Raw genomic sequence first — 57,671 nt, forward strand, 5'->3', positions numbered from 1 at the left:
GTCGCTGCCCGCCGGCGCGGCGCGGCGGGGCCCGCTGCGGCCGGTCGGTCGGGGGCCATCCGTAGGGGTGAATCAGCCGAGTGAGGGCGACGGGGGTTCCGCCTCGCCGCCACGGATGCTGTCGGCGAGCTTCTGGATGAACTCCGGGTCGTCGTCCGGGCCCTTGGGTCGGGCGACCGACCGGCGGGTTCCCATCCGCGAGCCGGGCCGTCCCAGGCCTGCCTCGCGACGGTCGATCTCCCAGGTGGATCGCTGGCCGAAGGCGGGGTGATCCGAGATCGCCCGCCGCGGCGGTCGGGGTGCTCCAAGCCCGTTCAGGCTGGGGCGCCCGAAGAGGAACCAGGCAGCCGCGCCGAGGAGGCCGAAGAGGATCACCACGACGATCCAGATCGGCTTGGGCACGGCCCGTACCTCGTCAGGCGGTGTCCCGACGACGTCGATGATCGCGTACACCGAAACACCAATGATCACAAACAAAAGCGCGAGGCTCAGCACCGGCCGGTCGCTCCTTCCCGCTCCCTTGATCGATTAAATCGAACTCGACGTACTGGGTATGAACATCGGCCCGCGGGTATGTACTCCCAGCCACCCCGCGGCATCGCCGGCGGGTCAGACGAGCGTGCGGCGCCCTCCCGGAAGGGCGCGCGTGTCGCGAAGATGGCCGGCCCGTGTATGCCTAGTGTGCCCTCCGGCCGGAGCCCGCGTCCGGCCGGTCCGTCGGTACGCGCCGGGATGGCCGAGCGGCCGGGTGCGGTGACGGACGGTGGGTACCCGGACGGCGGGGGGCAGTGGCTGCCAGGATGGAGCAATGGCCTGGGCGGATCTGCGTGCGTTTCTCGCACATCTCGAACGGCGTGGGGACCTGCGGCGGGTGTCGGCGACCGTCGATCCCCGGCTGGAGATCACCGAGATCGTGACCCGGGTGGTGCGCGAGCGGGGACCGGCGCTGCTGTTCGAGTCGCCGCTCGGCGCGGACATGCCGGTGGCGATCAACGTGTTCGGAACCGAGGTGCGGATGGCTGCGGCGCTCGGCGTGGAGCGCCTGGACGACATCGGTGACCGGCTCGCGGCGCTGCTGCGCCCGGAGCTGCCGACCGGACTGTCCGGGCTGCGCGACGCGCTGGGCAAGGCCGCGTCGCTGACCTCGCTGCCGCCGCGCCGCGTGCGCACCGCGCCCTGCCAGGAGATCGTGCACAAGGGGTCGGAGGTCGACCTGTTCCGGCTGCCCGGCCTGCATGCCTGGCCGGAGGATGGCGGCGCGTTCCTCAACCTGGGTCTCACCCACACCCGCCACCCGGAGACCGGCGCCCGCAACCTGGGGATGTACCGGCTGCAGCGCCACGACGCGCGGACCGTCGGCATGCACTGGCAGATCCACAAGGACTCCAACGCCCATCACGCGGTCGCCGAGCGGCGCGGGGAGCGCCTGCCGGTGGCGATCGCGTTCGGCTGCGACCCGGCGGTCACCTACGCGGCCTCCGCGCCGCTGCCCGCCGACATCGACGAGTACCTGTTCGCCGGGTACCTGCGCGGCGAGCGGGTCGAGATGGTCGACTGCCTGTCGGTTCCGCTGCGGGTGCCGGCGAACTCCCAGATCGTGCTGGAGGGGTGGCTGGAGCCGGGGGAGCGGCTGCCGGAGGGCCCGTTCGGCGACCACACCGGCTTCTACACCCCGGTCGAGCCGTTCCCCGCGCTGCACGTCGACGTCATGACGATGCGCCGGGACCCGATCTTCCAGACGATCATCGTCGGTCGGCCGCCGCAGGAGGACGGGCCGATGGGCAAGGCGACCGAACGCATCTTCCGGCCGCTGATCAAGATGATGATCCCCGAGATCGTCGACTACGACCTGCCCGAGGCCGGGGTCTTCCACAACTGCTGCATCGTCTCGATCGACAAGCGATTCCCGAAGCACGCGCAGAAGGTGATGAACGCCATCTGGGGTGCGGGGCTGCTGTCCCTGTCCAAACTGATCGTCGTCGTCGACGCCGACTGTGACGTCCACGACTACGCCGAGGTTGCCTGGCGGGCGTTCGGCAACGTTGACTACGCGCACGATCTGATCACCATGGTCGGCCCGGTGGACCACCTCGACCATGCCTCCTACGAGCAGTTCTGGGGCGGCAAGGCCGGCGTCGACGCGACCCGCAAACTGCCGACCGAGGGTTACCGTCGGGAGGGTGGCTGGCCGACCGAGATCGTCATGGACGAGGCGGTCCGCGCCCAGGTCACCCGCCGTTGGAAGGAGTACGGCCTTTGAGTGACGCGACCTTCCTGCCGGGCCCGGGCGGCGCGGCAGCACCCGGACGGGGCGCCGGCGGCGGCCCGGACCACGAGCTCGGCCACGTTCGGGCGTTCCTGCGCCTCGTCGTCATCGAGCACTCGGTGTTCGCCCTGCCGTTCGCCTACATCGCGGCGCTGGCGGCGTCGTTCGCCGCGTCCGGGTCGGTGCACTGGGCCGACCTGGCGCTCGTCACCGTCGCCATGGTCGCGGCGCGGACCTTCGCGATGGCCGCGAACCGGATCATCGATCGGGCGATCGACGCGCGCAACCCGCGCACGGCCAACCGGGAGCTCGTCACGGGTGCCGTGTCGCTGCGTACCGCCGTGGTCGGCTCCGTGGCGGCGCTCGGCGTGTTCCTCGCCGCCGCGGCCGCGTTGTCCTGGCTGTGCCTCGCGCTGGCGCCGATCGCGGTCGCCCCGTTGGTGATCTATCCGTACGCCAAGCGGTTCACCGACTTCCCGCACGCGGTGCTCGGCATCGCGCAGGCCGTCGCCCCGATCGGTGCCTGGATCGCGGTCACCGGCCACTGGTCGTGGGCGGCGTTCGTGCTCGGTCTCGCCGTCGGCAGCTGGATCGGCGGGTTCGACCTGATCTACGCCTGCCAGGACGCCGAGATCGACCGGCGGATCGGGGTGCGGTCGGTGCCGGCCCGCTTCGGCGTCCGCGGGGCGCTGATCGGCTCGAGCGTCACGCATGTCGTGACGTTCGGCCTGTTCGTCGGGTACGGCCTGATGGCGAGCGCCGGCGCCTGGTGGTGGGCGGGCCTGGCGATCACCGCGGCGATCTTCTGCTACGAGCATGCGATCGTCTCGCCGACCGACCTGTCCCGGGTGAACCGGGCGTTCCTCACCGCGAACGGTTTCGTCGGCATCGCCCTGTTCGCCTTCGCTGTCGCCGACCTGCTCAGCCGCGGCCTGTCCGGCTGAGTCGACGCGTCGCGTGAGCTCCGCATCGCCCTCGCGGGTGCCATGGGTCGTCGGGGTCAGCGGCGCGAGCGGAACGCCGTACGCCGCCGCAGTGCTGCGCGGCCTGCTCGCCGCCGGGCTTCCGGTCGACCTGGTGATCTCCCGCGCCGCCCGGCTCACCCTGCTCGACGAGACCGGCATCGCCTGGCACGACGGCGACTGGGCGACGTCGCTGACCGCCTGGCTGACCCAGCCGCTCGACGCGGGCACCGGGGGCAACGGGGGCGACGCGGCGCGCGCCGGGGCGGCGACCGCGCTCGCCGCCGCGGTGCGCGCGCTGGTCGAGGTGCACGCGGCGGGCAACCTCGCGGCGGCGCCGAGCAGTGGTTCCCATCCGACCCGCGGGATGATCGTCGTCCCGGCGAGCACCGCGTCCCTCGCCGGGATCGCGCTCGGGCTGTCCAAGGACCTTCTCCAGCGTGCGGCGGACGTGACCCTCAAGGAGGGGCGCCGGCTGGTCGTCGTCCCCCGGGAGATGCCGTACACCGGGGCGACGCTGCGCCACATGCTTGCCCTGCACGACGCGGGCGCGGTCGTCGCCGCAGCGAGTCCCGGCTTCTACGCGGGCGCTCGCCGCGCCGCCGACCTCGTGGACTTCGTCGCCGGTCGGGTCCTCGACGCGGCCGGGGTCGAGCACACGCTGTACCGGCGATGGGCCGGTGAGCTGGGCGGCGCCCGCCAGTCCTGCTGAGACGGTCCTGCTGAGACGCCGGCCGGCAACCCTCTGGTCGCGGTGGCCTGGGGACGGGCAGAGTGGTCGGTGTCGGCCCCGCCTCGGGGCGGTCGGCCCCGGGTCGGTGCGACGGCGGGGCGAGGAGCTGGGCGGATAGAGGACTGAGATGGCGGGTGGGGGGCGCGGAGCGCCGAAGGACCGAGCGCCGAAGGACCGAGCGCCGAAGGACCGGGGGGCGAAGGACCGGGGGGCGAAGGACCAAGGACGCGGGCCTGGGCGGTCCGGGGGAGCCGGGCGGCCGACGAAGAACGCGGCGTCGCGCCGTCCCGCCCGCCCGGCCCGCCCGGCGCAGGCGGACGTCGATCTGCGGGTGCAGCTGCCGTACTTCCTGGCGCGGCTGGCGGCCCTCGTGGTGATCACGGTTGTGCTCGCCCTCGTCGGGGTGAACCTGCTCCTGGCGGTGCTCATCGGCTTCGTCGTCGCCGGCCTGCTGACCTGGCCGCTCGGGCGGATGCAGCGCCGGGCCGCGCAGCGGGCGGCGAGTCGGGACCAGCCCGGCCCGGGCGCGTGAGCGGACGGGCGACGCGCTGGCCGCGGGAAGGCTGTGACGGGTCAGCCCGTCCGGGCGGGGGAGTCCAGGCGGCGCAACGGGCTAACCTTGGTTCATGGATGCTGGGCTCAGGCGGGAGATCGAGGCCAAGGTCGCGGCGGGTGAGCGGCTGAGTCGCGCGGACGGTGAGGCGCTGTTCGCCAGCGACGATCTGGTGTGGCTCGGCGGACTGGCCCACGAGGTCCGGACCAGGAAGAACGGCGACCGGACGTTCTTCAACGTGAACCGGCACCTCAACCTCACGAACGTGTGCTCGGCGTCCTGTGCGTACTGCTCGTTCCAGCGCAAGCCGGGCGAGGCCGACGCGTACACGATGCGGATCGAGGAGGCCGTCCGGCTGGCGCGGGAGATGGAGCCGGCCGGTATCACCGAGCTGCACATCGTCAACGGTCTGCATCCCACCCTGCCGTGGCGCTACTACCCGCGGTCGCTGCGGGAGCTGCGGGCGGCGCTGCCGGGCGTGGCGCTCAAGGCGTTCACCGCGACCGAGATCCACTGGTTCGAGAAGATCAGCGGACTGTCCGCGGACGAGATCCTCGACGAGCTGATCGACGCCGGACTGGACTCGCTGACCGGCGGCGGCGCGGAGATCTTTGACTGGGAGATCCGCCAGCAGATCGTCGGCCACGACACCCACTGGGAGGACTGGTCGCGCATCCACCGGCTGGCGCACGCAAAGGGCCTGCGCACCCCGTGCACGATGCTCTATGGCCATGTCGAGCAGCCGCGGCACCGGGTCGACCACATTCTCCGACTGCGGGAGCTGCAGGACGAGACCGGCGGCTTCGCGGTGTTCATCCCGCTGCGCTTCCAGCACGACGCGGCCGGTGACCCGCGCAACCGGCTGATGAACCAGCCGATGGCGACCGGCGCGGAGGCGCTGAAGACGTTCGCGGTGTCCCGCCTGCTGTTCGACAACGTCGACCACGTGAAGTGCTTCTGGGTCATGCACGGGCTGACCACGGCGCAGCTCGCGCTGAACTTCGGCGCCGACGACCTGGACGGCTCGGTCGTCGAATACAAGATCACCCATGATGCGGACCGGTTCGGCACGCCCACCACGATGACGCGGGACGACCTGCTGACCATCATTCGCGACGCCGGCTTCCGGCCGGTCGAACGGGACACCCGCTATCAGGAGATCCGCCAGTTCGACGGGCCCGACCCGGCCCGCCGTGAGGTCGCGTCCTCCATCGACGCCTGAGCCGGGGACGATCCTGATGGCCACAACCGACGAGCCGGCCCCGAGCGCCGGTCCCGCGCAGCCGCCCCGCCCGGCCCGCCCGCCCGGGGCGCCTGGCATCGGCTCCATCTTCGTGCTCGCCTTTCTGGTCATCCTGGTCCCCGGTATCGCCGTGTACGTGGTGCTGAACTGGGCCGGTCTGGCGATCGGGCCCGCCGGCCTGCTGGGGCTGCTCGTCGTGTTCCTCGGCCTGGGGTTCTTCCCGACCGTGCTGCGCCGGCTCGGCTGGGTGCCGAGCCGGAAGTCGACCAGGAAGCGGAGGTCCTGATGGAGCCGCGCAAGCGCCGTTCGGAACGGGGACTGCTGGGCATCAACGTCCGCTACTTCGCCATCCGCGCGGTGCTCTTCGGGGTGGTGCTCGCCGCCGTTCTGCTGCTGGGTATGGGCGGTCTGCTCGCGTTCGTGCTGGCGCTGGCCGTCAGCGGCCTGCTCAGCTATCCGCTGGCGCTGCGGCAACGCCGTGCCGTGCTCGAGGTGATGGAGAACCGGCACGGCGGCCAGCGTTGACCGGCGGTCCTGCGGGAGCCGGGCCGCAGCCGGGTGCCGAGGTACGGCCCCGGGTCGGGCACATTCAGTTCCTGAACTGCCTGCCGCTGTACTGGGGGCTGGTCCACTCGGGCGCGTTGCTCGACATCGAGCTGACCAAGGACACCCCCGACCGGCTCAACGAGGCGCTCGTGGCCGGTGATCTCGACATCGGCCCGATCAGCCTGGTGGAGTACCTGCGCCACGCCGACGAACTCGTGGTCCTGCCCGATCTCGCCGTCGGGTCCGACGGGCCGGTGCTGTCCGTGGTGCTGGCGACCGCGGTCCCGCTGGAGCAGGTGCGCACGGTCGCGCTCGGCTCGACGTCGCGGACCAGCGTCCTGCTCGCCCGGATGCTGCTGGAGGAGCGCTACGGCCGGCGACCGGCCTATGTGACCATGCCGCCGGACCTGCCGCTGATGCTGCGAGAGGCGGATGCGGCGGTCGTCATCGGCGACGTGGCGCTGCGGGCCACCTACGAGGCCGAGCGCGGCGGTTCCGCGGATCCGCTCGGCCTGATCGACCTGGGCGCGGCGTGGCGGGAGTGGAGCGGCCTGCCGATGGTCTTCGCGGTCTGGGCCGCTCGACGATCATTCGCCGAGAGCCACCCGGGGGTGGTCAAGGAGGTTCACGACGCCTTCCGCGCGGGTCTGGATCTCGCGTTGGGTGACGTGCAGGAGGTCGCGGCCCGGGCTGCCCGCTTCGAGGTGTTCGATCCGGCGACGCTGGCCCGGTATTTCACCACCCTGGACTTCCGGCTCGGGGCCCGCCAGCAGGCCGGCATCCGCGCCTTCGCGGAGAAGGCGGTGCGCCGCGGCGACGTGTCCCGGCTGCACGACATGGTCTTCGCCGCCGTCTGAGCCGCGCCGGCTGCTCAGACCGGCGGCTGGAACGCGTGGGTGAGGCCGCTTGGGGACTGCGGCACGTGCCGGTGCGAGTCCGTGTCGGCGAACCGGGCGATGCGCCCCTTCACCAGGGCGATCAACAGCGGCGGCGTCGCCCGCCCGCCGGGGGCGGTCAGCATCTCGGTGAGTGGGTCGATGCTGTCGAGCCCGGCGGCCACGGACTCGTACGGCGGCTCGCCGTCCGGCCCGGCGGGCAGGGCGGGGCCGGTCGCCGCGGGGCGAGGCCGGGCCGGCGGCGCGGCGGCGTCCAGGCCGGCGGTCGTGCAGGCCCGCCGGGCGGCCGCGTCGATGAGCGCGTTGACCGCGAGCGTCCAGGCGCGCAGCCCCTCGTGCCCGGTGAGTTCGGTGAACACCGCCGCCTCCAGGCAGCAGGTGCTGGCACCGGCCAGCTCGTCGACATCGAGCAGGGAGATGGCGAGCAGGCCGGCGAGGTGGCCGGCGAGCATGAACAGCCGGAACTGCTGATGCGGCAGCAACGGAGTGCGCAGCAGATTGTCGACCACGCTCTGGTGATCGAGTACGCGGGCGGTGACGTCCGCCGGGTCGAGCCGCTCGGCCTTCTCGATGAGGTCGGCGACCAGCCGGTCGAGGTAGTCCAGCTCGCTGTCGGAACGGCGGTGGTCGAGCAGGTTCGAGACCCGCCGACGGGATTCCAGCTCCGGGTCGGGCTGGCGGCGCAGGCGCTCCGCCCGGGCCGCCACCGCGGCCTCGCGCAGGTCGATGAGGGCGCCGCCGGCCTCCAGCGCCGCGTCGACGGCCGCGATGACCGGACGCGACGGAATGCCACGGCTGGGCTGTTCGAGCTGCGCGATGTACTGGCGGCTGTACCCGGTCCGCCCGGCGAGCTCCGGACGGCCGAGGGCGCGTTCACAGCGACGCCGACGGATCTCCGTCGGAAGCAGATCCTCGGCGGTGGCCGCATCATGCTGGCCTCGGCCCCGTTGCCGCATCTGTGACGTCCTTCCGCCTGGCAGAGGGCGCCTCCCGCGAGGGGAGGCTCAGTGGTTGTGCGCCGCCGCGCGCGTCGGCTGGCGGGCCGGCCGGGATTCACTGGTAGTGATCACATTACTCCATGGCGCACCCTTATAGGCTAGGGGTCTAAAGTCCCATACGCGAGTGGTCATATTAGTTGCTCTCTGTAATCAACTAATGAAGTTGCGGCGATGGCCATCGCCGCTCGCAGTGGCTGTGTAGCGCCCCGATGACACCGTGACATGATCGCCGTGCCGGCTGCCGTCGAGCCATTATGCCGCCCTTCTTGGGTACTTGTTGGGAAACGTGAGTGATGTGGCTGAACGGTTGCCGGAAACTCCGGTAATCGTCACGGGATCGTCGTGGCACCAATTCCCGTAAGCCGGACTATCTCTGTGCGGCCAGGCCTGCGGCACTTCGCCACGATCTGTGGGTATCGCCATGGCGGGCCCGGTTCGGGGCTGGCGGGAAACCATCCTGAATGACGATGTGCGTGCCCAGGCGGGGCGCGTACAAAAGAATGGTGGATACCGGCCGTTCGGTGGATGCCCACACCATCAGGCCCGGCCGCGGCGAGGCCGTCGGCTCGGCTGGCGGCGCCCCGCTGCCCGAGCCCGATGCGGGGCCGGGCTGGCGCGGGGCCGCGGAGATCGGGCTCGCCGCGGTGGCGCCGCTCGCCGGCCCGGCGTCCGGGCCGGAGCTGTCTGGCGGGCGCCCGGTCGATGTCGCGAACACCCGCGACGGTGTCGGCGTGGCGGGCTCGCGGTCCGCTCCGCCGCCCCGCCGGGTCGTCGTCGTCGACGACGCCGACGGCGTGCGTGATCTCCTGTGTCTGCTGCTGGGCGCCGAGCCGGACTTCGTGATCGTGGGCGCCGCGTCGAACGGGGTGGAGGCGATCGAGGAGGTTGTCCGCACCGCGCCGGACCTCGTCCTGCTCGATCTCGCCATGCCGGTGCTGGACGGTATCGGCGCGTTGCCCCGCATCCGGCGGGCGGTTCCGCAGGCGGTGGTGGTGATCTTCACGGGCTTCTCCGAGGAGGTGCTGCTCGACCGGGTGCTCTCCCTCGGGGCGGACGCGCTGCTGGAGAAGGGCCTGGCCACGGGGCCCCTGGTGGATCAGCTTCGCAAGCTGTGTGCCTCCCCCCGGCTGGCCTGACCGAGATTTGTTCATCTTCCCCACCGGTGCGATAGAGTTGTGGTGGCGGTGTCCGAAGGTGGCGTCCAGATGGCGTCCAGATGGCGTGAAGGCAGCGCGTTCGCCCAGGTTGCGGCGATTTGTCACGGATTGAGGGCGGCGTGACGGGTCTCCGTTCTCACAACCTGCCCATCGGCGCCCCATCTGTGGAAACATGGATCCGTGGTCTTGCGCGCCCTCACCCCTCGGGCGCCGGTCTCGCGAAAGTCCGACCGTCCGGTCGGCGTCGCGTCCCGGCGTGGGGCAGCGCCGTCCCCTGCGGCTTCGTGCCTGGTGATCGAGCCGATGCTCGTCGCCCGTCTGCACGTCGACCTGCTGCGGGTCTCCAGCGCGAGCTGTCGCCGCTTCCGCTGACGTCCTGACGTCCCTGCGCGGCGCCGTGTCCTCGGTGTCGCGCCTCCCCGCGCGTCGAGAGATCTTCCATGTCTTCTCCTGCCCGTCCGGTCCGATCCGCCGCGAGCCCGTCCCGTCCCAAGGGGGCGGGTCAGTGGGCGCTCGGCTACTCCGAGCCACTTAACGCCAACGAGCGGATGAAGAAGGACCAAGGCGGTCTGGAGGTGCGCGACCGCATCCTCAACGTCTATCCGCGCACCGGCTTCGACAGCATCGACCCGCAGGACCTGCGCGGTCGGTTCCGCTGGTGGGGCCTGTACACGCAGCGCCGGCCGGGCATCGAGGGCGGCCGGACGGCAGTGCTGGAACCCGAGGAGCTCGACGACTCCTACTTCATGCAGCGGGTGCGCCTCGACGGTGGTCGGATGACCGCCGACCAGCTCCGGGTCATCGCCGACATCTCGACCCGGTACGGCCGGGACGTCGCCGACGTCACCGACCGGCAGAACATCCAGCTCCACTGGATCCGGATCGAGGACGTACCGGAGATCTGGGGGGCGCTCGAAGGCGCCGGGATGACCACCGCGGAGGCCTGCGGAGACACCCCGCGGGTGATCCTCGGCTGCCCGCTCGCCGGCGTCGACGGAGACGAGGTCATCGACGGCAGCGACGTCATCGACGAGGTGGTGCGCCGCTTCGTCGGCGACCCGACGCTCGCGAACCTGCCCCGCAAGTTCAAGAGCGCGATCTCCGGCTGCGTCGACCACTGCACCCTGCACGAGATCAACGACATCGCGTTCGTCGGCGTCGTCCACCCCGACCTCGGCGCGGGTTACGACCTGTGGGTCGGCGGCGGGCTGTCGACGAACCCGCGCCTGGGCGTGCGACTCGGGGCGTTCGTGCCGCCGGATCGGGTCGCCGAGGTCTGGCACGGCGTCGCGTCGCTGTTCAGGGACTACGGCTACCGCCGGCTGCGCACCCGCGCCCGGCTGAAGTTCCTCGTGGCGGACATGGGGCCCGAATGGGTCCGGACCACCCTGGAAAAGGAATACCTGACCGGCGCCCTGCCCGACGGCCCGCCGCCGGCACCGCCGCGCAACGAGGGCCGTGACCACGTCGGTGTGCACCGCCAGCGCGACGGCCGCAACGCCGTGGGATTCGCGCCCCGGGCCGGTCGGCTCAGCGGAACGACGCTGACGGCCGTGGCGAACCTCGCCGACCGGTACGGCCAGGGCCGCATCCGCGCGACGACGACTCAGAAGCTCGTCATCCTCGACGTCGCCGACGACGCGGTCGAGGCGCTGGAGACCGAGCTGGCCGCCCTCGACCTGGTGGTCCGGCCCAGCGTGTTCCGGCGCGGCACGATGGCCTGCACCGGCATCGAGTTCTGCAAGCTGGCGATCGTCGAGACCAAGGGCAACGCGCGCGACCTGATCACCGAGCTGGAGCGCCGACTGCCCGACTTCGACGAGCCGATCGGCATCAACATCAACGGCTGCCCGAACGCCTGCGCCCGCTTCCAGGTCGCCGACATCGGCCTCAAGGGCTCGCTCGTCCCGAACGACGCCGGCGAGATGGTCGAGGGCTTCCAGGTACACCTCGGCGGCCACCTGGGGACGCATTCGCGGCTGGGCCGCAAGTCCCGCGGCCTGAAGGTCACCGCGGACGGGCTCGTCGAGTACGTCGTCGGCCTGCTGACGACCTATCAGGCCGAGCGGGACAGCGGAGAGAGCTTCGCCGACTGGGCGCAGCGCGCCGAGGAGTCGTCACTGACGGCGGCGGGCTCCGGTGGCTAGCGCCGATCGCGCGGTGCCCTTCTACTGCCCGTACTGCGGCGAGGAGGACATCGTTCCGGAACTGGCGCCCGACGGCACCGGCTCCGGGCACGGGCACTGGTCGTGCCGGTCCTGCCGGCGCGGCTTTCGGTTGAGCCTGACGGCCCTCGCGGTCGGGCCCCGGGTACGTGACGACGAGGAGACGACCTGATGGATGTCGCGTTGAAGACCCGGGCGCTGCGGGCCGCGGACGAGCTGGAAGGCGCGCCCGCCGAGGAGATCCTGGGCTGGGCGGCCGAGGAGTTCGGCACGAAGCTGGTGGTCGCCGCGTCCATGGCCGAGGCGGTCCTCGTCGACATGCTCGCCCGGATCCGCTCCGACATCCCGGTGGTCTTCATCGACACCGGCTACCACTTCCCCGAGACGATCGGCACCCGCGACGCGGTCGCCGCCACCTACGACCTGCCGATCATCAGCGCCCGCCCGCAGCTCACCGTCGCCGGCCAGGACGCCGTGCACGGCGCCGACCTGTTCCGCACCGACCCCGACCTGTGCTGCCGGATGCGCAAGATCGTGCCACTGGACCGGGCGCTGGCGCCCTACCGCGCCTGGGCCGCCGGCTCCCGGCGCGCCGAGTCCGCCCAGCGGGCGGGCCTGAAGGTCGTGGACTGGGACGCCCGCCGCGGCAAGGTGAAGATCCATCCGCTGGCTGCCTGGACCGACGAGGACGTCGACCGCTACGTCGCCGAGCACAACGTCATCGTCAATCCGCTGCTTTCCGACGGCTACGACTCCGTCGGCTGCCGGCCGTGCACCCTGCGCGGTTCCGGCCGCGGCGGGCGCTGGGCGGGTACCACCAAGACAGAGTGCGGCATCCACTGATCCGTCGCCGCTGATCTGCCCGCGGCGAACAGATAGGTTGCACGCCGTGGCAGACGAGCAAAGCACGGGAGAGGTCTGGCTGGTCGGTGCGGGCCCGGGAGATCCGGGTCTGCTGACGGTGCGGGGCCGGGAGCTGCTCGCCGCCGCCGACGTCGTCGTGGTCGATCGGCTGGCCGGCGCCATGCTGCTCGACCTCGCGCCGCCGTGGGCCGAGATCATCCACGTCGGCAAGAGCCCCGTCGCTCGCTCCTGGTCCCAGGAGGAGATCAACGCGGTGCTGGTCGACCGCGCCTGCGCCGGCTCCCGGGTGGTGCGGCTCAAGGGCGGCGACCCGTACGTGTTCGGCCGCGGCGGCGAGGAGGCCGAGGCCTGCGCCGCGGCCGGCGTGCCCTGCGGGGTCGTGCCCGGCGTCACCTCCGCGCTGGCGGTGCCGGCGCTGGCCGGCGTCCCCGTCACCCATCGCGACGCGGCGCAGGAAATCGTGATCGTGTCCGGGCATCTGCCGCCCGGCCATCCCCGGTCGACCGTGGACTGGGCCGGTCTCGCCGCGTCCCGGGCGACGATCGTCGTCCTGATGGGGGTGGCGCGGCTCATGGACATCGCCGACGCCCTGCTCGCCGGCGGCCGCGCCGCGGCGACGCCCGTGGCGGTGATCGAACGGGGCGCGACACCCGCCCAGCGGGTCCTGCGCACCACCCTGGATGCCCTGGCCGTCGACGCGATCGCCGCCGGGGTGCGTTCCCCGGCCGTGATCGTGGTGGGTGAGGTCGCGGCCCGCGACGACGCCGCAGCCGACCGGACCCGCCCCCTGGCCGGCGTGCGCGTCCTCGTCGCCCGGACCCGACCGCGGCCGGGTCGGCTGGCGCGCGAGCTGCGAGCCCTCGGCGCGGACGCGGTCGAGACGGTCGTCGCCCGTCCCGCCCCGGCCGTCGACGCGGTGGCGGGGCTCACGGCCGCGCTGGCGGGTGCCGATGGTCTGCTGTTCGCCGACCCCGACGAGGTGGCCGCGGTGGTCGCCCTGCTGCGCCGCGCCGGACGGGACGTGCGGGCGCTGGCCGGGCTGACCCTGGCCGCAGCCGACCCGCGGGTGACCGCGGCGTTGGACGCGCTCGGCCTGTCCTGCGTCACCCGCGACGGGCTGGCCGCCGGGAGCCCGCCGGGGCAGGGCCGGGTGCTCGTCGTGGGCGCGGCCGAGCCGCCGGCGAGCGGAGAATGGTCGGTGCGGCGCGTGCCGCTGCTGACCGACGTGATCGCCGAACCCGACCCGCGGATCGTCGAGGAACTGCGCCACGGTGACTTCGACGTCGCCGCCCTCGCGTCGAGCACCGCGGCGCGCGGCACCGCCGAACTCTACGGCCCGCTGCCCCCCGACCTGCTCGTCGCCGCGATGGGCCGGCGCAGCGCCGAGGCGTGCGAGGCCGCCGGCCTGCGGGTGGACATCGTCCCCGCCGAGCCCGGGGTGCGCCCGCTGGCCGCCGCCGTCGCCGACTTCGTCACCGCCAACCGGGTCGCCCGCGGTTCGGAGTAGGCGCCGACGTTCTCGCTAGGCGGACGCGTCGGCCGCGTGGACGAGGCCGCGCAGGGTGTCGTCGAGACGGGCGCGGACCGCCTCGATGACGCAGGCGTGCAGGCCGAGTGGCTCGGAGAGGATCCACCGGGTGGTGGGATGGCGCCGGCGGGCCTCCTCCAGCGCGGCCGGGATGTCCCGGTGGGTGTGGTTGCCGTCGAACAGGAAGAACGGGTAGACGACGATCTCGGTGCAGCCGGCGTCGGCGAGGTTCGCGTAACCCTCGGCGATGTCCGGTCGGGAGACCTCCAGGAAGGCCGCCTCGACGGTGCCCCACGGCCGGGGATGGGCGTGCGGGCCGCCGCGGGACTTGTCCGGGGTGCTCCCGGCGCACGGCGCGGCGCTCGGCGCGGGGTCGATGGCCAGTCGGCGGGCCAGCTCGCGGACGGTGGCGTTCGCCTCGCCCCGCCGGGAGCCGTGCCCGATCACCAGAAGTCCGCGCATGACACCAGTGTGCGCCGATTGGCGCCGGGTGCCCGTCGAGCCGACCGGCGGACCGTCCCGGCCGCCGGTCAGCCTACGGCGGGGCCGTCGTCGGAGCTGTGGCCGGGGAAGACCTTCGCGGCGGGGTCGAGGAGCGGCGCCGCGTTGTTCACCGCGGTCGCGACCTCGCCGAAACCGGTCGCGATCAGGCGGACCTTGCCCGGGTACTCGACGAGGTCACCCGCGGCGAAGATCCGCTCGACGCCGGTGAACATCGTCGAGTCGACGACCACCCGGCGCCGTTCGACGGTCAGCCCCCACCGGGTCAACGGCCCGAGATCGGTGGCGAAACCGAGCGCGGCGACGACCGCCTGCGCCGGGCGTGCGTGTCGGCTGCCGTCGCGGGCATCCTCGAGCTCGACCTCGTCGATCCAGTCCTCGCCGCGCACGGCGACGACGTCGGTCAGCGTGCGGATCTCCACGTTGGACGCCTCGAGCCGGGCCAGTGCGGCCGGGCTCGCGCGCAGCCGCTCGCGGCGGTGCACCAGGGTGACCGAGCGGGCGACCGGCGCCAGCGCCAGCGCCCAGTCCACGGCGCTGTCCGCGCCGCCGGCCACGAGGACGTCCCGGCCGGCGTGGTCCTGCGGCCGCGGCACGAAGTAGGCCAGGCCACGGCCGAGATGGCCGACGGCGGCCGGCAGCGGTTTCGGGGCGAACGAGCCGAGCCCGCCGGTGACCACCACGACCCGGGCGCGGACCCGATGGCCGTCGGCGCTGGTGACCACGACCCCGTCCGGTTCGCGGGTGAGCTCGGTCGCCTGCCGGTCGAGCAGGTACACCGGGTCGAACCGGCCGGCCTGGGCGACGAGCGCGGCCACCAGCTCGCGGCCGCGGATCGCGGGGAAACCGGCCACGTCGTAGATCACCTTTTCCGGATACATCGCGGTGATCTGCCCCCCGGCCTCGGGTAGGGCGTCCATCAGCGCGACCGACATCCCGCGGAACCCGCCGTAGTAGGCCCCGAACAGGCCCACCGGTCCCGCCCCGATGATCAGCATGTCCACGCTGGTGTCGGCTCCGCTGGCCATGTCGGCTCCTTCCGCAGGCGGGACCGGCGCCGTCGCCGGGCTGGCTCGGCGCGCCCGGCGCGTTCGGTGCTCCATCCTGCCTGCCGGAGATGTCCGGCGTGGCCGCCCTCGCCGCTGTCCGGGCGTCGGGACGAGCCGGTCGGCGCCGCCGAGGCGATGCGGTCGGATAGCGGACAGGTGTCCGTTGGTCACGTGCGGTAGGTCTAGCGTGGTGTTCAGTGCCGTGATTGCCAGGTTGGTTTGGATGCGGCGGCTCGCGGCGTGATGATGTGTTCGTTCCCTCGCGCGAGGGACACGCGGTGTCCGTGACGGGCTCGGCGTCGGTGGCGCGGTCGCGGCGCATCGGCGGGGTCGACGAACGGCCGCGCGCAGACGCGCCGGACACGGGCGGGAGATCAGTGACGGAGCAATCGGCGGGACGCGGCGGCGGCGGCCGCCCGCGGGGTGAGCCCTTGTACGCCGACGACCCGACCGTCATCGGCGAGTACCGGGTCGTCAGCCGGCTCGGCGCCGGCGGCATGGGCACCGTCTACCTCGCCCGCGACCGGCGTGGCGCAGCTGTCGCGATCAAGGTGATCCGGCCCGATCTGGCTGCCGATCCCGAGTTCCGGGAGCGCTTCCGGGACGAGGTCGCGGCGGCCCGCCGGGTCGCGCCGTTCTGCACCGCGCAGGTCCTCGACGCCGATCCCGGCGCACGCCGCCCTTATCTCGTCACCGAGTACATCGACGGAGTGCGCCTCGACGACGTCGTGGCCGACACCGGCCCGCTGCCGATGTCCACGCTGCAGGGCGTCGCCATCGGCGTGGCCAGCGCGCTGACCGCGATCCACCGGGCCGGGATCGTCCACCGCGACCTCAAGCCGAGCAACGTCATGCTCTCCTTCTCCGGTCCCAGGGTGATCGACTTCGGAATTGCCCGGACCCTGGACGCGGCCCAGGGACGAACGCAGACGGGGCTGGTCATCGGCTCGGTGGGTTGGATGGCACCCGAGCAGATGGAAGGCGGGGCCCCGCTCGGCCCGGCTGTCGACGTCTTCGCCTGGGGCCTGCTGGTGGCCTACGCGGCCCTCGGCGCGAACCCGTACGGCGAGGGCACCTATCAGGAGATCGCCGAGAAGATCCTCGCCGGGCCGCCCGACCTGCGGGGCGTCCCGGCGGATCTGGAACCGGTCGTCCGCGCGGCGCTCGCCCGCGACCCGCGTGACCGGCCGTCCACCGACCGGCTGCTGATGACGTTGCTCGGTCAGGACGGCTCGCCCGGCGCCGACAGCCGGCAGGCGGCGACGGACCTGCTGGACGGGACCTGGCCGAAGGGCCGGCGTGCTGTCGCGGCCAGTTCGTCCCGGGAACGCGCCGACGCCGTGGCGCACAATCGCACCCGGGTGGCTGGCGCCGGGGAGCAACGCCGCTGGTGGGACGATCCGGCCGACCTTCCGCCGCCGGCCGGTCCCCCCGTGCCACCACCGGCGCTGGCGGGTATCGGCGCCGAGGCGCGCGCGGCCCGCGGCGGCGAGCCGCGCGATCCCGGCGCCGGTGGCGCTGCGGGCCAGAGCGGTTTCGGTGGGCAGGGCGGTTTCGGTGGGCAGGGCGGTTTCGGCGGGCAGGGCGGTTTCGGCGGGCAGGGCGGTGCGTCGGGTTCGCCGGGTCGCCGCCGGCGCCGCGGGGGATTCGTCCAGTACGAGGACGAGCAGCCGCCCGCCGCGCGGCCGGCAGCGGTGCCCGCCGCGGGCCGCCCAGCGGGCGAGCAGCGGCCGGCCCGGCCCCCCCGCCCCGCCCCCGCGGCCCCCCCCCGCCCCCCCCCCCGCCCCCCCCCGGCGGACCGGGGCCCCGGGGCGGGGCGGGGACGGGGCCCCGGCCGGGGCCCCGTCCCGCCGTATCGATGCCCGGTGGCGCCGCCGGGCACACCTTCGCCGCCCACCCGGGCGGCACCCCTGGGCTCCACCCCGCGCGGGTCCCAGGTGGTTACTCCGAACCACCCCGGTTTGCACAGCATGAACCGGTATCGCTAGAGTGCCGATCACTCGTCATTCGGACGAGGCCGCCCGGACGGACACCGAGTCCTGCCCACCGGCCAGGCGGCTCGACTAGAGCACCGCAAGGGCAGGAGTGGGGGACCCACATTTCGGACGTCCTGGACGTCCTTGGGGTTAAGTCGGCTCGACCCAGCGCCTTCGGTGGGGAGATCGTGTCCCACCCACCAACCGAGGCCTGCGGCCGGACCGGCCGGGCTATCCCAGCCCGCACCCGACAGCTCACCCCGCAGGTGAACGGGATTGGACTTACATGCCGTCAGCACGGCGTGGGGGTAGGCATCGGGCGCCGCAGGCGCCTTCCACAACAGGTCGCATCCTGCGGACCACCGGCGCGGTCACCGCGCTGGTCAGCAGCGGACTCGCGGTGACCGCGGTCGGCGCGTCCCCCGCCGGGGCGGCGACCAGCGACGACTTCGCCAAGCTCCGGCAGTGCGAGTCCGGCGGCAACTACTCGATCAACACCGGTAACGGTTTCTCCGGCGCCTATCAGTTCGACGACCAGACCTGGCACGGACTCGGCTATTCCGGCCGCCCCTACCAGGCGTCGCCCGCTGCCCAGGACGAGGCCGCAGCCAAGCTCTACAACTCCCGCGGCTGGCAGCCGTGGCCGTCGTGCTCGCGCAAGATGGGCCTGGTCAACAACGGGCCCGCCGCGACCGGTTCCAGTTCCTCCGACGTCGTCCAGCAGGCCATCGCCCCGGCCGAGCCGCCCATGACGCTGGACCGCGCCCGCCAGGAGCTGGGCGACAGTTCCTTCAAGGGCACCGTGCTCAACGCCGGTTACGGCAACGACGTCCGCCCGGACGCGTTCGTCTGGCAGGCCGCGATGCGCAACAAGGGCTTCGTTCTCACTGTGGACGGCAAGTTCGGGCAGCAGTCACAGGGCATCGCCGCCCTCTACGGCTACCTGACCCGCGTCGACGACGGCCAGCCCGGCGCGGTCGGCCAGAACCTGTGGAACGCCAGCGTCAAGTCCTGACCCGGTGCATCCCGTCACCACTCGCGTACGGCAGGATGCAGCCATGACAACGCCGTCCGACCCGGCCAGGAACCTGCTCTCCGGCCCGCCGCCCACGCTCCTGCCCTCGGACGCCGCCGTCACGGACGCGCTGGCCACGGGCGAGTCACCGGCCAGTGTCGCCGCCGCGGCGCCGGCCCTGAGCGCACCGTGGGCCGCCCTCGCCGAGCAGGCCCTCGCAGCCGGGAACGCCGTCGAGGCCTACGCGTACGCCCGCACCGGTTACCACCGCGGCCTCGATGCGCTGCGCCGGGCCGGCTGGCGAGGTACCGGACCGGTGCCGTGGTCCCACGAACCCAACCGCGGTTTCCTCCGGGCACTGGCCGCACTCGGCCGGGCCGCCGAGTCCATCGGCGAGACCGAGGAGGCCGATCGCTGCCGCACCTTCCTCGCGGACTGCGATGCGACTGCCGCCCGCGAACTCGGCTTCGGCGACTGAAAGCGATCTTCGCGGCTGCCACCGGCCGGGTGACACACTCCTGGCCGAGGCACGCCATCCCGACCGAGGTGCACACTCGGTCACACACAGTCCTATCGGCGTCGATCCGTGACGACATCGCCGACGTGTAGTGACGCTCGGCGAGAAATGCGCGGTTCGAAGCGGACCAGCATCCGGGCATCGGCCCCACGCGAGGGCCATCCCTAGTAGCCTCGCCCGGTGCCAGCTCTCGTCCTCATCGGCGCCCAGTGGGGCGACGAGGGAAAAGGAAAGGCGACCGACCTTCTGGGCGGCGCCGTCGACTACGTCGTTCGCTACCAGGGCGGTAACAACGCCGGCCACACGGTCGTCATCGGGGCGGAGAGCTACGCACTCCACCTGATCCCGAGTGGCATCCTGCGCGCCGACTGCGTGCCGGTCATCGGCAACGGGGTGGTCATCGACCCCGGCGTCCTGCTGGGCGAGATGGACGGCCTCGCGGCCCGTGGGATCGACGTCTCCCGGCTTCTGATCAGCGCCAACGCGCACCTGATCATGCCCCACCACCGGGCCCTGGACCGGGTGATCGAGCGTTACCTCGGCAAGTCCCGGATCGGCACCACCGGCCGCGGCATCGGCCCGACCTACGGCGACAAGGTCGCCCGCACCGGCATCCGCATCCAGGACCTGCTGGATCCCGGCATCTTCCGCAAGAAGCTCGAGCTGGTGCTGCGGGAGAAGAACCAGGTTCTCGCGAAGGTTTACAACCGGCGCCGGATCGAGCTGGACGAGGTGTGCGAGGAGTACGCCGGCTACGCCGAGCGACTCGGCCCGCACATCGCGGACACCAGCCTGGTACTCGACCGCGCTCTGCGCGAGGGCAAGGTCGTGCTGCTCGAGGGTTCGCAGGGCACGCTGCTCGACGTCGATCACGGCACCTATCCGTTCGTGACCTCGTCGAATCCGACCGCCGGCTACGCGGCGACCGGCGCCGGGATCGGACCGACCCGCATCAACCGGGTCGTCGGCATCATCAAGGCGTACACCACCCGGGTGGGCGCCGGACCGTTCCCCACCGAACTCGACGACGAGGTCGGTGCGGAGCTGCGCCGCATCGGCGGTGAGTTCGGCGTGACCACCGGCCGGGCCCGCCGGACCGGCTGGTTCGACGCGGTGATCGCTCGGTATGCCGTGCGGGTGAACGGGCTGACCGACCTGTTCCTCACCAAGCTCGACGTGCTGTCCGGCTTCGAGCGGGTACCGATCTGCGTCGGCTACGAGATCGGCGGCGAGCGCGTCGACGAGATGCCGATGACCCAGACCGAGTTCCACCACGCCAAGCCGATCTACACCGAGCTGCCCGGCTGGCACGAGAACCTGTCGGGTGTGCGGGCGTACGCCGACCTGCCCTCGGCCGCCAAGGACTACATCCGGGCGCTCGAGGAGCTGGCCGGCGCGCCGGTCTCCGCCATCGGCGTCGGTCCCGGACGCGACCAGACTCTGGTCATCAACGAACTCGTCTGAGTTCACCGGCGCACCGCCGCCACCCCACCCTCCAGTTGCGCTACGCAGAGTTACCATCGACGCTGAGGAGGTAACGGAACGCGATGTCGGGTGGGGGTGAGGACTGTGACCACTGCCGGCTCCCAATCGTCCGGTGAAGATCGCTCTGTGCCCGGCCAGGTTCCGGCACCGAGCGCACCCGCCCTGGCCGATCTGGCCGAACCGCGACCGGCAGTGCTCGCACCCGTCGTTCGGCGCCGGTACCTGCGCCCGACCGATTCCGACGCCTGGCACGTCGGCTTCTCCCCGACCGGCGAGGCGCTGCCCGACGCGCTCACCGATGTTCTGCTTCGCGGCAGCCACGCGATCCGCAGCTCGAAACGGGCGGAGGCGCAGCGGCTCGAACGCGCTGCGGCCGTTGCGAACCACGTCGACGCCCAGATCCGCGACTTCCTGGACTTCTGCGCTGCCGAACGCCTGGTGCCCCCGGTCACCGTGCGAGCCTCGGGCGGGCGCCCGCGCCGCGCCTCCGGACGGTCCGCCGAGCATCCGCTGCCCGGCGTCGACCCGCACCTGGGCGCTGGCCCACTTCCGCGCGACACGTGGGTCGAGGAGCAGACCCGGTTCGATGGCCGCCGGCCCCCGGGCCGGTTCGACGTCGGCCCGGGGCCCTTCGACGAAGGGCCCGGCGCCCGGCGAGCCGAGGATGGCGACGACCAGGACCAGCTCGAACGCGAGGAACACGGCTCGGCCTCCCACCATCGACGGGCCGAGCGGAACGCAGCCGGCCGACCAGGTGAGCAGGACCCCCGTCGGCGGCATCGCCCACGCCGACGCGAGCGGTTGCAGGCCTGGCCGCTGCTGTACTGGCGGTGCGAGTCGTTCCCGGCGGCTGGCCGCTCGCTGCACCTGTTCGTCGAGCCGGGCGGCCGGACGTTCGAGGGCCACGACGACCCGGCGCCGCTGACGGTGCTCGGTCGGGAGGTCCAGGTCTGGCCGGTGGACGCGGCCGCGATCGTCGCGGGCATGGCCGAGGTCGATGCCCGACGCTGCGCACTTCAACTGGTGCACGGGATGGCCCATCTTCTCTGGCGCTCCGGAGTCGGTCTCTGAGTGCGGCTCGGCCGAGGCTATGGCGCACCCGACAGGATGTCGAACGCATGTTCGGAATCGTGACGCCCGACAGCGACCCGACCTGGACCCGTTCGACGTGTGACGTGAAACACGCGAACACAACGGCCCGGTCATCGCGGTTGTGTACGCGGCGATGGGCCCGAACGGTGCAATCCACCGAGCCCGGTCAGAGCGGAGCTGGACGCCCCTCATGATGATCATTGGTCACGTTAGTCTGTGACCGTGACCGAACTCGGCTGCCGTGCCCCACGGCCCGCCCCCGCGGCGTCCATGATCTCGTGCCGCCCGCGGAACGCCGTGCGGATCGACCCGTCGGCGCCCGGCGTCGGGGGCAGGGGCACCGCCGCCGTGCGCGTCACCGAGGTGAACAGATGAAGGTTCTGGTCGTCGGTTCCGGCGGGCGCGAGCACGCGTTGTGCCGAGCGTTCGCCCGCGATCCCAGGGTGGATGCTCTGGTGTGTGCGCCGGGCAACGCCGGCACCGCCGCACTCGCCGAGCCGCGGCCGTTGGACGTCGCGAATCCAGACGCGATCGCGGATCTCGCGGAGAAGGTCGACGCGGAACTGACCGTGATCGGGCCGGAGGTGCCGCTGGTCGCCGGGGCTGCCGACGAGGTGCGGGCACGCGGTCTGGCTGTCTTCGGGCCGAGCGGCGCGGCGGCCCGCCTGGAGGGCAGCAAGGCGTTCGCCAAGCAAATCATGCATGCCGCCGGCGTGCCGACAGCCGCCTCCCGGGACCACACCGAGGTCGAGCCGGCACTCGCTGATCTCGACACGTTCGGCCCGCCGTACGTGGTGAAGTACGACGGCCTGGCTGCCGGCAAGGGCGTGACCGTCACCGAGGACCGCGCGGCCGCCGTCGCGGCGGTGCGCGCCAGCCTGCGCGAGCCCGGCGACCGCGTTGTGCTGGAGGAATACCTCGACGGGCCGGAGGTCTCACTGTTCGCGGTGGTCACCGAGTCCGGCGCAATCCTGCCTCTGCTGCCGGCGCAGGACCACAAGAGGGTCGGTGACGGCGATACCGGCCCGAACACCGGCGGCATGGGCGCCTACACGCCGCTGCCCTGGGCGAGCCACGGGCTGTCCGCGGAGATCGTCTCGACGGTGATCCGGCCGACCGTCGACGAGATGGCCCGGCGCGGCACCCCGTTCACCGGCCTGCTCTACGCGGGACTCGCGCTGACCACCCGTGGGCCCCGGGTGGTGGAGTTCAACGTCCGCTTCGGCGATCCCGAGGTGCAGGCGATCCTCGCCCTGCTCGCCACTCCGCTGACGGACGTGCTGACCGGGCGGGCGACGCCGCGCTTCCGCTCGGGAGCCGCGATCACTGTCGTGGTCGCGGCGCACGGCTACCCGCAGTCACCGAGACTGGGCGACCCGATCGGCGGCCTGGCCACCGCCGACGCGCTCACCGGCGTGGACGTCCTACATGCCGGTACTCGCCAGGACGCCGACGGCAGGATCGTCTCGGCCGGCGGGCGCGTGCTGTCCGTCACGGCGATCGGCTCGAACCTGGAGTCCGCGCGAGGATCTGCCTACGAGGCCGTCAGCCGGATCTCGCTGGCCGGCGCCCACTACCGCACCGACATCGGAGACCCGTCGCGCATGCGTCACGCGGCCGACGTGCGCCGAGCGGACACCGCGATCGGAGAGGATCCGACGCGGCCCAGAAACAGGGAGAAGGAGTAAAGCGTGTCGCAGAGCAGCAGCGGGTCCGCGCGGGCGCGGGTGGCCGTCGTGTTCGGTTCACCGTCGGACAGCCAGACGATGAGCAAGGCAGGCGCCACCCTGGAGCGCTTCGGCGTTCCCTATGAGCAGGTGTCGCTGTCTGCGCACCGTGCCCCGCGCACCCTCGCCGACTATGTCGGTCAGCTGCGGGCCAGGGGGATCTCCGTGGTCATCGCCGGAGCCGGTCTTGCCGCCGCGCTGCCCGGCGCGGTCGCCGCCCTCACCACACTGCCGGTCATCGGGGTGCCGATCTCCGGCGGGGCGCTGGACGGTATGGACTCCATGCTGGCCATCGCGCAGATGCCGCCGGGCGTGCCGGTCGCCACCGTCGGGCTGAACAACTCGACGAACGCGGCGATCCTCGCGATCCAGATCCTCGCGCTGGCCGACCCGGACCTCGGGTTCAAGCTCGCCGAGTTCAAGGACGACTTCGAGCGCAATGCCGCGGAAGGCCTGGCGGCGGCAGCCACCGCTGGCGTGGGTCAGTGATCGGCCGCTACACCCTGGCCGACATGGGCCGGGTGTGGTCGGAGGCGCACAAGTACGAGCTGTGGTGCCAGGTCGAGGTGCTGGTCATGGAGGCGCACGCCGCCGCTGGCCGGATCCCCGGCGACTCCGTCGAGCCCGTCCGCGCCGCACCCGCGCCCACGCCCGAGGCCGTCGCCGAGGTCGAGGCGGTCACCCAGCACGACGTGATCGCTTTCCTCACCGCCTGGGCGGACCGCACCGAGCCCCGTTCCGCCGCCGCGTACGTGCATTTCGGCATGACCTCGTCGGACCTGCTGGACACCGCGCTCGCGCTGCAGCTCGTCGAGTCGACCGACATCGTGCTCGCGAAGGCGGACGCGCTGGTCGCGGCGCTGCGCGACCTCGGCCTCGCGCACCGGGACACGCTGCGCGTAGGCCGCACCCACGGCATTCACGGCGAACCGACTGTGTTCGGCCACCGGGTCGCCGACCTCGCGTTCGGCCTGGCCCGCTGCCGCGACCGGCTGCGCGCGGCGCGCGCGGACGTGGCCGTCGCCAAGATCTCCGGTGCGGTGGGGACGTACTCCAACATCGAACCGGACGTCGAGGCCTACGTCGCCGAGAAGCTGGGTCTGCACCCGACGCCGGTCGCGACCCAGGTGGTGCTGCGCGACGGCATCGCGAGCTGGGTGGCCGCGCTCGCCGGGCTCGCCACCGTCTGCGAGGCGGTGGCGCTGGAGGTGCGCCACGGCCAGCGCACGGAGGTCCGCGAGCTGTCCGAGCCGTTCGGCTCCGGGCAGAAGGGCTCCTCGGCGATGCCGCACAAGAAGAACCCGATCATGTCGGAGCGCATCGCCGGCCTGGCCAGGATCGTCCGCGCCCAGTACGTCCCGGTCCTGGAGGGCGTGCCGCTGTGGCACGAGCGGGACATCTCGCACTCGTCCACCGAGCGCATCGCCCTGCCGGACGCCGCCGCCGGCGCCGACTACCTGCTGAACCTGACCACCCGGCTGGTCCGCGGCCTGGTCGTCGACGTCGACCGGATGCGGGCGAACCTCGACGCCACCGGTGGCCTGGTCTACACCTCGGCGGTGCTGCTGGAACTGGTCGAGACCGGCCTGTCCCGCGAGGACGCCTACGCCATCACCCAGGCCGCGGCGATGGAGACCTGGCGCACGTCCGTCCCGTTCCGGGAAACGCTGCGCAAGCACGCCGCGGATCGCGGCCTACCCCTCGACGAGGCCCGACTCGACGAGGTCAGCCGCCCCGAGCGCTACACCGAACGTCTCGGCCCCGTCTTCAACGCCCTGGCCGCGCTTACCTGACGAGCTGTCGGGGTCGGCGGGCAGCCCGTCGACCCCGGCCAGCACCACCGTCCCCACCTTCATCACCTGAACCGACTCAGCCGGCGTTCCGTCGGCCTGTGCCGTCAGGATCTGGCGGATTGCCAGTTGCCGCTGATCGAGTTCGGCCCGTTCCAGTCGGACAAGTTCCGCGTATCGAGCCGCCAGCCCGTTTTTGGCTGGTATTGCCAGCTGCATCTCCTGCCGGAGCAGAGTGCCGTTCCTCCTGGTTCGACGCAGCCTGGTAACCCCTCGAACAGTCGGGCTCTCGACCGGACCCATCACGACCGTCCAGGGCGGACGGTGCTCCCGGATGATTTCCTCGATCGGCGGCGCGAAGGAATCACCGGCTGGGCGAGACTTGATCACCCACACCTCGCCAACTCCCGTCGGGGTGCCTGCTTTCCGCTCGGCAGTCAGCAGCCCACCAGTGTAAAGGGCCAGGTTTGCCGGCTCCGCGAGGAAATCCCACACGACGTTCACCGGCCGTTCGATGACCACCTCACTACCGACATTTAGCCAGGTGACGATCCGCCGTTTGCGAAGATAATTTCTAATGAGCCATCCATCCGTGGCGAGTCGACCCGGCCGGGCGGGCCGAAAAACCAGCGAAGAGACTGCGATGACGCAGTTGATCAGGACGAAATCCGCAATCACACCCTCCTCGTACGAGGCGGAGTGCAGCACCACGGAGGAAAACCATTCCAGCGGCGGCAGTTCCGCCACTCCGGACTCGACCAGCCGGTTTTGTTTGGCATGGTTCTCAGCGAGCATCACAGCTACGAGTCCTGCCGCGACGAATCCGACGACGAGATTCGCAAGAGGGCCTGCCAGGTAGACGATCACCGCCCGCCAACCCCAGATGAGGCCGCGCCGCGGGGAAACGATGGTCGCGGCGGCGGGCCGAGCCCCGAGCGAGATTCTGAATCTTCCAGTCCACCGGAAGCGATCCGGGCCACCACCGAAAACAAAGCCTTCAACGCGGTATCCGACCGCGAGCGCCGCAGCGGCATGGGACAGCTCATGCAGGACTACGGCGATCACGATGAATAGTAGCGAAAAACAGAGCGTCACGCAAAAAGCCGCACCGAAAACCGTGCAGACAGCCCCTGCCGACATCCTCGCCCCTCGCCCCTCACCCACGACCACCCAACTGCGACCCGGCTCATGATTACACGTACACCGGCACCGGCACCGGCGGGATGTCCGCCACTACCGGAACCCGGCACAGTAGATGTGCCGAGCGCTGAGTTCAGTTTGGATGGAGTCCTCGTCACAGGCCGGATCGGCCGCGGCTTCGCCGCGAATGGTCCCTTGCCAGCAGAGCCAGCACGCCGATGGGGGTCGCGCTGCTGACGATCTCCCACCGATCGATCATGTCGCGGAGCTGGGACAGGGGGATCCCTTCGATGTGGTCGGACTCATTGCGCTCGGCTGGCACGACGACCTCTACGCACCTGTCCGCGATCTTCCAGCACACGACGACGGCCTTTCCGGGCTTACGACCCGCCACCCGTTGGAACGGCAGATCCGGCCAGGGGAATCGGATTGGTCCGGGCCCGACGCCCGGCGGCGTCCACGACAGTGACCCGGCAGTAGCCGGCCCCGGCCGGAACATCGAGACCGGCAAGGCGCCTTCGATACCACCTGGGCGGACCGCACCGAGCCCCGTTCCGCCGCCGCGTAGGTGCATTTCGGCAGATCGACCCCGTGCTCCCTGCCGGTGCCGCAGACCGCGTGGCACCGGCAGGTGGCCGCTTCCGACACGGCAGCGCACGGAGTCGGGCCCGTGCGCTGCCGCGTACCCGTGGCGGGTCTGCCCGGGACGCCGGCGCGCCGGCGCCGTTCGGACAGCCGCCGGAAGCCGAGTCAGGTGACCGGCTGAGCGCCGGTCAGTTCACGACTACCGTGTCGCGTCGGTCAGGAGACCCGCGTCACGGTCTGCAGGTCGGCACTGACCTGCTCCGTCACGGTCGCACCCGCCTTGGTGCCGACGACCAGGTAGGAACCATCGGGATTGCGCCGCACGCTGGTGACGCTGTCCAGCGCGCCCTTCGCCTTCACCACCGCGGTCACCCTCGCCACCTCGTCCACGCTCAGCGCGGTGCCGAGCGAGAGCCCGAGACCGTTCGCACCGAGCCCGGTCGACACGCCGGTCGACGAACCAACCCCGGTCGACGTGGACAGACCGAGGCCGGTGGACGCGCTCGCCGCGGTGGCGGCGCCGAAGGTGAGTCCCGCCGCGGTGGCGACGGTGGCGGCGGCAAGGCCAATCTTCTTGAAACGCACCTTCACTACTCCTGTTCGCTGACGGTCGGGCCCAATTTCGACCCATATCATCCTGCCGGTACTGCCGACAGCCTTCCGCGCATTCGTGCGCCAGGCTGAAAAAATGTTCCGAGAAAGGCCGTCGCACACATTTCTACCTCCCGCGGACGGCAAGCAAAACGACCGCGCCAGGTCGCGAGAAAGACACCGTGATCTGGGTCCGTCGTTCACCCTGATGGGCGCGACCAATCGGCACCGTAACCACCCGCCGACGGGGCGTCGCGGACCGGGGGGCGACCGGCTCCGGCAGGACCCCGCGAGGACTCAGACGGTAGGTGTGGTGGGCCGATGATGACGAACTCCGGTGGCGCTGCTTCCGTCCGACCGACCTTTCCTATCCGGAAGGAATCGACATCCTGCTCGGGTCGCACCTTACCGTGCCAGGATTTTCCGCGAACCTCCCGGTTCACCCAAGGAATCCCGGGTCACTTTCGGCGCAGATTCTGCTCACGGCCTTGCCAAGCAGCGAGATATTCCAAAAGAAGGACGGCGCGTTCGAAGGATCAGCGCGGGGGTGGGGGAGGCCATCAGGCCGACTCATTAATGACGCCGACCAGGTCAGGGCCACCGGAGAGATCGGGGTCGGCGGGCAGGCCGTCGACCCCGACATCTCAGGCGCCTGGTCGCTTCACAGGGGGCGCAGCGTCCCCGGTCGCCAGCCGGTCTCCTCTTCGAGTTCACGCGCCGCCGCGGTGTGCGGATACTCGCCGTCCTCGACCAGGCCCATCGGGAACTCCCAGGCCCAGGTGTCCGTGGCAAGCCGGTGCCGCCACATCATCAGCACCCGGTCCGTCTCGTCGATGGCGGCCACCACCGCCAGGTCGCGAAGGTGCACGACGTGGTACTCACCGACGGTGCCGTCGGGCCGCTCGACGTCCAGAAACCAGACACCCAGCCAGGGTGTGGCAAAGGTGAGACGTCTACCGAGGATCTTCCAACGCATGACGGCGGCCCTTTCCGGGCCACGGCCCGCTCCCCGCGGGACCGGCGAATCCGGACAGGGGAATCGGATTGGTCCAGGCACGCCGGCCGGCGGCATCCACCACGGTGACCCGGCAGTAGCCAGCCGGCCGGAACATCGAAACGGGCAGGACGCCTTCGGTCAGAGCCGACCCTTCGATGGCCTCGACGCCCGGCACGCCGCCCGTGAGCAGAACCTTGCTCACGGGTGAGCAGCGCACGGTGACCCGTCCGCCGGAAATCTCGACGTCGTGCAGCTCAGGGCCGGTGCTCGCGTAGTAGTGACCTGCCTTGAGCGCGGCCAGGAGCGTATCCGGTTCGAGCGATTCGGCGCGTACCTGTACCCAGGCCGCGCAGCCCGGCGGGTCCTGGGGCTGGAAGTGGGCGTCATCGGCGGCGTAGGCGCCGAGCTGATGTCCGCGGGCAAGCAGCAGGTCGGTCAGGTGCCAGCTGTCGGCCCGGTCGTCTTTTGCCGCCAGCGCGTTGTAGACCTCGACGGAGTGCGCCGCGTCGAGGCTCTCCGCGTCGGCGAGAGTCAGCAGCGATGCCGCGGGGTGGGCCATTCCGATGAATGCCCCGGCGGCCCGGGCCCGACGGGCAATCATCGGCCCGGTCTCGTCAGGAGCGGGCGGGGAGAACCCGAGCGGCAGACCCACGGCGATGATGTGCCATTCCAGGGACAACTCGGTGCGGGGGGCGTGCAGCTCGGCGCCCAGCAGCGTCGTGAATCCTGGACCGCGCAGCGGCCTGGTGTCGGTCAGCAGGAATCCGTACCGGGCCCGGAAATGGTCCGTGACCGCCAGGAAGTCGTAACCCGCCTCGCGGTAGAGGTGTGCGATGTCCGCCGGAGACAACGCGCCGTCCGACTGGTTGGAATGAGTGTGCAGGTTACCCCGCCAGAACCGTCCGGGCAGGTTGAACGGCAGGTCCGAGATCATCTGCCTTCCTCAGCCCGAGGATTCGTCGTTGCGATACGCATCCGCGGTGATCGAGAACAGGGCGGCGGCGAGCTGGGCCCGCAGCGGGGAATGGGCCGGACCGAGGGCATACTCCTCCTTCGTCCGCTCGTCACCATACAGGTAGACGGGTCCGACCCGGAATTCTTCAACTTCCCAGGAATACCGGGCGCGGACGTGACCGTGCAGGTGCTGCCAGGCGTTCCCGAGAACCTCGTAGTTGATCCGGAGGAACACCGGGTCATTCTCGGTGCAGACCTTGCTCACCGCCTCGCCCAGCAGCGAGAGATCCAGCAGGAACGCGGCACGTTCAGCACGCGGAAGATCTGTCAGATGGTCGGCGTCGCCCGCATAAACGAGAATGGACTATCCCGGTAGGTGCTGCGTCTCGCCGAGGACAGCCCACCCGCTTAGCATTCTGCTGATGATGTTCGGATCGTCACCCCGGGCCAACAGGGAAAGCCATTCGGAACTCATCTCGACCGCTCCCGAATCGACAGCCAACGGTTCCCGCTCGCGATCAATCGTATAGATTCCGCAGGCTGGCTGCGCGGCTTTCCGAACGATCCGCGCCGACGGAGTCAGCGCGCGGCGGCGGCCGGTGGGATCGACGGGCGGCTGGCTCGCGAACGACGACGGCGAGGTCAGAGGGGGTACGGCCGGGCCCGCGACAGGACGGACGCAGGCCCGGTCGCGCAGACCGGGCGACCACTGGGCCCGCCGAGGTCTCGGTGAACCAACCAGGCACCGCGACCAGGTCGGCCGAGATCCGCGACCCTGTCTGGGACCCACTCCGACCGGCTTCTCCGCAAGCGACTTCCCCCAGGCCAGGTAGAAAATTGTATTTCCGGTGGGAGAAGATCCCTTGCGGTATTTATGACGCAGGCTCTAGCGTCCGGTCCCGTGTCTACCTTGTCCGTACTGGGCCGGCCGATTGCGCTGGTCGGTGCGATTGCCATCTCCGGCTCGCTCCTGGCGGTCGCCGCCACCCCCGCCATGGCCAGCTCCACGGCCTACTCGAGCACGTTGACCGTCAGCGCCGCGCACACACCGGGCGCCGATGGCCTCCGAGCGGGGCTGGCCTTCCGGCCCCGGACGTTCAACCGCGCCACGGCCGACCAGGCGGTGACCGCGGTGCTCCGCTTCGCCGCCGAGAACGGCCTGAGCCTGCCGCCGGCCGGAACTCCGGTCACCGCCGCGGACGTGCAACTGCTCGTCGAGAACGGCGTGCGGGCGTTCATCGCCAGCCCGACGGCGAGCAGGGCCGTCGGAACGCTGGTGACGGACTTCGTGGACGCGGCCGGGAGCTCCCCCTCCGCGCATCTGCGTTGCCTGGCCGCGAAGGACCCGATGGGCCTGACGCCCACCGTGCTGCTCTCCCTGCTGGGTGTCGACCCGGCGACCGTGGCGCAGGACTTCGCGCGCAGCGCGACGGCCTTCCTCAGCGCGCCGGCCGTCCAGTCCGCCCTTGCCGCGGCACTGCCCGCGCTCCCGGCGCCGGCGGACATACTCAGCCAGCTTCCGGGGTTCGCCGCGGCCGTCCTGCGGGCCGGCCTGGACCAGGTGACGACCTCCTACGGCTCGCTCGAGAACTATGCGGTCCAGGGCCTCGGCCTGAGCCCGCAGACGCTGCAGACCCTGAAGGCGAAGTTCCTGCCCAGCCAGCCCCTGTAGGCCACGGCTACGGCCACGGCACGGCCCATCCGTCCGGGACGGCGGGTGGGCCGCGTGATCAGTGGATGGCCGTTTCCAGGATGACGAGAACGACGCCGAACAGGGCACTGCCCGCCGTCTGACGGACGAGGCGCCAGCCGGTCGAACCGGCGGCCAGGCCCGCGCGCAGCCCCCAGAGCGCGAGCAGCACGACGCTTGCCCACAGCGCGATCTCCTGGGCATCGTCGAGGGTCGCGCCGGCGAGGCGGGCCAGCACCAGCACCGCGACCGGCCCGATCGACGCCCGCGCCAGTGGCAAGCTCACCATCAGCGACGCCCACGCCAGGCGGGCGGCGCCCCACGGCCGCAGCGGCCTGGTCGGCTCCGCCGCCTCACCACCCTCATCGGAGCCGAACGGACGCGCGACCGCGTGCGCGTACCCGTGGGCGAGCCAGAAGACGGCAACGGTGACCAGGACATCGACGACCATGTCGGCGAGTGATTCGACGAGCGGATCCTGCGCCGCGATCAGCCCCGCCGTCAGAACCGTCCCGTAGATCCCGTGCTCGGGCCGGGCGGTACGGGCCCGGATGTCGGAGTCGGGCGAGGTATCCACGTGGTTGCGTCCCCCTCGACGTCCAGGCCGATCCGCGGCCGGCACCGGCGGTCCGGGTGTCCGCGGCCGCGCGGACCGGCCGACGTCCATGTTCGGTGGCGGTGGCCCAGCCCGCATGTGCACGGCCGACGCCGCCGACGCGGAAGCTGACCTGGGCATGGTGTGGATCGCGACCGGCCACGAAGGGGTGTGCGGGGTGGGTACGGTCATCGCATGCCGCTGACACATGAGGAGTTCGCCGGACTCACGCATCTGGGTTCGGGCAAGGTCCGGGAGTTGTTCGCCGTCGGGGACGACGCGGTGCTCCTGGTCGCCAGCGACCGCATCTCGGCGTTCGACGTGGTGCTGCCGACGGAGATCCCGGACAAGGGCGCGGTGCTGACCGGGCTGTCGCTGTGGTGGTTCGACCAGCTCGGCGACCTCGTCCCGTCCCACGTCATCAGCTCGAACGTGGACGAGTACCCGGCCGAGCTCGCGCCGTACGCCGAGCAGCTGCGCGGCCGGTCGATGCTGTGCCGCCGCCTGGACATGGTGCTCATCGAGTGTGTCGCCCGCGGCTACCTGACCGGCAGCGGCCTGAAGGACTACCAGCGGACCGGGGCGGTGAGCGGCCATCCGCTGCCCGCCGGGCTGGTGGACGGCAGCCGACTGCCGGCGACGATCTACACGCCGTCGACGAAGGCGCCGATCGGCCAGCACGACGAGAACATCAGCCGGGCTGACGCGGCCGGGCGGGTCGGCGCGGAGCTCGCCGCCGAGCTGGAGCGGCTCACCCTGCAGATCTTCGGGCGGGCCACCGACCTCGCCGCCGAGCGGGGCATCCTGCTCGCGGACACGAAGTTCGAGTTCGGCCACGACGCCGAGGGCACGCTGCGCCTCGCCGACGAGGTGCTGACGCCGGACTCGTCGCGGTTCTGGCCGGAGGACACCTGGTCGCCGGGCGGCGCCCAGCCGTCGTTCGACAAGCAGTACATCCGCGACTACCTGACCAGCACCGGCTGGGACCGCACGGAGCCGGGGCCGGCGCTGCCGGACGACGTCGTCGAGGCGACGCGGGCGCGCTACGTCGAGGCCTACGAGCGGCTGACCGGCATCTCGTTCAAGGACTACCTCTCCACCACCTGAGGCACCGCCGGCGCGCCCCCGACCGGGGTGGGGACAGCCCCACCCCGGTGCGGCGGCTGACCACAGCGCGCAGACGCCGGTTGCCCGCAGCGGGAACTCGGTAGCTCACCGCAGTGACCATGAACGGGCGAAACGAGATCGTCGTTCCATGCGCTCGACACCCCGTTCACCCGCCGCTCCCCCAGCTCACAGGTTCGACAGAGGCCCGGTTGACGCCGGGCCGCCGCGGCGCCCGACCCATCTCGCCGCGCGGGCCGCGCGGTGGAGCGTCCGCCACCGCACGCTGGCCGTCGGCGGGTGGCTGGTGGGCGTCGTCCTCGCGATCGTCATCGGCAGCCTGGTCGGGACCAACTCCCTCAAGGACATCGACTACTCGGTGGGCGAGGACGGTCGCGCCCAGCACATCCTCGCCGAGCACGGTTACGTCGACACGGCCAGCGAGAACGTGCTCATCCAGCGCGCCACCCCCGCGGCCGACGCCCAGACGCTGCTGGCCGACCCGCAGATCCGCGCCACCCTGACCGACGCCGCCGCCCGGATCCGGGCGAGTGGGGTCGCCACCGCGCTGCGCAGCCCGGTGGCGGCGCCGGGGGTCACCGCCGATCCGGGTCTGGTGTCCCACGACCGGCGGTCGGTGCTGCTGACGTTCGACCTCAAGGGCTCGGACGACGACCACGCGTCGGTCGACCCGACGCTGGACGCGGTCGCCGCCGTCCGCGCGGCCCATCCCGGCCTGTCGGTCGAGCAGTTCGGTGACGCCAGCGCCGACAAGGCGCTCAACGCCACCGTCGGCAAGGACTTCCACCGAGCCGAACTGCTCGCGCTTCCGCTGACCCTCGGCATTCTGCTGGCCGTGTTCGGCGCGGTGATCGCCGCGCTGGTGCCGATGGCGCTCGCGATGACCGCGTTCATCGCCTCGATCGGCCTGGTCGCCTTCGTGAGCCGGGCGTTCCCGACGGACTCCACGGCGACCTCCGTCATGCTGCTGATCGGCCTCGCGGTCGGGGTCGACTACGCGCTGTTCTACATCCGCCGGGAGCGGGAGGAGCGCGCCGCCGGCCACGGGCCGGAGCGCGCCCTGGAGATCGCCGCCGAGACGTCCGGACACGCCGTGCTCACCTCCGGTCTGACCGTCGCGGCGTCGCTCGCCGGGCTGTTCATCACCGGGATGGGCGCGTTCACCGGCGTCGCCGTCGGCACAATCATCGTCGTTCTGATCGCCGTGCTCGGCTCACTCACCGCGCTGCCGGCGCTGTTGTCCATGCTCGGTGACCGCGTGGAGATGCTGCGGCTGCCCTGGCGGCGGCGTACCGCGACCTCCCGGCGCGCCCGGCGCGGCCGGCGGGCTCGGCACGGTGAGGTGGACGCGACCACGGTCACCGTGCCCGTCCTCGACCCGCGGGAGGAGCTGCTGCAGCGCCGGCGCGCCTACCAGGCGCATCTGGCGAAGCCCGGACTGATGGGCCGCCTGCTGCGCCGGCCGGGGCTGGTCGCCGCGGTCACGGGGGGTCTGCTGCTCCTGCTGACCCTGCCCACCCTCGGGATGCACACCGCCGAGCAGGGCTTCGACGACATCCCGAAGAAGCTTCCGATCATGAAGACGTACGAGCGGCTGTCCGCCGCCTTCCCCGGCGGCCAGGTCGCGGCGCACGTGATCGTGTCCACCACGGACGGCTCCGCCGTGACCACGCCGCAGGCGACCCAGGCCATCCAGGCGCTGCGCGACCGGGCGCTCGCCACCGGCCGCATGTACGACCCGATCGACGTCACCTTCACCCCCGACCACCAGGTCGCCCGGGTCTCGATCCCGATCACGGGCAGCGGCACGAACGGTGAGTCGATCAGCGCCCTGAAGACGCTGCGGTCCACGGTGATCCCGGCGACCATCGGCGCCGACTCGAACCTGCGGGCCGACGTGACCGGCACGACCGCCGGTTCCGCGGACTTCAACCAGCGGCTGAAGACCCGCACCCCGCTGGTGATCGCCTTCGTCATGGTGCTCGCGTTCGGGCTGCTGCTGGGCGCGTTCCGCAGCGCGCTGATCGCCCTGGTCGCCGTCGGGCTCAACCTGCTGTCGGTCGGCGCGTCGTACGGCCTGCTCGTGGCGGTCTTCCAGCACCACTGGGCCGACGGGCTGCTCGGCTACACCTCCACCGGGGCGGTCACCAACTGGCTGCCACTGATGCTGTTCGTGATCCTGTTCGGCCTGTCCATGGACTACCAGGTCTTCGTGCTCAGCCGGGTCAAGGAGGCGCGCGACGCCGGCCTGTCCATGCGGGACGCGGTCACGGTCGGCGTGCGGCGCAGCGCCGGCGTGGTCACGAGCGCGGCGGTCATCATGGTCGCGGTCTTCTCGATCTTCGCGACGCTGTCGCAGGTCAGCATGAAGCAGCTCGGCGTCGGCCTCGGGGCCGCGATCCTCATCGACGCCACGCTCATCCGGGTGGTGCTCATGCCGGCGGTGCTCACTCTGCTCGGCGACCGCCTGTGGCGCGGCCCGCGGTCCGGCTCGGAACGGGACTCGGAACGGGACGACGACGCCCAGGCCGAACTGCCCCACCAGCCGGCTGCCGCGGAAGGCCGCTCGGGCGGATTCCCGGCGCGGCCGGCCGACGAGTGGCGCCGCGAGGGTGCGGTCCAGATGGCGCGGCCCAGGCCGGACTATCCGACGCCGCGCTGGGCGCTGCCGCCGAACTGATCCGCACGGCTGACAGGCCGCCGGTCGGACCGAGCGGGTCTCGGTCCGACCGGCGGCCTCGTCGTGTCACCGATGCGGCCACGGGTGGGTGTCACCGGGTCACCGGTGTGCTGTGGCAGCGTCAAGATGGGCCCGTGACCAGCACGCTCGGGGGCCCGTCCGGCCGAGGGCAGTACGGCTCACAGTGAGTCGCGGGAGGCGTTGCAGGGGAGTTACAGTGTCGCTCGACGTCCGGTACCCCACCCGAGGACTGGAACGGAAGCCCATGAGCATCGTCCTGCCCGGCGCGGCCGACCGCGCCCAGCAATTCGGTCGCCTCGGCGACTCTCCCCCGGCCGCCGCGCCGCCCGCGACCGTGCCCACCCCGGCCACCACAGCCACCGCGACGACTGGCGTCCACGCGCCAGCCAGGCCGATCCCGCCGCCCCGCGCCGGCCAGCCGACGGTCGCCCGTGACCGGGCCGAGCTGCGGGCCGCCCTCGCCACGGCGGACCGGACGGTCCGCGCCGTCGTCATGACCATGGGTGCTCTGCACGAGGGTCATGCCACCCTGCTGCGCGCCGCCCGCGCCCAGGCCGACCAGCTGGTGGCGACGATCTTCGTCAATCCGCTGCAGTTCGGCGCCGGCGAGGATCTCGACCGCTACCCGCGCACGTTCGAGGCGGACCTCGAGCTGTGCGCCCGGGAGGGCGTCGACGTCGTGTTCGCGCCGATGGTGATCCACGAGGTGCCGCCGATGGTCCGCCTCAGCGCCGGGCCGCTCGGCGAGATCCTCGAGGGCGCGTCCCGGCCCGGCCACTTCGACGGGATGCTCACCCTCGTCGGGACCATGCTGCACCTGGTCCGGGCGGACCTGGCCTTCTTCGGCCGCAAGGACGCCCAGCAGCTCGTCTGCATCCGGCGGATGGTCGCCGACCTGGCGTTCGACGTGTCGGTGATCGGCGTGGACACGGTGCGCGAGCCCGACGGCCTCGCCCTGTCCAGCCGCAACGCCTACCTCACCGCCGGGCAGCGAGCCGACGCGCTCGCGCTGTCGCGGGCCCTGGCCGCGGGCGCGGCGGCGGCGGACGCCGGGGGCGGGCCCGCAGCCGTGCTCCAGGCCGCCCGGGCCGTGCTCGACGTGGCCGCCGGCGTCGACGTCGACTACCTGGAACTGGCCGGCCCTGATGATCTGGGGCCGGTGACCGCTGGACCCGCGCTGCTGCTCGTCGCCGCCCGGGTGGGAACCACCCGTCTGATCGACAACATCTCTCTCGTTCTGCCCGCCGACTGTCCGGGAGTCTGATCGTGTTGCGCACCATGCTCACCGCCAAGATCCACCGGGCCACGGTGACCCAGGCCGACCTGAACTACGTGGGGTCGGTGACGATCGACGCCGACCTGCTCGACGCCGCGGGCCTGCTGCCCGGCGAACAGGTGACGATCGTCGACATCAACAACGGCGCCCGGCTGGAGACGTACACGATCCCCGGCCCCGCGGGCAGCGGCGTGATCGGCATCAACGGCGCGGCGGCCCGCCTGGTCCACCCGGGCGACCTCGTCATCATCATCGCCTACGGGATCATGGAAGACGCGGAGGCACGTACCCATACCCCCCGGGTGCTGTTCGTCGACGCCGAGAACCGGATCATCGGCACCGGCGACGACCCGGCCGAGGCCCTGCCGGGCGACCCGGCGAGCCTGCGGGGCGACATCCCGACGCCGTCCCGGCCGACCCCGTCCCGGCCGACCCCGACCCGGCCGACCCCGAATCCGACGCCGACGCCGACGCCGGTCCACGCCGGTGTCAGGCTCGGCGTGCGCGCCGCGACCGTGCCCGCCAACGGAACAGCCATGGCCCCCCGATGACCGTGCTCCCCTGCCGGCTCGGCGCGCCCCGCCCGGGGTGGAGCCTCGCCGCGGACCTCGTCGTCATCGGCTCGGGCATCGCCGGCCTGACCGCCGTCCTGGCGGCCCGCCGCGAGCTGCCCGCGGCCCGCGTGCTGCTGGTCACCAAGGCGAACCTGGACGCCGGCTCCACCCGCTGGGCGCAGGGCGGCATCGCCGCGGCCCTCGCGGCGGAGGACTCACCCGCCGATCACCTGGCGGACACCCTCGTCGCCGGCGTCGGCCTGTGCGACGCGCAGGCCGCCCAGGTGCTGGTCGACGAGGGCCCGGCGCGGGTCCGGGAGCTCGCCGAGCTCGGCGCGCGGTTCGACCTGGCCGCCGACGGCTCGTTCGCGCTGACCCGCGAGGGCGGCCACCTGCGTAACCGGATCATCCACGCCGGCGGCGACGCCACCGGGCTGGAGGTCGAACGTGCGCTGATCACCGCAGTGCGGGCGGACCCGTCGATCGAGGTGATCGAGAACGCCCTCGTCCTCGACCTGCTGCTGGACGCCGACGGCCGGGCCGCAGGGGCGACCCTGCACGTGCTCGGCGAGGGCAGCCAGGACGGTGTCGGCGCGGTCACCGCGCCGGCGGTGGTGCTGGCGACCGGCGGGATGGGGCAGATCTTCGCGTCGACCACCAATCCGGGAGTGTCGACGGGCGACGGGGTCGCGCTCGCCCTGCGGGCCGGCGCCGTCGTCGCCGACCTGGAGTTCGTCCAGTTCCACCCGACGTCGCTGTGGCTGCCGCCGGCGGACGCCACCGGGCGGCTCGGCGACCAGCAGCCGCTGGTCAGCGAGGCGATGCGCGGCGAGGGCGCCGTCCTCGTCGACGCCGACGGCAACCGCGTGATGACGGGGGCCCATCCGCTGGCCGATCTCGCTCCCCGCGACGTCGTCACGAAGCAGATGTCCCGCGTGATGGCGGCGCGAGGCGTGGACCACCTCTTCCTGGACGCGCGGGGGATCGGCGCGTCGACCATCGAGCACCGGTTCCCGTCGATCACCGCCCGTTGCCGCTCGATCGGCGTGGATCCCGTGACCATGCCGATTCCGGTCGCGCCGGCCGCCCACTACGCCTCCGGCGGCGTGCGCACGGACCTGTGGGGGCGCACGACCGTCCCCGGTCTGTACGCCTGCGGCGAGGTGGCCTGCACCGGCGTGCACGGCGCCAACCGGCTCGCCTCGAACAGCCTGCTGGAGGGCCTGGTCTTCGCCGCCCGCATCGCCCAGCACATCGCCGGCGGCGAGGCCCGGCGCGGCGACGCGGTGCCGGCCGCGCCCGTCGTCGGGCGGGGCAGCGGGTTGACCGACCCGGCCGAGCGCTCCGACCTGGCCAGGGCGATGACCGACGGTGCCGGGGTGCTGCGCAGCGCCGACAGCCTGCGGGCAACCGCGAAGGTGCTCGCCGGCCTCGGCGACCTGCGGGTCAGCGGGGCGACGGTCACCGCCGGGCCGCCGGCCTGGGAGATGACGAACCTGCGCACCGTCGCCACGGCGCTGGTCGCCGCGGCGGCCACCCGCACGGAGACCCGCGGCTCCCACTGGCGGGAGGACTTCGGCGAACGCGATGACGAGCACTGGCTCGGCCGCATCCTCACCCGGCTCGGACCGGAGGGCGAGCTCGTCATCGACGTCGAGCCGATCACCGTCGCTCCGATCGGAGCCGCCTCATGAGCGGCACCGACAGCGCCTGGACCGACACACACACCGGGCGGCTCTCGCCGACCACCCGCAGTGCCCTGGTCGTCGCCGGTCTCGATCCCGAAAGTGTCGTCGCCGTGATCGTCCGGGCCCTCGCCGAGGACCTGCCCGGCTGGGGCCTCGCGGACCCGGCGCCGGGCACCGACGAGCCCGGCGCGGTCGACGCCACCTCGGCGGCGACCGTCGACGCCGCCCTGGTCGGCCATGGTGGCCTGGTCAGCCGGGCGACGGGCACGGTCGCCGGACTGCCGGTGCTCGCCGCGGTGTTCGAGGCCGTGCTCGGCCGGGCGGTCACCGTCACCCTGCTCGCCCAGGACGGCGACGCGGTCACGCCGGGCACGACCGTCGCCCGGGTGAACGGCCCGGTCCGGGGCCTGCTCACCGCCGAGCGCTCCGCGCTGAACCTGCTGTGCCACCTCTCCGGCGTGGCCACGCAGACCCGGGCCTGGGTCGACGCGATCGCCGGCACCGGCGCGGCCATCCGGGACACCCGCAAGACGCTGCCCGGCCTGCGGGCCCTGGAGAAGTACGCGGTGCGCTGCGGCGGCGGTGTCAACCACCGGATGTCGCTGGCCGACGCCGCCCTCATCAAGGACAACCACGTGGTGGCCGCCGGCGGAGTGGCGGCGGCCTTCGCGGCGGTGCGGGCCCGGTTCCCGCACCTGCCGGTCGAGGTCGAGTGCGACACCGTCGACCAGGTCGGCGAGGCCGTCGAAGCGGGCGCCGACCTCATCCTGTGCGACAACATGAGCCTCGCGGAGCTGCGCGCCAGCGTCGCGATCGCCCGACCGGCCGGCGTCCGGCTGGAGGCCAGCGGGGGGCTGACCCTGCAGGTGGCGGCCGACGTCGCGGCGACCGGTGTGGACTATCTTGCGGTCGGTGCCCTGACGCATTCGGCGCCCGCCCTCGATCTCGGACTCGACCTCGAGCCAGGTCGGCCGCCGGTGCCGGTCAGCGCGGGTGCGCCGCCGAGGGGTTCGACCGTGGAGGAGTCCTGATGCTGCTCGCCATCGACGTCGGTAACACCAACACCGTCGTCGGCGTCTTCGCCGGTGAGGACCTCGTCGACTCCTGGCGGGTCCGCACCGACCCGCACGCCACCTCCGACGAGCTGGTCCTGCTCTACCGCGGGCTGCTCGGCGACTATCAGATCACCGGGGTGTCGATCTGCTCGACCGTCCCCGCGGCGCTGCGGGAGCTGCGCCGCATGGTGGTGCGGGCGTTCCGCGACACCCCGGTCGTGATCGTCGAGCCCGGGACCCGCACCGGGGTGCCGATCCTCATCGACAACCCGAAGGAGGCCGGCGCCGACCGCATCATGAACACGCTGGCCGCCTACCACCTGTACGGCGGACCGGCGATCGTGGTCGATTTCGGGACGTCCACGAACCTCGACGTCGTGTCGGCGCGTGGCGAGTTCGTGGGCGGCGCGCTCGCCCCCGGCATCGAGATCGCGCTCGACGCGCTGGCGTCGCGGGCGGCGCAGCTTCGCAAGGTGGAGCTCACCCCGCCGCGCTCGGTCATCGGCCGAGGCACCGTCGAGGCACTCCAGTCCGGCATGATCTACGGCGTCGCCGGCCAGGTGGACGGTCTGGTCCGCAGGATCCGGGCCGAACTCGGCGCGCACGCCACGGCGATCGCCACCGGCGGACTCGCGTCGCTCGTCCTCAAGGAGAGCGAAACCCTCGACCAGCACGAGCCACATCTGACCCTCATCGGTCTGCGGCTGGTCTTCGAGAAGAACACCTGACTTTTCCCGGCCAGCCGGACTCGTTCCCGCTCGGCCGTTGAATCCCGAGGATGGCCGTCCTTTCGTGGCCTATCCGCTGGACCTGGGAAACCACCGGTCCCGGACCACCAGTCGGGCTAATTCGGTCGGGTCGGGCGAGTGACGTCCGACAAACGACAACCTCCCCGTCCGGGGGTGCGGGGACGGCCCAGCCGGATATCCTTCCAGGCTATGCGGGATCGATACCCGGCGACCTCGGCGGGGCGCCATCCCGGCCGGTGTGCGTTCGCCGTCCGGCCGATTGCGATCGCCCTGGCCACCGTATTTCTGGCCACGGCCGCGACGGTGTCGGCCGGTTGGGGCGACCCGGTCCTGGCGACGCCTGGCGGGCGCACACTGGCAGCGCTCGGGGACTCCTACTCCTCCGGCGAGGGCAGCCCGCCGTTCGACGCCATCGACCCGCGTTGCCGACGCAGCGCCCAGGCCTGGCCGCGGCAGCTGACCGAGAAGGACCCGTCGATCTCGCTGACGCTGTTCGCGGCCTGCTCCGGCGCGACCACCGACGCCCTGACCGGCTCTTTCAAGGGCGACGACCCGCAGCTCACCCAGTTGCGGCACCTGCCCACCGCGCCGGACATCGTCACGATCACGATCGGCGGCAACGACGCCGACTTCAGCGGCGTGATCATAAGCTGCTTCACGTGGAAGTGCTTCTGGGACGGCAAGGACAAACGGGAGCGCGACCTCATCAACAAGACGCTTCCCGGCAAGCTGACCGCGAGCTACGCCGCACTCAAGGCAGCCGCATCGCACGCGAGAATTCTCGTGGTCGGATATCCCGACGTTTTTCCGACCAGTCAGCGCAAGAACACCTGTAAATGGCTGAGCAGTACCGAGCGACGCCAGCTGACCAGTTTGAACAGCCTGCTGAACCGGGTGATACGGCGGGCGGCCCGGGACGCGGACGTCGAGTTCGTCTCCACCGACCGGGCGCTGCGCGGCCACGAGATGTGCACGAAGGACTCCTGGGTCGCCCCGGTGGGCGTGTTCTCCCCCGCCCGCGATCTCAGCGCCCATCCGACCCCGCAGGGCCAGCAGGCGATCGCCGAAGCCGTGAACCACTACCTTGCCACCGACAGCCGCTGACCCACGACGTCCCGCCGCGTGGGGGACAGTCAGTGGACATCTCGTGGCGTGATTTTCGCAACGCTCCGGGACCGGGATCGCCCGCGTCAGACGAAGGAGCGCAGCAGATCATGGCCGCCGACGGAGACCGGGGCGGACGCCACACCATGCTGAAATGACTGAAAGAATTTTTGCCACTACCGTGAGAGACCAGCCCGAACGCCCATCCGTCCGGCCCGCCCTCCCGACAGGGCGTCCCAGAAATGGGCATAGGCGACAATAGGGTCAGCGCGCCCAGAACCCGGCACCTCTGGCCAGTCCATTTGACTACCGGCATGAAGTTAGGCTTACCTAACCACATGCCAAGCTCGATGCATCGCGGCCAGCCGGCCCAGCGCCCGAGGCCGCACTCCCAGTGGTGCCGTCCGGCCGCGGGCTGCCGCCAACCCGCGGCGCCCCGCCCTGACCCGGCTCGGCGCAGTCACCGGTTCCGGCAGTGAGGCCGCCCCTCGACGCGGCCCCCGCGGTGGGATCGCGGCTGATGGCCGAGATCCCCACGGTCGCGACCGGTTCGGCCCCGGACCGCACCCGGACCGCCGCCCCGCGTCCTTCCCAGCCCGTCGGCCGCCTCGGCCGCCTCGGCCGCCTCGGCCACGCCGGCGCCAGCGGTGCCGAGGTGGCCGACGTGCTGTCTCCGCGCGGGCTCGACCTCGGCCGGCCGGCCGGGCCCGACTGGGCCGACTGCGCCTTCCACTCCAGCCGGCAGGGCGTGGAGCGGTCCCTGGAGCGGGTCCGTGCCGCGCACGACGCGACGGACGAGGTCGCCGCGAGCTACCTGGCCAACTGGTACGCGGCCGGCGTGGTCGGCCCGGCGATCGCGTCCTACGTGCTGCTCCGCCGGGTCCCGGCGCTCGATGCCACGGGGATGTCGATGCACTGGCTCGACAGCGGATGGTTCGACCGGACCGCGCTGCACCGCCACGATGTCACCGTTCTGTCCGGCGACCCGCTTGCGCGCGGCCTGACCGCGGGCACGCCAGGCTCCGTCCCCACCGCCGCCCCGGGGACGGAGCCACGGGAGACAGTCCGGGTCGTGCCCGACGGCGACGCGCTGCGCGACGTCCTGGTCGAGGCGATCCTCGACCACCTCGGGCCGTTCGTCGGCGAACTGCGGGCGCGGGTACGCCTCGGCCTGCCGGCACTGTGGGGCGCGGTGGCCGGGCAGTGCGCCCGAGCGTTCCTCCTGACCGAACGCGCAACCGGGGATCCGGCCACGGGACGCGACGAGGCCGACGCCTTCTTCGAACGGGCCTCGCCGACCCTGCGGGCCCGGCCCCGCTGGCACGAGTTCGTCCATCGGGGTCGGCCCTACGTCGGGATGCGCTGCGGTTCCTGCTGCCTGGCCCATCGCCTCGGCGACGAGCACTGCACGACCTGTCCGTTCACGGACGACAGCGAGCGGGAACGGCGCATGCGGGCCTGGATCGACACACAGGGTCACGGAGGACTCGCTGTGTGAGCCGGCCACAGATCGTCAATGCAGATGCTGCGGACGTAAAGTAGTTAGATGAAAACGTCTAGCTAACGACACAGAGGCGGAGCCCCATTTTAGCAACCTACAGAGACGATCTATTGTCATAGCGTCACATGTGTGCCTTGAATCACAACGAGAGGCCCCTTGCCGTCAACTACCGTCGACACCGAGAGGAAGCCGGCCCATCAGCGGAAGCCGGCCCGGGGGCGCGATCACGCCCTCCCGGAGGGTCGCGTGGCGGCGGCCCCAGGGGGTTCGCGTCGTTCTGCTCTTGGCGGAACGACGTGACGGAATCATGGTTGGTCAGCCACCGTTGACCCAGGCGTCTCCGCTGGTGGGAACGGTCGTCAAGCCGATCCTCCGTCCTCGACGATGCGGGCGGAACCGGCGGGTAGGTTTCTGTTCGATGCGTGAGGACATGCCTCGGCGGAGCTAGCATGCGGATACCGGCTGTCGTGTGGTCGGTCGCAGCTCGAAGGAGCGCACATGTTCGAGAGATTCACCGACCGGGCACGTCGGGTCGTCGTCCTGGCTCAAGAAGAGGCCAGGATGCTCAACCACAACTACATCGGGACCGAGCACATCCTGCTGGGCCTGATCCACGAGGGCGAGGGCGTCGCCGCCAAGGCCCTCGAGTCCCTCGGCATCTCCCTTGAGGGTGTGCGGTCGCAGGTCGAGGAGATCATCGGCCAGGGCCAGCAGGCGCCGAGCGGGCACATCCCGTTCACGCCGCGTGCGAAGAAGGTCCTGGAGCTCTCGCTTCGGGAAGCCCTGCAGCTCGGCCACAACTACATCGGCACGGAGCACATCCTGCTCGGCCTGATCCGCGAGGGCGAGGGCGTCGCCGCCCAGGTGCTCGTGAAGCTCGGCGCCGACCTCAACCGCGTGCGCCAGCAGGTCATCCAGCTTCTGTCGGGCTACCAGGGCAAGGGCGAGACGGCGACCTCCGGCGCCCCCGCCGAGGGCACCCCCTCCACCTCCCTGGTGCTCGACCAGTTCGGCCGCAACCTCACCGCCGCGGCGCGCGAGTCCAAACTCGACCCGGTCATCGGGCGCGAGAAGGAGATCGAGCGCGTCATGCAGGTGCTGTCGCGCCGGACCAAGAACAACCCGGTCCTGATCGGCGAGCCCGGTGTCGGCAAGACCGCCGTCGTCGAGGGCCTGGCGCAGGCGATCGTCAAGGGCGAGGTGCCCGAGACCCTGAAGGACAAGCAGCTCTACACCCTCGACCTCGGCGCGCTGGTCGCCGGTTCCCGCTACCGCGGTGACTTCGAGGAGCGGCTGAAGAAGGTCCTCAAGGAGATCCGCACCCGCGGCGACATCATCCTGTTCATCGACGAGCTGCACACGCTGGTCGGCGCGGGCGCCGCCGAGGGCGCGATCGACGCCGCGTCGATCCTCAAGCCGATGCTGGCCCGCGGTGAGCTGCAGACGATCGGTGCCACCACCCTAGACGAGTACCGCAAGCACCTGGAGAAGGACGCGGCCCTCGAGCGCCGCTTCCAGCCGATCCAGGTCGCGGAGCCGTCGGTGGCGCACACCATCGAGATCCTCAAGGGCCTGCGCGACCGGTACGAGGCGCACCACCGCGTGTCGATCACCGACGCCGCCCTGGTCGCCGCCGCGTCGCTGGCCGACCGCTACATCTCCGACCGCTTCCTGCCGGACAAGGCGATCGACCTGATCGACGAGGCCGGGTCCCGGATGCGCATCCGCCGGATGACCGCGCCGCCGGACCTGCGCGAGTTCGACGAGCGCATCGCGAACGTCCGCCGGGACAAGGAGTCCGCGATCGACGCACAGGACTTCGAGAAGGCCGCCTCGCTGCGCGACAAGGAGAAGACCCTCCTCTCGGAGAAGGCCAAGCGGGAGAAGGAGTGGAAGGCCGGCGACATGGACGTCGTCGCCGAGGTGGGCGACGAGGAGATCGCCGAGGTCCTCGCCATCTGGACGGGCATCCCGGTCTTCAAGCTCACCGAGGAGGAGACCGCCCGCCTCCTGCGCATGGAAGACGAGCTGCACAAGCGGGTCATCGGCCAGCAGCAGGCCATCAAGGCCGTCTCCCAGGCCATCCGGCGTACCCGCGCCGGCCTGAAGGACCCCAAGCGCCCCGGCGGTTCGTTCATCTTCGCCGGCCCGTCCGGTGTCGGTAAGACCGAGCTCTCGAAGACGCTCGCCGAGTTCCTCTTCGGCGACGAGGACGCGCTCATCCAGCTCGACATGTCCGAGTACATGGAGAAGCACACCGTCTCGCGGCTGGTGGGCTCCCCGCCCGGATACGTCGGTTACGAGGAGGGCGGCCAGCTCACCGAGCGGGTCCGGCGCAAGCCGTTCTCGGTCGTCCTGTTCGACGAGGTCGAGAAGGCACACCCGGACGTCTTCAACACGCTCCTGCAGATCCTGGAGGACGGTCGCCTGACCGACTCCCAGGGCCGGCTGGTCGACTTCAAGAACACTGTCCTGATCATGACGTCGAACCTGGGCACCCGCGACATCTCCAAGGGCCCGGGCATCGGCTTCGCGACCGGCCAGGGCGCGGTCGACTACGAGCGGATGAAGGCCAAGGTCCAGGACGAGCTCAAGCAGCACTTCCGGCCTGAGTTCCTGAACCGGATCGACGACATCATCGTCTTCCACCAGCTCTCCGAGAACGAGATCATCCGGATCGTCGACCTGATGCTGGCCCGGGTCGACATCCAGCTGAAGAACAAGGACATGGCCCTGGAGCTCACGTCGGCGGCCAAGGCGCTGCTGGCGAAGAAGGGCTACGACCCGGTGCTCGGCGCTCGGCCGCTGCGTCGGACGATTCAGCGGGAGATCGAGGACGTCCTCTCCGAGAAGATCCTGTACGGCACGCTCAAGCCGGGCGAGATCGTCGTCGGTGACGTCGAGGGTGAGGGCGAGAGCGCGAAGTTCATCTTCCGCGGCGAGACCAAGCCGAACCAGGTGCCCGACGCGCCCCCGGTCGACCTGGCGAAGTCGAGCGAGTAAGGCGGCTTCCCACCGGACCGTCCGCGCGGCGGTCCGGCCCGCAATGCCGAGCGGCTGAGCCCCGGAGCCCCACAGTGGGTTTCGGGGCTCAGCCGTATGCGCTCCAGGCGAGGCTCGCGGCGAGGCCGAGGGCGGCCAGGCCGATCACCGCCCGCAGAATGTCGGCCGGCAGCCGCCGCACGATCACCGGTCCGACCACCCCGCCGACCAGCAGCCCGGCGGCGAGCGGCGCCACGGCCGCCCACCGCACCGGACCGAAGGCGGCAAAACCGGCTGCGGCGACAAGGTTCGCGAATCCCGACGACACGTTCTTGATCGCATTGACCCGTGTCAACGGCTCCGGAATCGCGACCGCCAGTACCGCGAGCAGTGCGATCCCGCCGCCAGCCCCGAAGTAGCCCAGGTAGACCCCGGTCGCCAGGACCGCGGCGAGCACCGCCGGGCCGTCCTCCGCCGGCCGGCGCCCCCGGCGGGCGAGCAGCCGCGGCTGCCCCCACAGCAACACCGAGGATCCGGCGATGAGGATCGGCACCGCCCGTTCGAAGGCGGATGCCGGCAAGGTGAGCAACAGGGCCGCGCCCACCGCGCCGCCGACGAAGGTCGCGGTGCCGAACCGACCGACCCGCCTGGACTGACCAGCCAGTTCGGGACGTGAACCAACAGCGGCGCCGACCGCGACGAACAGCAGCGCCGTGGTGTTGGTGACGTTCGCGGCCAGCGGTGTCAGCCCGGTGACCAGCAGCGCCGGATAGGACACCAGGGAGGCGAGACCGGCGACGGTGCTGGAGATGCCGGCCAGGATGCCAGCGCCCACCAGCAGCGCGACGTCGCCGAAGGTCATGGACCCTCCTCTGTGATCGGCGGACGCGGCGGGAGACCGCGCGTCGCGGGCCCGGGGCCGAGACCCCGTATGCTCACCGGCTGGGCCGTGGGAAGGCAGGCGGGTCCGGTGCGGCAACGGATCCGGGGCGTGGCTGACCGGCTGCGATCGATCCCCGTTCGACGAGCGCGGGTGCTCGGTCCGCCGGGTGGAGGCGGCCGCGACCCGAACGTATCGGTGCTTTCGTTCGCGCGACCAGGTCCGAGACCGCATTCTCCCCGGCGGGCCGGCAGTTTCCGCCGCGATCGCCCACGGTGACGAAATACCGGCCAAGATGCGGGCCGCGAATACCGACCGTTCATGAACCGCGGAGCACCGCTCCCCGACGTCGCCATCGCGAGATCTACCCGGGTGGCAACAAACCCGAGGGAACGTTTCCTGGCGCCCGGCGCGAACGTCGGTCGCAAGCCAGAATGCAGCGGCACTCAGCGGCAGTACTCTGCACATGCCGCTGCACGGCCAGGATGCGTGGCAGCACCCGCTGCGCCGCAGGGCAAAACCCTCGGTGAGTACTCGGCTGGCCGACCAGAACCCCGAACGGGACCACACCGTTTCCCACCGGGCAGCCGGTGATTTCCCGCGCCCTCTGGACTACCCTAGGTTTCCCGGAATACCTTTTGACCAGACCTCGATGATTGGTCAATCACGCGATCAGCGGCATCGGCTGGAACCAGGACGGGGGGCAAACCATTGACCAGCATGTGGGGGGCCTCCCGCCGATTGGGCGCACCGGCAGCGACCTCCGGAACCAGTGCCGCAATTGACCAAGAACATTGCCGGAGGTCTCGCCAGCAAGAGTCACAATGTCGGGGAGCCGGCGAGGATCGATCTACGTACACGGTGCTGAGCATCAATCGACGACCGGCCCGGAGGAGGGCACCCACCCACGACTCGGCGCCCGTGCAGGGCCCCCGGTGAGCCTGCCGGCGACCGCCGTGACGACCTTGGACCTCCGTCGGTGCCATCGCGACCCGGTGATGCGCGCCGGCGCTGACTCCCGATGGCTGGCCGCCCTGCTCAGCCGGCAGGCCGGCCTCGACGTGCGCCGCGCGGACCGCCTGCTGGTCGTGGACGACGCCAGCGCCGCACCCGCCCACCGGACGGTGATCGCGGAGCTCACCGCCGACCGGGCCACCGATGCGACGCTGCTCGTCCTGGTCGGCCCCGCGACCACCGGAATCGGGCCGCCGACCTGCGGCCCCGAGGACGAGCCTGGGAATCCCCCCGGTGGCTGGTCGCTGGGAGACGTCTGGGAATGCCCGTTCGACAGCACTCTCGGTGGCTGGCCGGACGACCTCGACGACGACTACCAGCCAGATCTCTACGCCTCGTACGAGGACACCTCCGACGAGGACACCGCCGACGAGAACACCGCCGACGAGGCGGTCCCGGCTCCACCGGTCGCCTCCCGGGCTGTCCCGACACCTGGCGACGAGGCGGTCATGCCGGCGATCGTCTGGCTCTCGGCCGTGGGGGCCGAACCATCAGCCCCGCCAGAACCGGAATCCCTGTCAGAACCGACGTCGACCGCGCGCGACCAGGGCGCTGGGAGGGAGGCCGGCAGCCGCGAGTGGTGCGTTGCCCCTGACGACGGCGGCGCGATGGTGCGTGCCTGTGTCGATGCGCTGCGGTCGCCGGAGGTGTTCGACGAGGTGTGTCGCGAGGTGTCCGCGATGCCGGGACGGCTCGCCTTTCCCGCCCTCGCCGTCGTTGTCGGCCGGCTTCCGGACGAGGTCCTGCGCACGATGCAGATCGAGGCGGCCGAGCGCTTCGTCGCGCTGGCCGGGCGACAGTCGCCGGTCGGGTCCGCGCTGGTCGAGGCCGCGCCGGCGGCGGCAGCCAGACCCGGCTACCGCGCGGCCCGGCTCGCCCACCTCACCGCCCGGCTTGCCTGCGTCGCGATGCCGCACGACTGCCTCGCGGCGTTGGTACCCCGCCTGTCGCCGCTACCCCGCCGCCTGCCGCGCACGGACCGCTGGCGTCGGCGCAGGCCCACGCCGATCCGCCGGCTGACCGGCTCCGCCGCCGAGATCGTCGAGGAGATCGCCGCCTGTGCGGATGCCCTCGCCGGGTCCGGCGCCTGCCCGCCGGCCCGCGAACGGCCGGGCATCAGCCAGGCGGCCGCCGTCGCGCTGGCGGAGCAGGCCGGGGAGCTGGCCGCGCTGTTCGACGCCGACCTCGCCGACCTCGCCGCCGCCGCACTCGCGCGGCCGGCTGCCGCCGGCCCGGAGCACCGCCTGGGCCCGGGGCCCGGGCGGCCCGGGGTCGGTCGCCGCGTCAACGACCTGCTCGATGCCTACCACGAGCAGCTGCGGCAGGCTGGCGTACTGGAGCCGCCGAGCTTCGGCTCGACCGCGACCCGCCGGGCCGAACTCGGCCAGCGGGTCTGGCGGACGATCGCCATCCCCGCCGGGGACGCGCCAGTCGTCCGGCTGTTCGCGAGCGGACGGCAGACGGGCCGGTCGGATCCCCGGCCTGAGGCCGGCCGCTCGATCGTGTTCGCCCCGCACGCGGCCCGGCCGTCATCCGCCGCGGCGCGAACGACGTCGAGCGACCCGGTCGGCGCCAGCACGGACGGACCGTCCGCCGCCGTGCCGCGGACCACGCCGGTCTGGACCAGTTCGACGCTCGTCGCCGGTGTCCTGCGGCTTGTCCCGCCCCGGGACGCCACCTGCCTGGACGTTCTCTTCCCGGAGACCCAGACGTGATCGCGGCGGCCGCACGGGCGAGGAACCGGCCGACGCGGCAGGACCAGCCGTGATCGAGTATTCGTCGCCGATCAGAGTCCATGCCGACTGGACGGCCGACGCGAGCCGCATCGACCAGGTCGTCTACGTCTGGTCGCGGGCCCGCTCGGGCCAGGAGGGTTACTTCCCGGTCGCGAGCTCGCTCGGCTCGGCGGGAACCCGATCCTGGCGCGATCTGCTCGCCGGCCAGGCGGAGCCCGACGACGCAGGGGTCGAGCATCCGGCGAGCTCGCTCGCCTACCTCGTCGGCGTCGCCGGCCGTCCGGGCCGGCGCGATCCGGACGAGGTGCCGCAGGCCGCGCTGGTGCACCGGGTCCGGGTCCCTGGCCGCAGCGGGCCGGGAACCGGCCGGCGGCGGGCGCACGTCCTGCTCGGCCGGGCGGACTACCTGACCGAACGAGTCGGGCTGGCGCTGTACTCGGCCGGGACGGGGCAGGCCGACGCGCCCCGCACCACCCCGCGGCTGGCCCCGCTGCGACTGGCGGAGCTGACCGGGCAACGCCGGACCGGCGAACGGTCCCTGCGGCACGGCGCCCGCGCCGCCGCCCGCCGGCACCGCCTGACCAACCTGATCGCGACGGTGCTCGCCTGGTCCTGGACGCAACGACCGTTCGCGGTGACGCACACCGGGTCGCAGGAGGCGGTCACGCTGATGTGGGCCCTCGTCGAGACGCTCGAGACGGTGCTTCCCTACCGGCTGACCTTCTCGTCCCACATCGCCTCGGCCAGCGAGACCTCGGCCGGCGCGGACGGGGCAGGTGAGCACGCGGCCGGCAGCGCCGCGCGGGCGGCCGCCGACGACGTGCCGCGGCCGGGACGGACCACGGCCGGATCCGTCGCGCCCCGGTTGCTGTTCGTCCCGATGCCGCTGGAACTGGCCGTCGGCCTGGACCCGGCTTCGATTCACGTGGATCCACGGGTGCGGCCCTACGTCCCACCGGTCGTCCATGACGCCGCCCGGCTGCTGGTCGACGTGTATGGCCTGGGCGGCATGCGGGCGGTCAGTGGGCTGCTGGCAACGGTGGCGGACCAGGTGCTCCAGCCGAACGATCCGGAGCGCTGGTGCCGTTCGCTGGTGGCGGCGGGCAGCGCGGGCGCCAGCCATGTTCCGCCAGGCGTCCCGCTCGACCCCGAGGGTGCGCCCGGGCCGGCGGCGGCGGTCGGCCTCACGATCCTCGCCCGCGCGCGCGACTCCGCCCGTCCGTCGCACCCGTCCCGGACCGACCCGCCGGAGCCGCCACCCGCGGTCCCACCCGCCGAGGCGTCGACCGCCGTCGAGGCCGTCCCGGGGCCGCAGGCAAAGGCCGGATCGGCCCTGGCGGCCGTCGGGGTCGATGCGGCGGACACTCGGGCGGCGTGGCCGGTCGCGGACCATCTGCGCGACGCCTACGAGGCGATGCTGGGGCGGCCGCCCGCGACCGCAGGGGCATCGGCCGGGCCGGGCGGACTGGACCCGGCGCACGAGCTGGCTCTGGTTCTCACCTCTCCGGCCGGGCTGCCGGCCGACCTGCCGGCCGGCACGCGGTTCCAGGGCCAACTGCGCCGCCTCGCCGGCCTGCTGCTGGCGCCCGACACCGGCCCCCGGTCGGCGAAACGACCGGAGCACCGGCCGGCCCGGCCACCCTCCCAGCCAGCGCTGACGCAGGCCAGGCGCCGTGGACGGGCGGAGCTCGTCGATCGAATCCTGGCCCGCGCCGGCGAGGTCGGCGCGGATCCCAGCCGGGTCGCGGTCGAAAGCACCGTCGCCGAGTGGCAGCGGCAACTCGAAGGCCTGATCACCGCACTGGCGGACGATCTCGCCGCGCTGCCCGGGCCATCACCCACCCGAGGCATCGAGGAGGCGCTGCGACACGCGGCCCCGACGCTCACCGCCGGCCTCGAGGCGATCTTCACAGCCTGCCGGCTGCCCGCCGCCGCCGACAGGGCGCGGCGGCTGGCGGCGGAAACCCTGGCCGCGCTGCAGCCGGCCAGCCCCACACCATTGCCCGCCGGGCAGCCCCACCCGGCGGGCAATGGGCCCGCGCACCCGATCACCACAGCCATCCCGATCACCACGACCACCCCAGCAGCCACGGCCACCCCAGCCACCGCCGGTCCGCTGGCGGTGCCAGGACCGACCAGCGCGACCTTGGCGACCGGCGGCTGGACACCCGACCCCGCCGTGGTCGTCCCGCCGGCAACCGCGTTCGCCGCGGCACACCCGGCGACGGCCAGCACGGCGACGGCCAGCACGGCGACGGCGGCCGGGCGGGTCGCGCCCGGCGGCGAGTCACCGGCCGCCACTGTCGTCCGCCTGCTGCGGGAGACCCACGCGTGGGGGGCCGACGCCTTCCGGCTGCTCGTCCTCTACGTGCCGGGCTGGGACGGCGCGCAGGATCTCCGACGCGCCATCGCCGACGCGGCCACGGTCTCGCCGGCCGTCGCGGCGGCCGGCGACGGCGGCGCCCTTCTCGCGGCCGGCGCCCGGCCCCTGTTCGAACAGCTCACGATCAGCAGGCCGGCGGGACAGACCTCGGAACGCATGACGGTGATCCGGCGGGTCCTCGATCTCTATCACCACGACCGCGCCGGCGCGGTCGATGCGGATCTCGCGGCCCTCAACACGGAGCTGGCCGCGCGCATCCCGGCCACCGACCCCACGGACCACAGCCCGACCGTGGCCTTCCTGGCCGCCTGCGAATCGGGGCTGCCGGACGCCGCGCAGGTCTTCGGACTGCTCGCCCGCCACGTACCCGGTTGGGAGGGCGAGCGGGACCTGCACGAGGCGATCTGGCGGTGGGGCACGGTCGGCCGGGACGACCGGGCGCAGCGCGGGTCGGAGCCACCGACGGGCGCGGCGTTGGCGGCGGCGGCGGAGCGTTACTTCCGCCGCACCGTCCAGTCCGCCGACGCCGAGGCCGGCGGCCCGCATCCGGCCGACCTGGAACGCGTGGTGCGGCGCCTGGCGACGCTCTACCTCCCGGACGACCCCCGGCTGCGGGCCGCCGCGGCACTGGCGGACATGGTCGAGTCCCGCATCATTACCGAGATCACCGACGGCCCGAACCGGCGACGCCGCCGCTCCTTCGGGCTCCCCGTGATCGCCCTCACCCTGATGACCGCTGTCGTGCTCCCGTCCCCGGCACGGCGGTGAGGCCGGGCCCGCGTCACCGCGGGCGGGCGCCACGACACTCTCGGACGTCCGGTGCCCTACTCGGGATCGTTCAAGTCTGGAACAATGACCAGCACTTGTGTCGGAGTCACGACACACCCGTGGTCCACGGGACGTCGATGTCCTTGAGTAGCAAGAAGGACGGCTGGCGACACGTCCGGCAGCGTGGTCATGACTGGTTCGGCGGGGACGGAGGCCATGGGTAGCTCGCTGGTGCCGATCATGCTCATCGTGGTGCTGCTGGTGGCCCTGGTGATCTTCCTCTACCTGAACAACCAGCCGACTCGGCGGGGAAACCAGCGCCCCAGGCGTGGCCTGAACCACGAGCGCCACCAATCCGGTACGGTGCCGATCCGTGACGACCCCGATACGGCCGCCCTCGACGACCTTCCCGGCTTCACCGAACCGGATCCGGCGCCCGCGGTCGCCGTGCCGGCGGCGGAGTCACGCGCGGCGGACAGCGAACCTGCGGACACCCGCCTGGCCAGGGTGTATCACCTCGGTGGGGCCACGGACGACGAACATGCGGCCGGCGGGGCGGAAGCCGGCCGAGCGGGCGGACAGGCCCGTGAGGGCGCCAGGGCGAGCAACGTCGGTCCGGACGGTGACGGTTCGACCGGCCCGGCTTCGGCCGACAGGGGGACACATGATCCACGGGACAGTGACCCAGGTACGGCCGAGGCAGGCTCCGTCGGGATCGCCGGCGCGCCGTGGGGAGGGACAGTGACCGCGCAGGTTCCCGCGGGCGAGTACGGCCGCGGATCCGATCCCGACGCGACCGGCTGGACGCCACCGCCCGCGACGCCCCCGCACGAGGTGCCGCCCTACGACGACGATCGGCAGAACACGACCCGGTACTACGACCCGCAGACCGGCGACTTCCCCATCGCGCCGCCGACCACGACCTACATCCCGCAGCCGACCGCGCCGGAGCCGGTCGCCCACGCGGGAGCGGGTGATCCGCGCTGGGAGAGCACCCCCACCGCGACGACCTTTCCCGGCATGACACCCCCGCCCACCACCCGGGAGCACGCGGCGGACCTCGTCGCGACCGAACCCGAGGAGCCCACGGCCGCGCCGCTGCGGCTGGCCGCCGCCGGGCGGACCCGCCGGGGCAAGCGCGGCGGGCCCAACGAGGACGCGTTCGTCGTCGTCGACGGCCTGCTCGCGGTGGCCGACGGGGTGGGCGGCGAGGCCGCCGGCCAGATCGCCTCGACCCTCACCGTCACCACGGTCGCCGGTTTCCGGCCGCAGTACGCCGAGGATCCGCTGGAGGGCCTGCGCAAGGCGGTCAATCGGGCGAACCGGGTGGTGCGCACCCGCGCCCGGGAGGAGCCCACCTGGCTCGGCATGGCCTGCACGCTCGACGTCGTCATCCTCGGCCGGCAGCGCAGCACCGGCGAGTACCTCACCGTCGCGCACGTCGGCGACAGTTCGGTCTGGTTGCAGCCGGGGCGTGGGCGCCCCCGGGCACTGACCACCCCGCACGCGATCCGTAACGGCCCGCTGCTCAACGCGGTCGGTCTCGCCGACGAGATCGAGGCCGACATCTTCTCCGAGCCGGTGCGCGCCGGGGACCGGGTGGTGCTCGCCAGCGACGGCATCACCAAGGTGATGACGCCAGAACAGCTCGACGGCCTGATGAGCGAACTCGGCTCCTCACCGCCGGAGCGGGCCGCGGACGCCCTCGTCGAGGCCGCCCTGCTCGCCGGCGCGCGGGATGACACCACCATCGTCGTCGCCGACCTGGTGTCCGAGCCCACCGGACGGTGACGTCGGCGGCCGGCGCCGCGCGGGGCGGGTCGTGACGCGACTCGGCCGGCGAGCCCGAGGCCGGCACCGGTGATCGGCCCGGGCGCGGGCCGCCAAGGCTACCTCGGCGGCCCGGGCATCGTGCTGGCCCTGGCCGGCCGGCTGGCACGCTGGCTGCGCCATCATCTGCTCGGCGTGTTCGCGGTGCTCGGGGTCATCGCCTTCACGCTCGGCCTGATCGGGATGTACCGGCTGTTCAAGGCCACGCCGGCGACGTTCAGCTGGCCGAACGTCGTCTACTTCACCGCGACGTTGTTCCTTCTCGACGGCAACGTCTTCGTGGGCGCCGGTCACTTCCCGCTGACCCTGGAGATCGCCCGCTTCCTCGCTCCGCTCGCGACGGCGGTGGGTGTCGCGGACGCCGTCAGCACGGTCTTCGCGCAGCGCTTCGAGCGGTTCCGGGCTCGCCGAGCCCGCCATCACGTGGTCGTGTGCGGCACCGGACCCACCGCCTCCGCCCTGGTCGACAGGTTGTCGCAGACGAAGCGGGTGGTGCTCGTCGCCGAGGACGCGCAGCGCGAGTACCCGGACACCGAACGGCCCGCGGGGCTGCTGCGGGTGGTCGGCGATCCGGTCGAACCGCTGGTGCTGGCAAAGGCCGGCATCGCCCGGGCCGACGTGGTCTACGGATGCCTGCCGGACACCTCCTCGAACCTGGCGATCGCGCTCGCCGCCCGGCGCCTGGCCGTCGACCGGGCGGACCAGCCGCTGCGCTGCCTGGCCCAGGTCGGCGACCTGTCACTGATCCCGCATCTGCGGGCCCGCCGGATCGGGCTGGACGACGACGCCGGGTTTCGGCTGGACTTCTTCGCCATCGAGGTGCTGGGTGCGCACGCCCTGCTCAACCGCCACCCGCCGAGCTGGGCGGCGGCCGACGCGGAGGGCGCGCCGCCCGCCCAGCCGGCACCCCTGGTCGTGCTCGGTCTGTCCGGGCTGGGCCGGGCCCTGGTGATGGAACTGGCGCGCCGCTGGCGGACGTTCGCCGGCGCGACCGGAGCGCTGCTGCCCATCGCCGTGTCCGACCCCGACGCCGTGGCGAAGCTCGCCCTGTTACGGGCCCGCGAGCCGGCCCTGTCCCGGGTCGTGCTGACCGGCCACGACACCCAGAACGGCGAGCTTCCCCCGGCCGTCCTGGCCGCCACCGACCGGCTCGGCCCGCCCGAGTTCGTCTACGTCTGCCTCGGCGACGAGGAGCGCGCTCTGCTGTTTGGACTCGATGCCGCCCAGGTGCTCAACGAGCACTTCGGCGTCAGGCGTACCACGGTCATCGTGCGTACCGGCCGGCAGCGGAGTTTACAGGACGTCTTCGGCCAGCAGGACACCGCCCTGCCCGCGACCCCGATGCCGCTGCTGGAGAACCTGCGGGGCGGCGTCCGCTTCTTCGCGGTGAACGACGAGGCGCTGCCGCTGGACCTTGGCGACACCGACCTGATCGAGCGGTTCGCCCAGGCCAGCCACAACCGCTACCTGGAGGCCGAGCGCCGCCGCGGCCAGGCGATGGGATCCCGGCGGGCGATGGTGCCCTGGGAGGAGCTGCCCGAGGACCTGCGTGACTCCAACCGGGCCCAGGCCGCGCAGTTCGGCGAGGTCCTGCGGACCCAGAACCTCATGCTGATGCCCGCCGGGGAGGCGGACTCCGACTTCGCCTTCACCGGCGCCGAGATCGAGCAGCTCGCCCAGCAGGAACACGAGCGCTGGCGGCGGGAACGGGCTGCGAAGGGTTTCACCGTCGGTCCGGTCGCGCAGGACGGTCCTGACCGCCGCCATCCGGCGATGGTCGACTGGGCCGCGCTGACCGAGGTCGATCGTGAACGCGACCGGGACGTGATCCGCACTCTGCCGGACATTCTCGCGCACGCCGGGCTACGCATCGTCCCGCTCAACCGACCGAGCTGAGGGCCCGGCGGGGCCTCAGCCGACCCGCTGGTCGACGGGGCAGTCCAGGGCGCTGGCCCGGGTCAGCCCGTCGACCGACAGCCGGGCGGTCAGGCGCACCGGCCCGGCCGACTCGGTGAGGATCCCCGTCCAGCCGCCGGCGGCCCGGAACACGCATGCCCGGCCCTCCCCCGGCTGCCAGTACGGCGTGTAGTGCACGAGGACCGTGGCGATGCCGGGCGTGCGGAAGTCGACGGCCATGGAGCTCACCCCGAGCTCGGTCAGGCTCGCCGGCCCCTGCACCAGGCCGGGCGAGTCGGTGACGAGCCAGACCTTCCAGTGCGCGTCCTGCCAGGCCAGGTCCAGGTACGGCAGGCCGGCCCGCAGCAGCTTCGCCTCGGCGACCGCGGAGGGGTCCAGGTTCACGTCGGGCAGGGCGACATAGCGGATGCCGCGGGCCAGCAGCCACTGGTGGTACGTCTCGGCGTTCAGCGTGCCGTCGTAGAACAGGGCGTTGTACTTGCTGTCGAGCTGCCGCAGCCAGCCGCGGGCCATCGGCACCGACGGCGCGACGTAACGCGCCTCCCAGTGCGCCTGGGTGAACGGCACCTCCACCCGTCCCGCGGACACCGGTGTGCCCCGGTGCAGGTAGTCGAGCAGGCCCGCGTAGTACCCGGACCCGGCGGACGGGTCACCCTGGGTGAGCAGGGCGCCGTGCAGCGGCCCGAACTGCCAGCCCATCAGCGGGATCGCCACGATCGCGAGCAGCCGACGCCGGTCGGCGAGCAGCAGCGCCGCCGCCGGGCCGGCCAGCAGCGTCGCCGGCCGGGTGATG

The 57,671-nt window shown here is 72.2% G+C and carries 49 protein-coding genes and 1 riboswitch (1 of these 50 running past the window's edge); of the genes, 37 read left to right on the plus strand and 12 right to left on the minus strand.

The annotated features are described in order from the left end of the window. Positions 1 to 72: 72 nt before the first annotated feature. Positions 73 to 495 (minus strand): PLD nuclease N-terminal domain-containing protein, encoded by a 423-nt coding sequence (locus tag MXD60_RS06615; protein WP_248818082.1) that lies wholly within the window; start codon positions 493 to 495, stop codon positions 73 to 75. Positions 496 to 808: 313 nt separating this feature from the next. Between MXD60_RS06615 and MXD60_RS06620 the strand changes: the two genes are divergently transcribed. The 8 genes from MXD60_RS06620 to MXD60_RS06655 all read left to right on the plus strand — a co-directional run bounded on the left by MXD60_RS06620 (position 809) and on the right by MXD60_RS06655 (position 7,160). Then, a complete protein-coding gene (locus MXD60_RS06620) occupies positions 809 to 2,260 on the plus strand; it encodes a menaquinone biosynthesis decarboxylase (protein WP_248818083.1) in 1,452 nt (483 codons plus the stop codon). Then, complete coding sequence (gene mqnP, locus MXD60_RS06625) at positions 2,257 to 3,210, plus strand: menaquinone biosynthesis prenyltransferase MqnP (protein ID WP_248818084.1); 954 nt, start codon at positions 2,257 to 2,259, stop codon at positions 3,208 to 3,210. The genes MXD60_RS06620 and mqnP overlap by 4 nt, the downstream gene beginning before the upstream one ends. 13 nt (positions 3,211 to 3,223) lie before the next feature. After that, positions 3,224 to 3,940 (plus strand): UbiX family flavin prenyltransferase, encoded by a 717-nt coding sequence (locus MXD60_RS06630; RefSeq protein ID WP_248818085.1) that lies wholly within the window; start codon positions 3,224 to 3,226, stop codon positions 3,938 to 3,940. A gap of 148 nt (positions 3,941 to 4,088) precedes the next feature. Then, the gene (locus MXD60_RS06635; protein ID WP_248818086.1) at positions 4,089 to 4,493 is read left to right on the plus strand and encodes a DUF4229 domain-containing protein; all 405 of its coding nucleotides are present in this window, start codon (positions 4,089 to 4,091) and stop codon (positions 4,491 to 4,493) included. A 94-nt stretch (positions 4,494 to 4,587) separates the two neighbouring features. Then, positions 4,588 to 5,736: an aminofutalosine synthase MqnE gene (mqnE, locus tag MXD60_RS06640; protein WP_248818087.1), complete on the plus strand. Its 1,149-nt coding sequence runs from the start codon at positions 4,588 to 4,590 to the stop codon at positions 5,734 to 5,736. Between the two features lie 16 nt (positions 5,737 to 5,752). After that, entirely contained in the window at positions 5,753 to 6,043 is a 291-nt protein-coding gene (locus tag MXD60_RS06645) for a hypothetical protein (protein ID WP_248818088.1), read from the plus strand. Next, complete coding sequence (locus MXD60_RS06650; protein WP_248818089.1) at positions 6,043 to 6,282, plus strand: hypothetical protein; 240 nt, start codon at positions 6,043 to 6,045, stop codon at positions 6,280 to 6,282. The genes MXD60_RS06645 and MXD60_RS06650 overlap by 1 nt, the downstream gene beginning before the upstream one ends. Beyond that, positions 6,279 to 7,160 carry a menaquinone biosynthetic enzyme MqnA/MqnD family protein gene (locus MXD60_RS06655; RefSeq protein ID WP_248818090.1) on the plus strand — a complete coding sequence of 294 codons (882 nt, stop codon included), beginning with the start codon at positions 6,279 to 6,281 and terminating at the stop codon, positions 7,158 to 7,160. Before MXD60_RS06650 ends, MXD60_RS06655 begins: the two co-directional genes overlap by 4 nt. A 14-nt stretch (positions 7,161 to 7,174) precedes the next feature. Here the strand turns inward: MXD60_RS06655 and MXD60_RS06660 are convergent, their stop codons facing one another. Then, positions 7,175 to 8,155 (minus strand): helix-turn-helix domain-containing protein, encoded by a 981-nt coding sequence (locus MXD60_RS06660; protein WP_248818091.1) that lies wholly within the window; start codon positions 8,153 to 8,155, stop codon positions 7,175 to 7,177. A 563-nt stretch (positions 8,156 to 8,718) separates the two neighbouring features. Between MXD60_RS06660 and MXD60_RS06665 the strand changes: the two genes are divergently transcribed. The 6 genes from MXD60_RS06665 to cobA all read left to right on the plus strand — a co-directional run bounded on the left by MXD60_RS06665 (position 8,719) and on the right by cobA (position 13,890). Then, entirely contained in the window at positions 8,719 to 9,333 is a 615-nt protein-coding gene (locus MXD60_RS06665) for a response regulator transcription factor (RefSeq protein WP_248818092.1), read from the plus strand. A gap of 312 nt (positions 9,334 to 9,645) precedes the next feature. Beyond that, positions 9,646 to 9,726, plus strand: a complete 81-nt coding sequence (locus MXD60_RS29750) for a putative leader peptide (RefSeq protein ID WP_368861189.1) — start codon at positions 9,646 to 9,648, stop codon at positions 9,724 to 9,726. Positions 9,727 to 9,794: 68 nt separating this feature from the next. Further along, positions 9,795 to 11,501, plus strand: coding sequence for a nitrite/sulfite reductase (locus tag MXD60_RS06670; RefSeq protein WP_248818093.1), 1,707 nt, complete (start codon positions 9,795 to 9,797; stop codon positions 11,499 to 11,501). Then, positions 11,494 to 11,691 carry a transposase gene (locus MXD60_RS06675; protein WP_248818094.1) on the plus strand — a complete coding sequence of 66 codons (198 nt, stop codon included), beginning with the start codon at positions 11,494 to 11,496 and terminating at the stop codon, positions 11,689 to 11,691. Before MXD60_RS06670 ends, MXD60_RS06675 begins: the two co-directional genes overlap by 8 nt. Further along, entirely contained in the window at positions 11,691 to 12,362 is a 672-nt protein-coding gene (locus tag MXD60_RS06680) for a phosphoadenylyl-sulfate reductase (protein WP_248818095.1), read from the plus strand. The genes MXD60_RS06675 and MXD60_RS06680 overlap by 1 nt, the downstream gene beginning before the upstream one ends. A 46-nt stretch (positions 12,363 to 12,408) precedes the next feature. Beyond that, entirely contained in the window at positions 12,409 to 13,890 is a 1,482-nt protein-coding gene (cobA, locus tag MXD60_RS06685) for a uroporphyrinogen-III C-methyltransferase (RefSeq protein ID WP_248818096.1), read from the plus strand. Positions 13,891 to 13,905: 15 nt separating this feature from the next. Here the strand turns inward: cobA and MXD60_RS06690 are convergent, their stop codons facing one another. Together MXD60_RS06690 and MXD60_RS06695 are read right to left on the minus strand one after the other, a co-directional pair. Beyond that, positions 13,906 to 14,373 carry a sirohydrochlorin chelatase gene (locus MXD60_RS06690; RefSeq protein WP_248818097.1) on the minus strand — a complete coding sequence of 156 codons (468 nt, stop codon included), beginning with the start codon at positions 14,371 to 14,373 and terminating at the stop codon, positions 13,906 to 13,908. Between the two features lie 68 nt (positions 14,374 to 14,441). Next, on the minus strand, positions 14,442 to 15,440 hold the full coding sequence (locus MXD60_RS06695) for an NAD(P)/FAD-dependent oxidoreductase (protein WP_248818098.1): 999 nt from the start codon (positions 15,438 to 15,440) through the stop codon (positions 14,442 to 14,444). Between the two features lie 398 nt (positions 15,441 to 15,838). Here MXD60_RS06695 and MXD60_RS28635 point away from each other — a divergent pair, with 398 nt between their 5' ends. The 8 genes from MXD60_RS28635 (at position 15,839) to purB (ending at position 25,066) form a co-directional block, all read left to right on the plus strand. Continuing rightward, entirely contained in the window at positions 15,839 to 17,449 is a 1,611-nt protein-coding gene (locus MXD60_RS28635; protein WP_308222386.1) for a serine/threonine-protein kinase, read from the plus strand. A 71-nt stretch (positions 17,450 to 17,520) separates the two neighbouring features. Then, positions 17,521 to 17,721, plus strand: a riboswitch (cyclic di-AMP (ydaO/yuaA leader). A gap of 2 nt (positions 17,722 to 17,723) precedes the next feature. Then, positions 17,724 to 18,452 carry a transglycosylase family protein gene (locus MXD60_RS06705; RefSeq protein WP_248818099.1) on the plus strand — a complete coding sequence of 243 codons (729 nt, stop codon included), beginning with the start codon at positions 17,724 to 17,726 and terminating at the stop codon, positions 18,450 to 18,452. Positions 18,453 to 18,495: 43 nt separating this feature from the next. Continuing rightward, a complete protein-coding gene (locus MXD60_RS06710; protein ID WP_248818100.1) occupies positions 18,496 to 18,930 on the plus strand; it encodes a DUF3151 domain-containing protein in 435 nt (144 codons plus the stop codon). Between the two features lie 219 nt (positions 18,931 to 19,149). Next, the gene (locus tag MXD60_RS06715) at positions 19,150 to 20,433 is read left to right on the plus strand and encodes an adenylosuccinate synthase (RefSeq protein WP_248818101.1); all 1,284 of its coding nucleotides are present in this window, start codon (positions 19,150 to 19,152) and stop codon (positions 20,431 to 20,433) included. Between the two features lie 147 nt (positions 20,434 to 20,580). Then, entirely contained in the window at positions 20,581 to 21,525 is a 945-nt protein-coding gene (locus tag MXD60_RS06720) for a hypothetical protein (protein ID WP_248818102.1), read from the plus strand. Positions 21,526 to 21,917: 392 nt separating this feature from the next. Beyond that, positions 21,918 to 23,234, plus strand: coding sequence for a phosphoribosylamine--glycine ligase (purD, locus tag MXD60_RS06725; RefSeq protein ID WP_248818103.1), 1,317 nt, complete (start codon positions 21,918 to 21,920; stop codon positions 23,232 to 23,234). Positions 23,235 to 23,237: 3 nt separating this feature from the next. Beyond that, positions 23,238 to 23,762 carry a 5-(carboxyamino)imidazole ribonucleotide mutase gene (gene purE, locus MXD60_RS06730; protein WP_248818104.1) on the plus strand — a complete coding sequence of 175 codons (525 nt, stop codon included), beginning with the start codon at positions 23,238 to 23,240 and terminating at the stop codon, positions 23,760 to 23,762. After that, entirely contained in the window at positions 23,759 to 25,066 is a 1,308-nt protein-coding gene (purB, locus tag MXD60_RS06735) for an adenylosuccinate lyase (RefSeq protein WP_248818105.1), read from the plus strand. Before purE ends, purB begins: the two co-directional genes overlap by 4 nt. On the opposite strand, the gene MXD60_RS06740 is transcribed toward purB, so the two are convergent. From MXD60_RS06740 to MXD60_RS06760, 5 genes are all read right to left on the minus strand, one after another. Beyond that, a complete protein-coding gene (locus MXD60_RS06740) occupies positions 24,968 to 26,203 on the minus strand; it encodes a site-2 protease family protein (protein ID WP_248818106.1) in 1,236 nt (411 codons plus the stop codon). The genes purB and MXD60_RS06740 overlap by 99 nt on opposite strands. Positions 26,204 to 27,004: 801 nt before the next feature. Next, the gene (locus tag MXD60_RS06745; RefSeq protein ID WP_248818107.1) at positions 27,005 to 27,373 is read right to left on the minus strand and encodes a hypothetical protein; all 369 of its coding nucleotides are present in this window, start codon (positions 27,371 to 27,373) and stop codon (positions 27,005 to 27,007) included. Between the two features lie 667 nt (positions 27,374 to 28,040). Then, positions 28,041 to 28,355, minus strand: a complete 315-nt coding sequence (locus MXD60_RS06750; RefSeq protein WP_248818108.1) for an NUDIX hydrolase — start codon at positions 28,353 to 28,355, stop codon at positions 28,041 to 28,043. After that, positions 28,333 to 29,310, minus strand: coding sequence for a CehA/McbA family metallohydrolase (locus MXD60_RS06755; protein ID WP_248818109.1), 978 nt, complete (start codon positions 29,308 to 29,310; stop codon positions 28,333 to 28,335). Before MXD60_RS06755 ends, MXD60_RS06750 begins: the two co-directional genes overlap by 23 nt. Positions 29,311 to 29,319: 9 nt before the next feature. After that, entirely contained in the window at positions 29,320 to 29,565 is a 246-nt protein-coding gene (locus tag MXD60_RS06760; protein WP_248818110.1) for a hypothetical protein, read from the minus strand. A 666-nt stretch (positions 29,566 to 30,231) separates the two neighbouring features. Here MXD60_RS06760 and MXD60_RS06765 point away from each other — a divergent pair. Continuing rightward, positions 30,232 to 31,002: a tyrosine-protein phosphatase gene (locus MXD60_RS06765; protein WP_248818111.1), complete on the plus strand. Its 771-nt coding sequence runs from the start codon at positions 30,232 to 30,234 to the stop codon at positions 31,000 to 31,002. Positions 31,003 to 31,060: 58 nt separating this feature from the next. Here MXD60_RS06765 and MXD60_RS06770 read toward each other — a convergent pair whose 3' ends face one another. Beyond that, positions 31,061 to 31,597, minus strand: a complete 537-nt coding sequence (locus MXD60_RS06770; protein WP_248818112.1) for a hypothetical protein — start codon at positions 31,595 to 31,597, stop codon at positions 31,061 to 31,063. Between the two features lie 213 nt (positions 31,598 to 31,810). On the opposite strand from MXD60_RS06770, the gene MXD60_RS06775 reads away from it, so the two are divergent. The 10 genes from MXD60_RS06775 (at position 31,811) to MXD60_RS06820 (ending at position 46,371) form a co-directional block, all read left to right on the plus strand. Continuing rightward, entirely contained in the window at positions 31,811 to 32,722 is a 912-nt protein-coding gene (locus MXD60_RS06775; protein WP_248818113.1) for a phosphoribosylaminoimidazolesuccinocarboxamide synthase, read from the plus strand. Between the two features lie 148 nt (positions 32,723 to 32,870). Next, entirely contained in the window at positions 32,871 to 35,420 is a 2,550-nt protein-coding gene (locus MXD60_RS06780; RefSeq protein ID WP_283097933.1) for an MMPL family transporter, read from the plus strand. Positions 35,421 to 35,685: 265 nt separating this feature from the next. Next, a complete protein-coding gene (gene panC, locus MXD60_RS06785; RefSeq protein WP_248818115.1) occupies positions 35,686 to 36,705 on the plus strand; it encodes a pantoate--beta-alanine ligase in 1,020 nt (339 codons plus the stop codon). Between the two features lie 2 nt (positions 36,706 to 36,707). Further along, on the plus strand, positions 36,708 to 37,268 hold the full coding sequence (gene panD, locus MXD60_RS06790) for an aspartate 1-decarboxylase (protein ID WP_248818116.1): 561 nt from the start codon (positions 36,708 to 36,710) through the stop codon (positions 37,266 to 37,268). Next, a complete protein-coding gene (locus MXD60_RS06795) occupies positions 37,265 to 38,965 on the plus strand; it encodes an L-aspartate oxidase (RefSeq protein WP_248818117.1) in 1,701 nt (566 codons plus the stop codon). Before panD ends, MXD60_RS06795 begins: the two co-directional genes overlap by 4 nt. Beyond that, complete coding sequence (nadC, locus tag MXD60_RS06800) at positions 38,962 to 39,990, plus strand: carboxylating nicotinate-nucleotide diphosphorylase (protein ID WP_248818118.1); 1,029 nt, start codon at positions 38,962 to 38,964, stop codon at positions 39,988 to 39,990. Before MXD60_RS06795 ends, nadC begins: the two co-directional genes overlap by 4 nt. Next, positions 39,990 to 40,742 carry a type III pantothenate kinase gene (locus MXD60_RS06805; RefSeq protein ID WP_248818119.1) on the plus strand — a complete coding sequence of 251 codons (753 nt, stop codon included), beginning with the start codon at positions 39,990 to 39,992 and terminating at the stop codon, positions 40,740 to 40,742. Before nadC ends, MXD60_RS06805 begins: the two co-directional genes overlap by 1 nt. A gap of 324 nt (positions 40,743 to 41,066) precedes the next feature. After that, positions 41,067 to 41,867: an SGNH/GDSL hydrolase family protein gene (locus MXD60_RS06810; protein WP_248818120.1), complete on the plus strand. Its 801-nt coding sequence runs from the start codon at positions 41,067 to 41,069 to the stop codon at positions 41,865 to 41,867. Between the two features lie 520 nt (positions 41,868 to 42,387). Continuing rightward, entirely contained in the window at positions 42,388 to 43,365 is a 978-nt protein-coding gene (locus MXD60_RS06815; protein ID WP_248818121.1) for a (2Fe-2S)-binding protein, read from the plus strand. Between the two features lie 501 nt (positions 43,366 to 43,866). Then, positions 43,867 to 46,371 carry an ATP-dependent Clp protease ATP-binding subunit gene (locus MXD60_RS06820; protein WP_248818122.1) on the plus strand — a complete coding sequence of 835 codons (2,505 nt, stop codon included), beginning with the start codon at positions 43,867 to 43,869 and terminating at the stop codon, positions 46,369 to 46,371. A gap of 88 nt (positions 46,372 to 46,459) precedes the next feature. Here MXD60_RS06820 and MXD60_RS06825 read toward each other — a convergent pair whose 3' ends face one another. Then, positions 46,460 to 47,212: a sulfite exporter TauE/SafE family protein gene (locus MXD60_RS06825; RefSeq protein WP_248818123.1), complete on the minus strand. Its 753-nt coding sequence runs from the start codon at positions 47,210 to 47,212 to the stop codon at positions 46,460 to 46,462. Between the two features lie 974 nt (positions 47,213 to 48,186). Here MXD60_RS06825 and MXD60_RS06830 point away from each other — a divergent pair. From MXD60_RS06830 to MXD60_RS06845, 4 genes are all read left to right on the plus strand, one after another. Beyond that, entirely contained in the window at positions 48,187 to 49,959 is a 1,773-nt protein-coding gene (locus MXD60_RS06830; RefSeq protein ID WP_248818124.1) for a hypothetical protein, read from the plus strand. 49 nt (positions 49,960 to 50,008) lie between these two features. Then, positions 50,009 to 53,131 (plus strand): hypothetical protein, encoded by a 3,123-nt coding sequence (locus MXD60_RS06835; RefSeq protein WP_248818125.1) that lies wholly within the window; start codon positions 50,009 to 50,011, stop codon positions 53,129 to 53,131. Positions 53,132 to 53,347: 216 nt separating this feature from the next. Then, positions 53,348 to 54,922, plus strand: a complete 1,575-nt coding sequence (locus MXD60_RS06840; protein WP_248818126.1) for a PP2C family protein-serine/threonine phosphatase — start codon at positions 53,348 to 53,350, stop codon at positions 54,920 to 54,922. A gap of 69 nt (positions 54,923 to 54,991) precedes the next feature. Beyond that, the gene (locus MXD60_RS06845; RefSeq protein WP_248818127.1) at positions 54,992 to 56,857 is read left to right on the plus strand and encodes an NAD-binding protein; all 1,866 of its coding nucleotides are present in this window, start codon (positions 54,992 to 54,994) and stop codon (positions 56,855 to 56,857) included. Between the two features lie 15 nt (positions 56,858 to 56,872). Here the strand turns inward: MXD60_RS06845 and MXD60_RS06850 are convergent, their stop codons facing one another. Beyond that, on the minus strand, positions 56,873 to 57,671 hold the 3' end of the coding sequence (locus MXD60_RS06850; protein WP_283097952.1) for a hypothetical protein. The gene runs 902 nt beyond the window's last position; the window shows 799 of its 1,701 coding nt (coding positions 903-1,701); the start codon falls outside the window, past its right edge — the gene reads right to left on this strand; it ends in the stop codon at positions 56,873 to 56,875.

Origin of the sequence: Frankia sp. AgB32 (assembly GCF_023243045.1) — a bacterium.
GTDB lineage: Bacteria > Actinomycetota > Actinomycetes > Frankiales > Frankiaceae > Frankia.

Bases quoted from the DNA above. Each gene is read 5' to 3' on its own strand.
- MXD60_RS06840 (WP_248818126.1), top strand. From the start codon at position 53,348: ATGGGTAGCTCGCTGGTGCCGATCATGCTCATCGTGGTGCTGCTGGTG.
- MXD60_RS06635 (WP_248818086.1), top strand. From the start codon at position 4,089: ATGGCGGGTGGGGGGCGCGGAGCGCCGAAGGACCGAGCGCCGAAGGAC.
- mqnE (WP_248818087.1), top strand. From the start codon at position 4,588: ATGGATGCTGGGCTCAGGCGGGAGATCGAGGCCAAGGTCGCGGCGGGT.
- MXD60_RS06780 (WP_283097933.1), top strand. From the start codon at position 32,871: ATGCGCTCGACACCCCGTTCACCCGCCGCTCCCCCAGCTCACAGGTTC.
- MXD60_RS06680 (WP_248818095.1), top strand. From the start codon at position 11,691: ATGGATGTCGCGTTGAAGACCCGGGCGCTGCGGGCCGCGGACGAGCTG.
- MXD60_RS06620 (WP_248818083.1), top strand. From the start codon at position 809: ATGGCCTGGGCGGATCTGCGTGCGTTTCTCGCACATCTCGAACGGCGT.
- MXD60_RS06710 (WP_248818100.1), top strand. From the start codon at position 18,496: ATGACAACGCCGTCCGACCCGGCCAGGAACCTGCTCTCCGGCCCGCCG.
- MXD60_RS06645 (WP_248818088.1), top strand. From the start codon at position 5,753: ATGGCCACAACCGACGAGCCGGCCCCGAGCGCCGGTCCCGCGCAGCCG.
- purD (WP_248818103.1), top strand. From the start codon at position 21,918: ATGAAGGTTCTGGTCGTCGGTTCCGGCGGGCGCGAGCACGCGTTGTGC.
- MXD60_RS06695 (WP_248818098.1), bottom strand. From the start codon at position 15,440: ATGGCCAGCGGAGCCGACACCAGCGTGGACATGCTGATCATCGGGGCG.
- MXD60_RS06690 (WP_248818097.1), bottom strand. From the start codon at position 14,373: ATGCGCGGACTTCTGGTGATCGGGCACGGCTCCCGGCGGGGCGAGGCG.
- MXD60_RS06815 (WP_248818121.1), top strand. From the start codon at position 42,388: ATGGCCGAGATCCCCACGGTCGCGACCGGTTCGGCCCCGGACCGCACC.
- panC (WP_248818115.1), top strand. From the start codon at position 35,686: ATGAGCATCGTCCTGCCCGGCGCGGCCGACCGCGCCCAGCAATTCGGT.
- MXD60_RS06660 (WP_248818091.1), bottom strand. From the start codon at position 8,155: ATGCGGCAACGGGGCCGAGGCCAGCATGATGCGGCCACCGCCGAGGAT.
- nadC (WP_248818118.1), top strand. From the start codon at position 38,962: ATGAGCGGCACCGACAGCGCCTGGACCGACACACACACCGGGCGGCTC.
- MXD60_RS06670 (WP_248818093.1), top strand. From the start codon at position 9,795: ATGTCTTCTCCTGCCCGTCCGGTCCGATCCGCCGCGAGCCCGTCCCGT.
- MXD60_RS06650 (WP_248818089.1), top strand. From the start codon at position 6,043: ATGGAGCCGCGCAAGCGCCGTTCGGAACGGGGACTGCTGGGCATCAAC.
- MXD60_RS06750 (WP_248818108.1), bottom strand. From the start codon at position 28,355: ATGCGTTGGAAGATCCTCGGTAGACGTCTCACCTTTGCCACACCCTGG.
- MXD60_RS06775 (WP_248818113.1), top strand. From the start codon at position 31,811: ATGCCGCTGACACATGAGGAGTTCGCCGGACTCACGCATCTGGGTTCG.
- MXD60_RS06805 (WP_248818119.1), top strand. From the start codon at position 39,990: ATGCTGCTCGCCATCGACGTCGGTAACACCAACACCGTCGTCGGCGTC.
- MXD60_RS06825 (WP_248818123.1), bottom strand. From the start codon at position 47,212: ATGACCTTCGGCGACGTCGCGCTGCTGGTGGGCGCTGGCATCCTGGCC.
- MXD60_RS06820 (WP_248818122.1), top strand. From the start codon at position 43,867: ATGTTCGAGAGATTCACCGACCGGGCACGTCGGGTCGTCGTCCTGGCT.
- MXD60_RS06795 (WP_248818117.1), top strand. From the start codon at position 37,265: ATGACCGTGCTCCCCTGCCGGCTCGGCGCGCCCCGCCCGGGGTGGAGC.
- MXD60_RS06740 (WP_248818106.1), bottom strand. From the start codon at position 26,203: ATGTCGGCAGGGGCTGTCTGCACGGTTTTCGGTGCGGCTTTTTGCGTG.
- MXD60_RS06705 (WP_248818099.1), top strand. From the start codon at position 17,724: ATGCCGTCAGCACGGCGTGGGGGTAGGCATCGGGCGCCGCAGGCGCCT.
- MXD60_RS06755 (WP_248818109.1), bottom strand. From the start codon at position 29,310: ATGATCTCGGACCTGCCGTTCAACCTGCCCGGACGGTTCTGGCGGGGT.